45 protein-coding genes and 2 pseudogenes (2 of these 47 only partly in view) are annotated in these 57,536 nt (G+C 71.8%); 23 read left to right on the plus strand and 24 right to left on the minus strand.

The genetic code is table 11. The annotated features are described in order from the left end of the window. A protein-coding gene (locus ACZ4AA_RS17220) for a MarR family winged helix-turn-helix transcriptional regulator (RefSeq protein ID WP_467602124.1) crosses the window boundary here: on the minus strand, positions 1-338 show its 5' portion. 187 nt of this gene lie to the left of the window's left edge; the window shows 338 of its 525 coding nt (coding positions 1-338); its start codon is at positions 336-338; its stop codon lies beyond the left edge, outside the window. A gap of 40 nt (positions 339-378) precedes the next feature. Between ACZ4AA_RS17220 and ACZ4AA_RS17225 the strand changes: the two genes are divergently transcribed. Further along, the gene (locus ACZ4AA_RS17225) at positions 379-1,296 is read left to right on the plus strand and encodes an EamA family transporter (protein ID WP_467602127.1); all 918 of its coding nucleotides are present in this window, start codon (positions 379-381) and stop codon (positions 1,294-1,296) included. 106 nt (positions 1,297-1,402) lie between these two features. On the opposite strand, the gene ACZ4AA_RS17230 is transcribed toward ACZ4AA_RS17225, so the two are convergent. The 3 genes from ACZ4AA_RS17230 to ACZ4AA_RS17240 all read right to left on the minus strand — a co-directional run bounded on the left by ACZ4AA_RS17230 (position 1,403) and on the right by ACZ4AA_RS17240 (position 4,096). Then, positions 1,403-2,185 carry a VOC family protein gene (locus ACZ4AA_RS17230; RefSeq protein ID WP_467602130.1) on the minus strand — a complete coding sequence of 261 codons (783 nt, stop codon included), beginning with the start codon at positions 2,183-2,185 and terminating at the stop codon, positions 1,403-1,405. Between the two features lie 132 nt (positions 2,186-2,317). After that, a complete protein-coding gene (locus ACZ4AA_RS17235; RefSeq protein WP_467602133.1) occupies positions 2,318-3,199 on the minus strand; it encodes a bestrophin-like domain in 882 nt (293 codons plus the stop codon). Between the two features lie 135 nt (positions 3,200-3,334). Continuing rightward, complete coding sequence (locus tag ACZ4AA_RS17240) at positions 3,335-4,096, minus strand: hypothetical protein (RefSeq protein WP_467602136.1); 762 nt, start codon at positions 4,094-4,096, stop codon at positions 3,335-3,337. 143 nt (positions 4,097-4,239) lie between these two features. Here ACZ4AA_RS17240 and ACZ4AA_RS17245 point away from each other — a divergent pair, with 143 nt between their 5' ends. Continuing rightward, on the plus strand, positions 4,240-5,382 hold the full coding sequence (locus ACZ4AA_RS17245; RefSeq protein WP_467602139.1) for a winged helix DNA-binding domain-containing protein: 1,143 nt from the start codon (positions 4,240-4,242) through the stop codon (positions 5,380-5,382). A gap of 219 nt (positions 5,383-5,601) precedes the next feature. Here ACZ4AA_RS17245 and ACZ4AA_RS17250 read toward each other — a convergent pair whose 3' ends face one another. The 4 genes from ACZ4AA_RS17250 to ACZ4AA_RS17265 all read right to left on the minus strand — a co-directional run bounded on the left by ACZ4AA_RS17250 (position 5,602) and on the right by ACZ4AA_RS17265 (position 8,193). Continuing rightward, positions 5,602-5,985: a VOC family protein gene (locus ACZ4AA_RS17250; protein ID WP_467602142.1), complete on the minus strand. Its 384-nt coding sequence runs from the start codon at positions 5,983-5,985 to the stop codon at positions 5,602-5,604. 59 nt (positions 5,986-6,044) lie between these two features. Next, a complete protein-coding gene (locus tag ACZ4AA_RS17255; RefSeq protein ID WP_467602145.1) occupies positions 6,045-7,259 on the minus strand; it encodes a glycoside hydrolase family 3 N-terminal domain-containing protein in 1,215 nt (404 codons plus the stop codon). Between the two features lie 189 nt (positions 7,260-7,448). Next, positions 7,449-7,820 carry a TraR/DksA family transcriptional regulator gene (locus ACZ4AA_RS17260; protein ID WP_467602148.1) on the minus strand — a complete coding sequence of 124 codons (372 nt, stop codon included), beginning with the start codon at positions 7,818-7,820 and terminating at the stop codon, positions 7,449-7,451. Positions 7,821-7,866: 46 nt separating this feature from the next. Next, positions 7,867-8,193: a TraR/DksA family transcriptional regulator gene (locus tag ACZ4AA_RS17265; protein ID WP_467602152.1), complete on the minus strand. Its 327-nt coding sequence runs from the start codon at positions 8,191-8,193 to the stop codon at positions 7,867-7,869. Positions 8,194-8,545: 352 nt separating this feature from the next. Between ACZ4AA_RS17265 and ACZ4AA_RS17270 the strand changes: the two genes are divergently transcribed. The 4 genes from ACZ4AA_RS17270 (at position 8,546) to ACZ4AA_RS17285 (ending at position 13,501) form a co-directional block, all read left to right on the plus strand. Then, the gene (locus tag ACZ4AA_RS17270; protein WP_467602155.1) at positions 8,546-9,499 is read left to right on the plus strand and encodes a HAMP domain-containing sensor histidine kinase; all 954 of its coding nucleotides are present in this window, start codon (positions 8,546-8,548) and stop codon (positions 9,497-9,499) included. Next, the gene (locus ACZ4AA_RS17275) at positions 9,496-10,161 is read left to right on the plus strand and encodes a response regulator (protein WP_467602157.1); all 666 of its coding nucleotides are present in this window, start codon (positions 9,496-9,498) and stop codon (positions 10,159-10,161) included. Before ACZ4AA_RS17270 ends, ACZ4AA_RS17275 begins: the two co-directional genes overlap by 4 nt. A 155-nt stretch (positions 10,162-10,316) precedes the next feature. Then, positions 10,317-12,545 carry a protein translocase subunit SecD gene (secD, locus tag ACZ4AA_RS17280; protein ID WP_467602160.1) on the plus strand — a complete coding sequence of 743 codons (2,229 nt, stop codon included), beginning with the start codon at positions 10,317-10,319 and terminating at the stop codon, positions 12,543-12,545. Between the two features lie 161 nt (positions 12,546-12,706). After that, positions 12,707-13,501, plus strand: coding sequence for a hypothetical protein (locus ACZ4AA_RS17285; RefSeq protein ID WP_467602163.1), 795 nt, complete (start codon positions 12,707-12,709; stop codon positions 13,499-13,501). Between the two features lie 69 nt (positions 13,502-13,570). Here ACZ4AA_RS17285 and ACZ4AA_RS17290 read toward each other — a convergent pair whose 3' ends face one another. Then, positions 13,571-13,930 (minus strand): hypothetical protein, encoded by a 360-nt coding sequence (locus ACZ4AA_RS17290; protein ID WP_467602167.1) that lies wholly within the window; start codon positions 13,928-13,930, stop codon positions 13,571-13,573. Positions 13,931-14,138: 208 nt separating this feature from the next. Between ACZ4AA_RS17290 and ACZ4AA_RS17295 the strand changes: the two genes are divergently transcribed. From ACZ4AA_RS17295 to ACZ4AA_RS17305, 3 genes are all read left to right on the plus strand, one after another. Next, entirely contained in the window at positions 14,139-14,558 is a 420-nt protein-coding gene (locus tag ACZ4AA_RS17295; protein ID WP_467602170.1) for a histidine phosphatase family protein, read from the plus strand. 118 nt (positions 14,559-14,676) lie between these two features. After that, entirely contained in the window at positions 14,677-15,273 is a 597-nt protein-coding gene (locus ACZ4AA_RS17300; RefSeq protein WP_467602173.1) for an SMI1/KNR4 family protein, read from the plus strand. A gap of 294 nt (positions 15,274-15,567) precedes the next feature. Beyond that, positions 15,568-15,774, plus strand: coding sequence for a hypothetical protein (locus ACZ4AA_RS17305; RefSeq protein WP_467602176.1), 207 nt, complete (start codon positions 15,568-15,570; stop codon positions 15,772-15,774). 117 nt (positions 15,775-15,891) lie between these two features. Here ACZ4AA_RS17305 and ACZ4AA_RS17310 read toward each other — a convergent pair whose 3' ends face one another. Together ACZ4AA_RS17310 and ACZ4AA_RS17315 are read right to left on the minus strand one after the other, a co-directional pair. Further along, a complete protein-coding gene (locus tag ACZ4AA_RS17310) occupies positions 15,892-18,999 on the minus strand; it encodes a hypothetical protein (protein WP_467602179.1) in 3,108 nt (1,035 codons plus the stop codon). Next, positions 18,996-24,308: a hypothetical protein gene (locus ACZ4AA_RS17315; protein ID WP_467602182.1), complete on the minus strand. Its 5,313-nt coding sequence runs from the start codon at positions 24,306-24,308 to the stop codon at positions 18,996-18,998. The genes ACZ4AA_RS17310 and ACZ4AA_RS17315 overlap by 4 nt, the downstream gene beginning before the upstream one ends. Before the next feature lie 225 nt (positions 24,309-24,533). Between ACZ4AA_RS17315 and ACZ4AA_RS17320 the strand changes: the two genes are divergently transcribed. Further along, positions 24,534-25,196: a hemopexin repeat-containing protein gene (locus ACZ4AA_RS17320; RefSeq protein WP_467602185.1), complete on the plus strand. Its 663-nt coding sequence runs from the start codon at positions 24,534-24,536 to the stop codon at positions 25,194-25,196. A gap of 21 nt (positions 25,197-25,217) precedes the next feature. On the opposite strand, the gene ACZ4AA_RS17325 is transcribed toward ACZ4AA_RS17320, so the two are convergent. Then, the gene (locus tag ACZ4AA_RS17325; protein WP_467602188.1) at positions 25,218-25,979 is read right to left on the minus strand and encodes a polysaccharide deacetylase family protein; all 762 of its coding nucleotides are present in this window, start codon (positions 25,977-25,979) and stop codon (positions 25,218-25,220) included. Positions 25,980-26,178: 199 nt separating this feature from the next. Between ACZ4AA_RS17325 and ACZ4AA_RS17330 the strand changes: the two genes are divergently transcribed. Both ACZ4AA_RS17330 and ACZ4AA_RS17335 read left to right on the plus strand, forming a co-directional pair. Continuing rightward, positions 26,179-26,613, plus strand: coding sequence for a VOC family protein (locus ACZ4AA_RS17330; protein ID WP_467602191.1), 435 nt, complete (start codon positions 26,179-26,181; stop codon positions 26,611-26,613). A 341-nt stretch (positions 26,614-26,954) separates the two neighbouring features. Next, positions 26,955-29,666 (plus strand): glycoside hydrolase family 5 protein, encoded by a 2,712-nt coding sequence (locus ACZ4AA_RS17335; RefSeq protein ID WP_467602194.1) that lies wholly within the window; start codon positions 26,955-26,957, stop codon positions 29,664-29,666. A 59-nt stretch (positions 29,667-29,725) separates the two neighbouring features. On the opposite strand, the gene sigJ is transcribed toward ACZ4AA_RS17335, so the two are convergent. Beyond that, entirely contained in the window at positions 29,726-30,658 is a 933-nt protein-coding gene (sigJ, locus tag ACZ4AA_RS17340; RefSeq protein ID WP_467602197.1) for an RNA polymerase sigma factor SigJ, read from the minus strand. Positions 30,659-30,825: 167 nt separating this feature from the next. On the opposite strand from sigJ, the gene ACZ4AA_RS17345 reads away from it, so the two are divergent. Further along, a complete protein-coding gene (locus ACZ4AA_RS17345) occupies positions 30,826-31,497 on the plus strand; it encodes an LUD domain-containing protein (RefSeq protein ID WP_467602200.1) in 672 nt (223 codons plus the stop codon). 48 nt (positions 31,498-31,545) lie between these two features. Here the strand turns inward: ACZ4AA_RS17345 and ACZ4AA_RS17350 are convergent, their stop codons facing one another. After that, on the minus strand, positions 31,546-35,736 hold the full coding sequence (locus ACZ4AA_RS17350) for a glycoside hydrolase domain-containing protein (RefSeq protein ID WP_467602203.1): 4,191 nt from the start codon (positions 35,734-35,736) through the stop codon (positions 31,546-31,548). Between the two features lie 320 nt (positions 35,737-36,056). Here ACZ4AA_RS17350 and ltaE point away from each other — a divergent pair, with 320 nt between their 5' ends. Further along, complete coding sequence (gene ltaE / locus ACZ4AA_RS17355) at positions 36,057-37,184, plus strand: low-specificity L-threonine aldolase (protein WP_467602205.1); 1,128 nt, start codon at positions 36,057-36,059, stop codon at positions 37,182-37,184. 43 nt (positions 37,185-37,227) lie between these two features. Here ltaE and ACZ4AA_RS17360 read toward each other — a convergent pair whose 3' ends face one another. Together ACZ4AA_RS17360 and ACZ4AA_RS17365 are read right to left on the minus strand one after the other, a co-directional pair. Then, positions 37,228-38,706 (minus strand): glutamate-cysteine ligase family protein, encoded by a 1,479-nt coding sequence (locus ACZ4AA_RS17360; RefSeq protein ID WP_467602208.1) that lies wholly within the window; start codon positions 38,704-38,706, stop codon positions 37,228-37,230. Positions 38,707-38,899: 193 nt separating this feature from the next. Beyond that, positions 38,900-39,046: a hypothetical protein gene (locus ACZ4AA_RS17365; RefSeq protein ID WP_467602210.1), complete on the minus strand. Its 147-nt coding sequence runs from the start codon at positions 39,044-39,046 to the stop codon at positions 38,900-38,902. 139 nt (positions 39,047-39,185) lie between these two features. Between ACZ4AA_RS17365 and ACZ4AA_RS17370 the strand changes: the two genes are divergently transcribed. The 3 genes from ACZ4AA_RS17370 to ACZ4AA_RS17380 all read left to right on the plus strand — a co-directional run bounded on the left by ACZ4AA_RS17370 (position 39,186) and on the right by ACZ4AA_RS17380 (position 41,973). Then, the gene (locus ACZ4AA_RS17370) at positions 39,186-39,485 is read left to right on the plus strand and encodes a hypothetical protein (protein ID WP_467602212.1); all 300 of its coding nucleotides are present in this window, start codon (positions 39,186-39,188) and stop codon (positions 39,483-39,485) included. 502 nt (positions 39,486-39,987) lie between these two features. Next, positions 39,988-40,746, plus strand: coding sequence for a hypothetical protein (locus ACZ4AA_RS17375; RefSeq protein ID WP_467602214.1), 759 nt, complete (start codon positions 39,988-39,990; stop codon positions 40,744-40,746). Positions 40,747-41,064: 318 nt separating this feature from the next. Next, positions 41,065-41,973 (plus strand): aldo/keto reductase, encoded by a 909-nt coding sequence (locus ACZ4AA_RS17380; protein WP_467602217.1) that lies wholly within the window; start codon positions 41,065-41,067, stop codon positions 41,971-41,973. Between the two features lie 72 nt (positions 41,974-42,045). Here the strand turns inward: ACZ4AA_RS17380 and ACZ4AA_RS17385 are convergent, their stop codons facing one another. Together ACZ4AA_RS17385 and ACZ4AA_RS17390 are read right to left on the minus strand one after the other, a co-directional pair. Then, a complete protein-coding gene (locus tag ACZ4AA_RS17385) occupies positions 42,046-42,741 on the minus strand; it encodes a DUF4232 domain-containing protein (RefSeq protein WP_467602219.1) in 696 nt (231 codons plus the stop codon). A gap of 175 nt (positions 42,742-42,916) precedes the next feature. Continuing rightward, positions 42,917-43,417, minus strand: a complete 501-nt coding sequence (locus ACZ4AA_RS17390) for a GNAT family N-acetyltransferase (RefSeq protein ID WP_467602221.1) — start codon at positions 43,415-43,417, stop codon at positions 42,917-42,919. A 205-nt stretch (positions 43,418-43,622) separates the two neighbouring features. Between ACZ4AA_RS17390 and ACZ4AA_RS17395 the strand changes: the two genes are divergently transcribed. Next, positions 43,623-44,156, plus strand: a complete 534-nt coding sequence (locus tag ACZ4AA_RS17395) for an immunoglobulin domain-containing family protein (protein ID WP_467602223.1) — start codon at positions 43,623-43,625, stop codon at positions 44,154-44,156. A gap of 150 nt (positions 44,157-44,306) precedes the next feature. On the opposite strand, the gene ACZ4AA_RS17400 is transcribed toward ACZ4AA_RS17395, so the two are convergent. Continuing rightward, entirely contained in the window at positions 44,307-45,311 is a 1,005-nt protein-coding gene (locus tag ACZ4AA_RS17400; protein WP_467602225.1) for a MerR family transcriptional regulator, read from the minus strand. 3 nt (positions 45,312-45,314) lie between these two features. Beyond that, entirely contained in the window at positions 45,315-45,986 is a 672-nt protein-coding gene (locus tag ACZ4AA_RS17405; protein WP_467602488.1) for a HEAT repeat domain-containing protein, read from the minus strand. 166 nt (positions 45,987-46,152) lie between these two features. Between ACZ4AA_RS17405 and ACZ4AA_RS17410 the strand changes: the two genes are divergently transcribed. Then, positions 46,153-47,028, plus strand: coding sequence for a PhzF family phenazine biosynthesis protein (locus ACZ4AA_RS17410; protein ID WP_467602227.1), 876 nt, complete (start codon positions 46,153-46,155; stop codon positions 47,026-47,028). Between the two features lie 192 nt (positions 47,029-47,220). On the opposite strand, the gene pntB is transcribed toward ACZ4AA_RS17410, so the two are convergent. From pntB to ACZ4AA_RS17430, 4 genes and pseudogenes are all read right to left on the minus strand, one after another. Then, complete coding sequence (gene pntB / locus ACZ4AA_RS17415; protein WP_467602229.1) at positions 47,221-48,675, minus strand: Re/Si-specific NAD(P)(+) transhydrogenase subunit beta; 1,455 nt, start codon at positions 48,673-48,675, stop codon at positions 47,221-47,223. Positions 48,676-48,681: 6 nt separating this feature from the next. Then, a complete protein-coding gene (locus ACZ4AA_RS17420) occupies positions 48,682-50,235 on the minus strand; it encodes a Re/Si-specific NAD(P)(+) transhydrogenase subunit alpha (protein ID WP_467602231.1) in 1,554 nt (517 codons plus the stop codon). A 331-nt stretch (positions 50,236-50,566) separates the two neighbouring features. Further along, positions 50,567-51,622: pseudogene (locus ACZ4AA_RS17425) on the minus strand (sensor histidine kinase); the annotation flags it as partial. A gap of 653 nt (positions 51,623-52,275) precedes the next feature. After that, a complete protein-coding gene (locus ACZ4AA_RS17430; RefSeq protein ID WP_467602233.1) occupies positions 52,276-52,938 on the minus strand; it encodes a response regulator transcription factor in 663 nt (220 codons plus the stop codon). A gap of 146 nt (positions 52,939-53,084) precedes the next feature. On the opposite strand from ACZ4AA_RS17430, the gene ACZ4AA_RS17435 reads away from it, so the two are divergent. The 4 genes and pseudogenes from ACZ4AA_RS17435 to ACZ4AA_RS17450 form a co-directional block, all read left to right on the plus strand. Further along, the gene (locus ACZ4AA_RS17435; protein WP_467602235.1) at positions 53,085-53,672 is read left to right on the plus strand and encodes a PepSY domain-containing protein; all 588 of its coding nucleotides are present in this window, start codon (positions 53,085-53,087) and stop codon (positions 53,670-53,672) included. A gap of 812 nt (positions 53,673-54,484) precedes the next feature. After that, on the plus strand, positions 54,485-55,840 hold the full coding sequence (locus tag ACZ4AA_RS17440) for a fibronectin type III domain-containing protein (RefSeq protein WP_467602237.1): 1,356 nt from the start codon (positions 54,485-54,487) through the stop codon (positions 55,838-55,840). Between the two features lie 625 nt (positions 55,841-56,465). After that, positions 56,466-56,741: pseudogene (locus ACZ4AA_RS17445) on the plus strand (multicopper oxidase domain-containing protein); the annotation flags it as partial. A 382-nt stretch (positions 56,742-57,123) separates the two neighbouring features. After that, positions 57,124-57,536, plus strand: partial view of a sensor histidine kinase gene (locus ACZ4AA_RS17450; RefSeq protein ID WP_467602239.1) — the start only. 553 nt of this gene lie beyond the right edge of the window; only the first 413 of its 966 coding nucleotides appear in the window; the start codon lies at positions 57,124-57,126; its stop codon lies off the right edge, out of view.

Consider the following 57,536-nt stretch of genomic DNA (forward strand, 5'->3'; position numbering starts at 1 on the left):
TGGTCGTCGCCTGAACGGCGGCGGGTGACGAGTCCTGCCCGCTCCAGGCGGTCGATCCGCTTCGTCATCGCGCCGGTGGTGACCATCGTGTGGGCGGCGAGCTCACCGGGCGCCCGTTCGTAGGGTTCACCGGCGCGGCGCAGTGCGCACAGGACGTCGAACTCGCCCTCGCCCAGTCCGTAGCGGTCGTAGACGAGGCACAGCTCCTCGCTGAGCCGGTCGGCCAGGCGGTGCAGCCGCCCGATCACTCCCTGCGGGGTGACGTCGACGTCGGGTCGCTCGCGGCGCCACTCCGCCTGGATGCCGGCCACGCGGTCGAGAGGTTCTCCGTGCTCCATGCCCACCAGGATACCTTCCCGGGAAGGTATAGTAGCTTCCATGGAAGCCAATGTGCGGTGGGTGGCCGTGACCGCGTTCGCGCCGGTGGCCTGGGGGACCAACTACTTCGTGACGCACGAGTACCTGCCGGCCGACCGGCCGCTGTACGGGGCGGCCCTGCGGGCGCTGCCCGCGGGACTCGTCCTGCTCGCCCTGTGCCGACGGCTGCCGCGCGGCGCCTGGTGGTGGCGCTCCGCGGTGCTCGGACTGCTCAACATGAGCGTGTTCTTCGTCCTCGTCTACACCGCTTCCCAGCTGCTTCCGACGAGCGTGGCCTCGACCGTCATGGCGGTCGCGCCCCTGACGATGATGCTCATCGCCTGGCCCCTGGTGTCCGAGCGGCCCAGGGCCGCCCACCTGTCCGGCGCGGTGGTCGGACTCGCGGGGGTCTGTCTCATGCTGCTCGCCGGGGTGGACGGGGTGAGCGTCCCGGGTGTCCTCGCCTCGGCGGCCGCCATGCTGGTGTCGTCCTTCGGGTACATCCTGGCCAAGCGGTGGAACGCCGGTGCCGACGTGCTCGCCTCGACCGCCTGGCAGCTCACCGCCGGTGGCGTGTTCCTGCTGCCGGTGGCCGCGGCCGTGGAAGGGCCTCCGCCCGCGCTGTCCGGGCCGACACTCCTCGCGTTCGGCTACGTCACCCTGATCGCCACCGCGCTCGCCTTCGCCGCCTGGTTCACCGGGCTACGGCATCTGCCCACGGGGACCGTCGGACTGATCGGCCTGCTCAATCCCGTCACCGGGGTACTGCTCGGCACCGTGGTCGCCGGAGAGGTGCTGACCGTGCAGCAACTGGGCGGACTGGTGCTGGTCCTGGCCGGAGTCGTGCTCGGCCGGCCCAGGCGTACGGGCGGGGGCGGACGTGCGGCCGCGTCGGCACCCGGGCATGGACGACCGACGGCCCCGACGCCATGTCGATGAGTCGATGAAACGCCGAAGCGATGAAGGGATGGGGGCTGAGGCGACGAGGGGCGGGCGCTGGGGTGATGAGGGGATGCGGAGGTGGGGGATCGCCGGCTCCGGGCCGCTACCCGTTCCTCCGTACGAAGAACTCGTTGCCGTCCGGGTCGAACAGCAGGACCGGCTCGCCCGGATTCTCATCGTCGCCCGTACGGGTCGCGCCGAGCGAGACCAGGCGGTCGACCTCGGCGTCGAACTCGGCGCCCGCGGGGAGCGACAGCTCGAAGAACAGCCTGTTCGTGCCGGTCTTCGGTGCCACCGGGGGACCGCCCCAGGTGATTTTCGTGCCGCCGCTCGGCGACTGGATCGCGGTCTCCTGGTCCCGGTCCCAGACCAGCGGCCACCGCAGCGCCTCGCTCCAGAAGAGGCCGACCTCCCGCGTGCCGTCGCAGGCGAGCGCTCCGATGAACCCGGTGTCGGCGAGGAACTTGTTGCCCGCCTCGATCACGCAGAACTCGTTGCCGTCCGGATCGACGAGCACCACATGTCCCTCTTCGGGGAGTTGACCCACGTCGAGGTGCTCGCCACCGAGCTCCAGGGCCCTGGCCACCGTCTCCTGCTGGGCCTCCGGGGAAGAGCTGGTGAGGTCGAAGTGCGCCCGGTTCCGGCCGGATCTCGGCTCCTGGCTCGGCAGGAACCGGATACGGAACCGGTCGGCATCCGGCGGCAGGATCGCGATGCCACCGTCCGGATCGCCCCCCGATTCGCCGTCCGGATCACCACCCGGTACACCGTCCGGATCACCACCCGAGGCGTCGGCCCGTCCCCAGCCCAGGACACCGGACCAGAACCGCGCCAGGTCCGACGGCCGGGTCGCGTGGAAGCAGATCGCGAACAACTGACTGCTCATACCCGTGCATCTCCGATCCGCCGACGCCGACGCGATGACCGCGTGCAGCCTAGAGACGCCTGTGCGGTGTCCGCATCCGAGTTTCCGCCGCGGGGGAGCCGGGATGGTCGGAGCCGGCCGGTGACGGTGTGATCACGGAGAGCCTGCGGTAGTGGGGTCCGTGCCCAGTGCCTGGTGTCCTGGGGGTGTGTCGGTCGTTCCCCGTGTCCAGTACTGGGCCAGGGCGCCCTCCTTGTACGGGGCTGGACTGACGCTGAGTTCACCCGCGAACGGGCGGTCCAGGACGAAGACCAGGAGCAGGCTGAAGCCGACGAGTCCGGCGACCGAGGCGACGAACAGGATCTGGACCCTCAGTTTGCGCATGCCGTAGAGGAACGTGAGCGGGATCAGGACCAGTGCGCCGCCGAAGGCCAATACCTGGAGGAGCGGCGGGAGTTCCTGGCGTGCCATGGTGATACGGGCACGGCGCTGGGAGGCGACGTCGTTGAGGTGGCTCACGGCCTCCTCGTAGAAGACCTGTTCGCTCTGACTCTTCGGGTCGTACGCCTGGAGCGCCTGGAAGGCCGCGCCGAGGTGGACTTCCGTGGCTCCGTAACTGGGGTTTCCCGCGCGCATCCGGGGCCACTGGTCCTCCACGACCGCGTGGACGTATCCGCTCATGGTGGAGTCGAGACGGGTGCGCACCTGTGCCGGGAACGCGCCGGCGTCACGGGTGATGAGCGCCGCGTCCGTCGCCTCGGACGCGACGATGGTCTGGGTGTCCTCCAGTTGGGTCCAGAGGGTGACGATGACGAAGGCGAGGATGATCCCGTAGATCGCGCCGAACATGCCGAGTGTCACCCCGACCATCTCGTTGTGTTCGCCGCGGGCCACCGAGGGATATCTGCGGCGCAGCAGCATGCTGCCGCCGACGGCCAGGAGGACGGTTCCCCCGACGATCGCGACGGCCAGGGTGAAGGTGCTGAAGTGATTGAGCAGCCAGAGCGAGAGATGCGTGGAGTCTAGAGGGGACACACTCGCCCAAACGCACGCCGCCGATGGGTCGCTACGGGTGTGGCCTGCAAGTTCACACCACCGGGTGAGAGACCGGCATCGACAACGGGGCCGGGGGATTCGCGGTCCGCCGGGGCGAGGGGCGGACCGCGGGCGTCACGCGGCGGGCAGGTGGTCGTACATCCGGAACGTGTAGGTCGCGTCGTAGGTCATCAGATTGCCGGTCGGCGCGGGCAGCCCCAGCCGCCGGTTGAGCGCCGAGGTCAGGGGCCCGCAGTGCTCGGCCGCCGGAGCGGTGAAACTGTCGTCGTACGCCGAGAACTTGATCACCGGTGGATCCTGCGAGACCCATTCCGAGGGCCCCGAGCGCTTGAGCTGGAAGTCGACCGGCGCACCCGCTCCGATGGTGCAGCCGTGCGACAGGAGCGGGTTCGACAGCCGCAGGCGGAGGCTGAACTGCCCGGTGTAGAAGTCGGATCGGCCGCCGTAGACCGGCTGGATCGCCAGTCGCAGCAGCCGCGCCCGGTCGCCCGCGGCGGTGCCGGTCAGCCCTCCGGGAACGGCGGTCGGCGTGCTGTGCATCGCACCCCACACCTGTTGGTCGGTGCCGTCCGGCATCGGTCCCTCGGCGTGCGTCATGGTGATGGGAGCGAGCGCCACTTCGATCGTGCCGATCGTCAACAGCGGTGCTGCGGTGTGGACTTCACAGCGCCAACGGGACGGGTCCGCCCCGGCGGGGAGAGCGGGGCAGTCGCTGAAGTCGGTCGCGGACCCGGGGGCGGCGGAACGCGGTTCGGCGTACGCGAGGTTCGGCGTGTACGCACCCACCAGTCCCGCCAGGGCGGCGGCACCGGCGAGGGTGAGCGCGGCGCGGCGGGCGAGGGACGGGCGACGGTCTTCGGAAGTCGGGTTCACCATGACCACAGCGTGCTGGCCACGCCCCGGGCACCGCTATCGGTGACGTCCCGGCCTCGACCCTGAGACGACCCTGACGGCATGTCAGGGAAAGCCGCGGCCGTGTCCGGGGACTCGCGGCGTCGCGGCGGCGGGATAATTCCGGCGTGACCCTCACCGAGCGGCAGCTCACCCTGGCGACCCTGGACCGTCAGCTCCTGCTGGAACGCGGGCGTCTCGACGTGGCGGAGGCCGTCCGCCGGGTCTGTGCCGTCCAGGCCCAGGCGCCCGTGTCGCCGTACGTGGCCCTGTGGAACCGCGTGGAGGGCTTCGTGCCCGAGGAGCTCGACGCCGCGTTCGCGGACCGGCGGATCGTCAAGGCGACCCTCATGCGGATCACCCTGCACGCCGTCCACGCCGACGACTACGCGCCCTACCACGCCGCCATGGTCCGAAGCCTGCGGGCATCGCGGCTGTACGACCGCCGCTACACCTCGACCGACCTGACCGACGAGGACGCCGACGGGCTGCTGTCGGAACTCGCCGCGTTCCTGGCCCGCCCGCACACCGGAGCCGACGTGGAGGCGGAGGTCACGGCCGGCTTCGGCGACCGCGCGCACCGCGTGTGGTGGGCGCTGAGGACGTACGCGCCGATCCAGCACACGCCGACCGGCGGTCCGTGGTCCTTCCGCCTGCCCAACACCTACCTCGCCTCGCCCGTCGACCCCACGACCGAGACACAGGACGCGGCGGCGGGCGTACGGCGGCTCCTGCTCGCCCACCTCCGCGCGTTCGGACCGGCGTCGGCACAGGACTTCGCCCGGTTCACCCTGCTGGGGCGTCCCGTGATCACCCAGGCGCTGAGCGAGCTCGGCGACCAGGTCGTACGCGTTCCTGGACCGGGCCGCGCCGTCCTGTACGACCTCCCGGACGCCACCGTGCCCGCCGAGGACACCCCCGTACCGCCGAGGCTGCTTCCGATGTGGGACAGCACGCTGCTGGCCCACGCCCTCCCCGGGCGCGTCATGCCTCCGGAGCACCGGCCCCTCGTCGTCCGGCGCAACGGCGACATCCTGCCCACCCTGCTCGTCGACGGCCAGGTGGCCGGGGTGTGGCGCCCGCTGGACGAAGGGCTGGAACTCACCGCGTTCCGCAAGCTCGGCAAGACGGCCTGGCAGGCGGTGACCGAGGAGGCGGAGATGCTGGCCGCCCTGCTCGCGGAACGGGACCCGGCCCCGTACAGCCGCTACCACCACTGGTGGGACAAGGGAATCCCGGGCGTCGAGACGAGGAGGGTCAAGGGCCGTTGAACCGGCCCTCGTCGGGCGGCCCCTGCGGTGAGATCAGGCCGCTCTCGTAGGCGAGCACGACGGCCTGGACGCGGTCCCGCAGATCGGACACATCACGATCCTGAGCCGATTCACTGGGTGGACTGGAGCGGAACTCCGTACCCGTGGTGGCATCGTCGGCTGTACGAGGGCGGATGAGGACGACGAGAGCCGCCCCTCGGGTCGCCCGGCGTACACGCTTCATCCCTCGTCGAAGCACAGACAGAAGGGGTGCCCGGCAGGATCGAAGAGCACCCGGACGTTGTCCTGCGGCTGGAAGTCGGCCACGACGGCACCCAGGGCGACGGCCTCGGCGACCGCCTCGTCCAGATCGCCGACCTGGAAGTCGAAGTGCATCATGGGCCGTTGCTCCCCGTCGGCCGGCGGCCAGACCGGAGCCCGGTAGCCGTCGGCCTGCTGGAACACGAGGAACGGTCCGTTGGGGGAGGCGGCGACGACGGCCGTGCCGGGCTCCTCGTGGCCGATGTGCCAGCCGAGGAGTTCGGCGTAGAACGCGGCCAGAGCGCCCGGGTCCGGCGCCTCGATCGTCGTTCCCCACCACATGCCGCGCGTTCGTGATCGCATGGCCGCATCCTGCACCACGATCCCGGTCCCGTCGCGTACGGCCGCGGCGGCGATCCGGGTCAGCTACACGTCAGCTGGCCCGCCTTCTGCTTGGCGTTCAGGACGCGGTGGACGCTCGCGCTCACCTGGGCGCGGAAGGCCGCGCTCTGCGTCATCCGGGCCTGAACGGCCTTGCTCATGGCCGGGATCAGGTTCGGTTCGACCGTCAGGACCACGTCACCGCCGGCCGAGATGAACCTGACGGCACGGTCGCCCGGCGCCACGGCCTTCACCGCCACCGCGTTGCCGAGGTCGTCCGAGATGACGACACCCTTGAAGCCCATGTTCTTGCGCAGCATGGTCTGGATCACCGTGGAGGAGAACGCGGCGGGGTTGTGCGCGTCGATCCTGCTGTACGTCGCCGAGGAGATCATGACGAACGGCGCCCCGGCGTCGATACCGGACTTGAACGTGGTGACGCTCGGGCTGGAGCTCGTGGTCACGGAGTCCACGACATTGGCCGTGGTGTCGGTGTTGCCCCGGACGAAGCCGAGTCCCGGGAAGTGCTTGAGCGTGGACAGCACCCCGGACTGGGCGGAGCCTTCGAGGAACGCGTTGCTGTGCGGGGCCACCGTCGCCGCCGTATGACCGAACTCGCGGTTGAACTTGCCGATCGGGGCGTTGGCCGTGCCCAGGCTCGCCGGTACGACGTCCGCGACGGGCGCGAGATTCAGGTTGACCCCGGCCGACTTGAGCTCCTTGGCCCACACGGCGGATTCACCGCGCAACTTCGTCGTCGTCCACGTCCCCTGCGTCAGCGCGCTAGGGATGGTCGAGAAACCGGGCCCGGTCAGCACCTGGACCTGACCGCCCTCCTGGTCGGTCGAGACCAGCAGACCCACCCGGTGACCGGCCACGCTGTCGGCCTTCGCCTGAAGACCGGCGACAAGGTTCTTGGTGGCCACGGTCCCGGCCGTGCTGCGCCCGGCGAGGAACACCGAGCCGACGTGGTACTGGCGCATCAGAGCGATCCGCCGGCTGTCGGGAGCGGACGGCGTGACCGATCCCATGAGGAGCTGACCGACCCGCTGGGCCGTCGTCATCGCCGAGTACGTCCGGTCCGCGCAGGTGGACGCCGCGAGCTTCGAGCCCGAGGTGGCCGGGTCGACCGTCGCCGCCTGCGAGATCTGCACGCCCCCGATTCCAGCCGCCGCGAGTGACACAACAAGCGAGGAGGCGATCCAGACACGTCGGTCGATGCCGGAGCGACGGTTGGGCGACTGGTGGGATGCCATGAACATACTCCGTGGATGCCGGCTGCGGGCCGCTTGTGTGGTCAGCGGATAGTCAGTTGCCGAATCCAGCGTACCTCCGCACAGATCGGCTGACTCCGGGCGTGCGGATACGGCCACGACGCCGTATCGTGCCCGGCCCGGAAGGGGGCGGGAGCTCCTGACGCGCTGAGAACACGGGGGGCGCGAGGGTCACCTTCCCGCCTCCCTGACCTGTTGACAGCGGGCGCAGTAGCGGGCCTGCGGCACGATCAGCAGCCGTTCGCGGGCGATGGGCCGGCGGCACAGATGACAGCCGCCGTAGCGGCACTCGTCCATCCGGTCGAGCGCGGCCTCGACATCGGCCAGCACCATCCGGGCGGACGCGGCGAGCTTGACGCGGACCTCGGTCTGGGAAGCGGCCTGCCGGTCGAGGAAGGCGTCGGCGCGGAGCGCGGCCGCCGAGAGCTGCTGAAGCTGTTCCTGGCGGAACAGGCGTTGCTCGCGCAGGTTGTCGCGCAGTACGGCGTAGTCCTCGATCGACAGACGAGTGGTGCGGTCGTCGATGATCTGGCGGTTCACCAAGTCACCCCCTGGGCAAGGCGGGAGAGGCGGAGCGGGAGGGTGCGTGTCAGACGGTGCCGCGCTGACAGGGGACGCAGAACGGCGTGTGGGGCAGGATTTCCAGGCGCTCGACCGGAATGGGCTTGGAGCAGTTCCGGCAGAGTCCGTAACTGCCGTCCCGGACACGGGCGAACGCGGCCTCGACCTCTTTGAGAACGCGCCGGACGGTCTCCTTCTGCGCGGCCATCACATGCTCCTCGGCGTCGGGCTTGGCCTCGCCGATGGCCCGCAACTGGGTGAGCCGGGAGGCACGTTCCTGTTCGAGGCGCTGGAGTGCCTCGTGCGCCGTCAGCCGTTCATGACGGGGTGCGGTCCGGGGCGTATCGAGCGACATAACCGTTCCTTCTTCGAGTAGGGGGTGGATCGCGCCGGGCAGACAGGCGGCAGGCGGCTGTCGGAGGCGATGGCGGGGGAGCCGCGGGGGCCGGTTGATGCCTCCACCCTGGCCGCGGTCTCCCGGAAAGCCCATAGGGCGCGATACCCATACGCGGAACGGCGCGGGGCTCATCGCGGCGGAGACGGGCCAGGTCCCGGAAATGGGCATTGGAGCCCATCGACGCGACGGCCGTGAGCGGGCAGCCTGGGCGACAGGCCGGTCAAGACCAGTGGCCGCAGCTCACGCAAGAGGTGCACGGTGACCGACAGTAGTAAGGAAGCCGTGTCACCTAGCGAAAGGCGTCATCCCGGTGTCCCTGTTCTGGCGGATCTACGCGCTCAACGCGATCGTGCTGGGAAGCGCCACCGCGCTGCTGCTGTGGGCTCCCGTGACCGTCTCCGTGCCGGTGGTCCTGACCGAGGCGGTCATCCTCGTGGCCGGCCTGGCCGTCATGCTGGTGGCCAACGCGGCCCTGCTGCGGATCGGCCTGACCCCGCTCGGCCGGCTCACCCGGATGATGACCACCGTCGATCTGCTGCGCCCCGGCCAGCGGTTGCCGGTACGGGGACGCGGTGAGGTCGCCGAACTGATCCGCACCTTCAACGCCATGCTCGAACGCCTGGAGCACGAACGGGCCACCAGCAGCGCCCGTGCCCTGTTCGCGCAGGAGACGGAACGCCGCCGTATCGCCCAGGAACTGCACGACGAGGTCGGCCAGAGCATGACCGCGATCCTGCTGGCGCTCGAACGGGCCGCGGGCGAGGCGGACGAGCCCCTGCGCGGTGATCTCCGGCAGTTGCGGGAGATCACCCGGGGGAGCCTGGACGAGGTGAGCCGGCTGGCGCGCCGGCTCCGGCCCGGCGCGCTCGAAGACCTCGGTCTGATCAGCGCCCTGACCTCGCTGACCAGCGAGTTCGCCACCCATGTCGGACTGCGCGTGGTGCGCCGCTTCGACACCGGCCTGCCCGCGTTCGACCGGCAGACGGAACTCGTGCTGTACCGCGTCGCCCAGGAGGCCCTGACCAACGCCGCCCGTCACGCCGAGGCGGACCAGGTCGAAGTGAGCCTGCGCCGCATCGACGAGGCGGTGGTGCTGGCCGTCGCCGACGACGGCCGCGGAACCGGCGTCGCCCGCGAGGGCGCGGGGATCCGCGGCATGCGCGAGCGGGCCCTGCTGATCGGGGCCACCCTGGACGTCACTTCCACTCCCCGGGCCGGTACCCAGGTCCGGCTGACCGTGCCCCTCCTCAGGAAGCAGCCATGACCACGCCCCATACCTCCGTGATCCGTATCCTCCTCGCCGACGACCACGCTCTGGTACGTCGAGGGGTGAGGCTCATCCTCGAACGGGAGCCGGATCTGGAGGTCGTCGCCGAGGCGGGGGACGGCGCCGAGGCCATCGAGCTGGCCCGTACCCATGAGGTCGACCTGGCGGTGATGGACATCGCCATGCCCCGGATGACCGGTTTGCAGGCCACCCGGGAACTCCTCGCGGTGAAGCCCGGCGTGCGGGTGCTGATGCTGACGATGCACGACAACGAGCAGTACTTCTTCCAGGCACTGAAGACCGGCGCCGCCGGGTACGTGCTGAAGTCCGTGGCGGACCGCGACCTGGTGGCGGCGTGCCGGGCCGCCATGCGGGACGAGCCCTTCCTGTACCCGGGCGCGGTCACGGCCCTCGTCCGCACCTATCTCGACCGGGTGCGCCAGGGCGAGGAGCCGCCCGAGCGGGTGCTGACCGCGCGCGAGGAGGAGGTCCTCAAACTCGTCGCCGAGGGCCACTCCTCCAAGGAGATCGCGGAGATGCTCTTCATCAGCATCAAGACCGTTCACCGGCACCGCGAGAACCTGCTGCACAAGCTCGGTCTGCGTGACCGGCTGGAACTCACCCGCTACGCGATCCGCGCCGGCCTCATCGAGGCCTGAGCCCGGACCGGGGCCGGGGGACGGGGTCAGGGGGCGGGGGTCCACCTCGCGCGCGACGCTCCGCGCACCCGTGGCCCGAGCCCGCGCACCATCACCCTCTCCCTTCCCGGCCGCGGCCACTGTCCTGGCCGCGGTGTGCCCGCCGGAGGCTCGTTGTGAACCGATCCCAGCACGTCAGAGGGCTGATCGCCCTCGCGGTCGTCGTCCTGTCCCTGTACGTCGCGCTCACCGTGCCCGTCCACCTCGGACTCGATCTGCGGGGCGGTACCCAGATCGTCCTGGAGACCCGCCCCACCGCGGCTGCCGACGCCGACGACGAGGCGACGGACCGTACGGTGGAGGTGCTGCGCGGCCGTATCGACGCGCTCGGTGTCGCCGAGCCCGTCATCGCGCGCTCCGGCAGCGACCGGATCGTCGTCGAGCTGCCCGGTCTTCAGGACCCCCGCGAGGCGTCCGACGTGCTCGGCCGCACCGCCCAGCTCAGCTTCCACCAGGTGCTCGGCGCGGCGAACGACGCTCACGACGTGCCCGAACCGCCGCCCGAACGGCCCCAGGAGCAGGTGATCGCCGACGAGTCCGGTCAACGGCTGCGCCTCAGGGCGGCCTCGCTGACCGGCAAGGACGTCGAGAAGGCGGTCGCCGGCTTCGACCAGCAGGGCGGTGCCGGATGGCACGTCACCGTCGACTTCGAGGGGGCGGGCGAGGCGGGCTGGGCCCGCCTGACCGGCGACGCGGCGTGCCGGCCGCCCGGAGATCCCGGCCGCCGTGTCGCCATCGTCCTGGACGGCAAGATCATCTCTTCGCCGCAGGTCGCCCCGTCCGTCGCCTGCCGGTCCGGCATCAGCGGGGGTTCCACCCAGATCACCGGAACCTACGACGCCGGCGAAGCCAAGGAACTGGCCCTGCTCATCAACGGCGGCGCCCTGCCGGTGCCGGTCGAGACCGTCGAACAGCGCACCGTCGGCCCCACCCTGGGCGCGCACGCCATCACGGCCAGCGCCTGGGCCGCTGCCATCGGCACCGCTCTGACCTCGCTGTTCATCATCGCGGTCTACCGGATCATGGGAGTCCTGGCGGCCGTCGCGCTGGCCTGTTACGGCCTCATCTCCTACGCCGCCCTCGCCGTCCTCGGCGCCACCCTCACCCTGCCGGGCCTCGCCGGGTTCGTGCTGGCCATCGGCATGGCGGTCGACGCCAACGTGCTCGTCTTCGAACGCGCCCGCGAGGAGTACGCCTCTCGCCACCGTGCCACCCCGAGGTCGTCCCTGACCGCGGGATTCCGCAGGGCCTTCAGCGCCATCGCCGACTCGAACATCACCACGCTCATCGCCGCCGGACTCCTGTTCTTCCTCGCCTCCGGGCCGGTGCGCGGGTTCGGTGTCACGCTGGGCATCGGCGTCCTCGCCTCCATGGTCAGCGCACTGGTCATCACCCGGGCCCTCGCCGACCTCGCCGTCACCCGCCCCGGTCTGCGACGCCGCCCGCACCTCTCCGGCATCGCCCACACCGGCGCCGTCCGTGCCCGCCTCGCCCGCACCGAGCCGGACCTGATGCGCCACTCGCGCCGGTGGCTGGCGGTCTCCGGCGCCGCAGTCGTCCTTGCCGCCTCCGGTATCGCCGTGCGCGGCCTCGACCTCGGCGTGGAATTCACCGGAGGCCGTCTCATCGAATACACCACCGCCCCTTCCCTCGACCCCGACCGGGCCCGTACGGCGCTCGCGGACGCCGGATTCCCCCGGGCCGTCGTCCAGACCTCGGGCGAGAGCGGGCTCACCGTCCGCACCGAGCACCTGACCGACGCCCAGGCGGTCGCCCTCGACGACACCGTCGGCGATCTGGCGGGCCGAGCCGACAAGATCCGCGACGAGTCCATCGGACCCAGCCTCGGCAAGGAACTGCGCCAAGGCGCCCTCATCGCCCTCCTGGTCGCCCTGGGAGCGCAGCTCGTCTATCTCGCCGCGCGCTTCCGCTGGCTCCTGGGAACCTCCGCAGTCGCCGCCCTCGCCCATGACGCCGTGATCCTCGTCGGCGTCTTCGCGTGGCTCGGCAAGCCCATCGACGGCGTCTTCCTGGCCGCACTGCTGACGGTCATCGGCTATTCGGTCAACGACTCCGTCGTCGTCTTCGACCGGATCAGGGAACGCGGCCGCCGCGACCGCGAGGAGCCCTTCGCGCGCACCGCCAACCAGGCACTCCTGGAGACCCTGCCCCGCACCGTGAACACGGGCATGGGCGCCGCGTTCATCCTCACCGCGCTGGCCGTCCTCGGCGGCGACACCCTGACCGACTTCGCCCTGGCCCTCCTCATCGGCCTCGTGGTGGGCACCTACTCCTCGATGTTCACCGCCACACCACTGGCCATCGCACTGCACCAGCGCACGTGAGCGGGGTCGGAAGCCATAGGATCCCGGGAAACCTCCCGTATATCGTCAACTTGACGATATGGTGAGGGTGTCGTCGGGCGGGCTCGTACGGACGCCGCACCCGCGTGCGTCCGTACGCCCGCCGGCGCTTCCCTGAGACCGGCCGACTTCGGAGGACCCCTGTGACACTCGGCGAAAGCACCCCCGGCACGGCGGCCGTCCGCTGCGAACGGCTCGTACCGGGCGACCCCGCATGGCTCTGGGACTTCCACCGGGCGCACTCCATGCTCCTCGCCCCCCTCGCCGCCGCGGCCGAGCGGGAGCCGGCCCAACTGCCGGACGGCGTCGACCCGGTGGCGGCCCTGGCGGCGTGGGAAGCACTGTGCGCCGCCCTTCCCGAGGAGCTGCGCGCATACGTCCCCGAGCCCGCCGGGGACGCCGCCGAACCCTCGGACCGTACGGAGCGCACGGACTCCTCGGGATCGGTGAGCGACCAGGTGTATCGGCAGGCCGTGGACGAACGCGACCGGGTCGCTCGCGGCAGCGGCCTGCGAGGGCTCGACGGGCGCGAGCGCATACCCGTACACCTGGTGGAACTCTCGGAGCGTGACCTGGCCACGCTCGCGGCCCTGCTCGACCGCCTGGCACAGGTCGTCGCCGGGCGGCTGCACGGCGCCGCCCTGCTGGACCGGATCGCCGGACAACACCCCTACCCGCTCGGCCCGTCCACCGCGTCGAGCCTGTGCGGCCACCTGCGGATCCTGCTGGACACACTCCGTCCCGAACCGGCGCCCGAGGATCTGGCACTGCTGCGGCCGCTGCTCGCAGCGCCCGCGCGAACGGACGCGGGCGAACCGGCCTCGCGCGTGCTCACCGCCGAACAGGAGGCCGCCTACCGGCGCTTCGCGCACCGGGTCGCCGACGCCGTCTTCCCGGGGGACCTCCGCGAAAGCGCGGCCTTCGCCTGGCGCTACTGAGAGAACACCCCTGGCCGGCGGCGGTAACCGGCCCTGTCGGCAAGGGAGTTCCCGTACAGCGGGTCGCGTTCAGCAGCCCTCGCTGGGGTGGGTGGCGGCCGGTGCCGTCGCCTGGAGGTTCCAGTCGGGCGGTTCGGCATCGGGACCGCCGAGCAACTGCGCCGAGGCCCGGCCGCCGTCGGCCAACCTCATGTGCCAGATCCACTCGCCCCCCGCCACCGAGCCGTGGTCGAGCGTCCACCCCAGACGCCGCATCGCGGTCTCTATGGACGCGGCCACCTGACGCGCGGACCCGCCTCCGGTGAAGTCGACGGCGACGGTCGCCGGATTCCAGCCGTAGGTCGACGTCATCCCGTCGCACGAGTCCCATTTGGGCACCGCGGTCTGCTTCAGCGTGACCTTCGCGTGCGCCGGCACCACGGACAGCACCGGGCGAATCGCATCGAGCCGCCGATGCCCGGGATCGGGATCCCCGACCGGCCGCGGAGTTCCGTCGCACCCGGTCAATGCCACCGCGGTTGCGAACACGACGACAGACAAACCACCACGCACCGAACGACGCCTGACCCCCCACATGCGGGCAATGATCACATGCCTCCGTCCCGTCGGGCCGGACAAACAGAAAGCGTGCACGGCCATGGGCGCGCTGGCAGTGATCCGGCACGGCCGGACCGAGTGGAGCCTGTCGGGTCGACACGCGGGCCGCACCGGCCTTCCACTGACCGAGGAGGGCGAGGCGGCGGCCAAGGACCTCGCTCCGAGGCCGGCCCCACGTCGCCTGGCCGTCGTGTCCAGCAGCCCGCTGCGCCGCACCGTGCGCACGGCCGAGCCGGCCGACCTCCCCGGCGAGCAACTCCCGCAGGTGGCCGCCCGCACCGGCGAGGTGCTGGACCTGATCCGGCCGCTGCTGAGCGAAGGGGACGTCGCCGTCGTCGCCCAGGGCCATCTCGCGCGGGTCCTCACCGCACGCTGGGTCGGCCTCGACGCGTCCGCCGCTCGACTCCTCGGCCACCCGCATCCAGGCACCCTCAGCATCCTGGCCAACGAAGACGGGTAGCCCTGCATCTCCACCTGGAACGGCGCGTAGCGGCAGCCCGCCGCCTGGTCGGCAACCAGACTGATGAACCATGAAGTTGGCGCGCCGCCGTCACCGCTGAGCAGACTTGGAGCAGTACATGTCCTCGTTGGACGAGTTGCAGGCACTGCTGGGGGCTCCGGCTCATCGGCGACCGAAGCCGGACGATTGGGACGAAGTCGAGCAGTACACAGGTTCCGCGCTGCCCGGCGACTTCAAAGCGTTCCTGAACGCCTACGGCGGCGGGGTCATGTCCGACGAACTCGTCGTCCTCCACCCCACCGGATCCAGCCCGCTCCTGGAGCGGATGCGCGCGACGCACCGGACGTTCACCGAGCGCCGGGACAGGGCACTGGGTCGCGGTGACTCCGAGCACATCCCGTACCCCTTCCACCCCGCACCTGGTGGGCTGATCTCCTGGGGGTACGACCGCAGCGGCGACGAGCACTTCTTCCTGCCCTGCGACCCGGACCCGGACCGGTGGAAGATCGTCACGATGGTCCACGAAGAGGGCTGCGAGACCTTCGACAGCACGTTCTCGGGCTTCGCCCTCACGTTCGTACGGCAGCTGCTTGACGTAGATCGGTACCACGGCATCGAACCGGAGGCCCTGGAGTTCCTGGAACCGGAAGATTTGGAGGAACTGGTCGCCAACGGTGAGATCGGCCCTGTTCAGCCGACCTTCAAGACGTTCTGATGCGACACCGCGAGGGTCCGTGAGCCGCGGTGGGGTTCTGGCCGGGGCAGTGTGGCCGGATGCACATCCGTCGGTGGTGGTGAAACGGGGGGTGCCGAACAGGGGCTTTCGCGGGTCCTGTTGAGGTGGGAGAGGGGCGGGGAGCAGGCCCCGTGCGCGGTCGGGCACGGGTCGGCGGGGGTGCGGTGGGAGCGTCGGTGTCCCGAGCTGGACCGGAGGGGGCCCCGGGGCCCGTACACTCGGCAACCGCCTCCGTGTCCGGCGCGAGGCCCCGACAGGAAGGACGCGTTGTCCGTGTTCCAGGAAGCCCCGATCTACCGCCAGCTCGTCGCGGAGCGCGGTGACGTCCCCGCGCAGGTCCGAGGTGAGGCCGAGCGGATTCGCAGCGACCTGCAACGAGTGATGCCGCCCCTGCGGACCTCGGCGCCCGCCCAGGCCGAGAGCTCCTGGAACGGCGCTCCCGCCGGCCTGGCGCTCCCGCCCGGGACGCAGCAGGGCTGATCCGCCCTGCCCCGACCCGACTCGACCGCCCGGAAGCAGAGGCTTCCGGGCGGCTGCCGTGAGACGACCCAGGGCGTGTATGGCGTCGCCGGGCGGACGGGAAGTGTCAGACACGGCCTAGGGCGCGTGACCGTTCACGGCGGCCTCGGTGACCGGGCTGCGTCGGCCGAGCGGGTCCACGACGACCAGGGCGTAGCGGGCGTACGCCGGGACCGGTGCGGCGTCCTGCCATGACAGGGCGTCGGAAGCGACGGTCAGGACCGCGAGTTCCAGCGGCACGCTGTCGGGGGTGCCCCGGTAGATCTCCAGACGGTACGGGCTGCCCGAAGCGGGGTGCGTGGTCGGAAGGCCGCTGAGCGCGAGCGTCACCGAGCCGTCCGCCGCCGTGGTGAGCAGCGGAGCGGCCGGAGCCGTGGGCGGATCGGCCGGAACGAGCAGGGACACGGCCGGCAGGGAGGGTTCGCTCCAGGTCCCCTCCGCGTCGTCCCCGATCGCTCCCCATACGGGTTCCACGCCTCCGTCGACGGGTACGGCGGCGGTCCCGGGCGGCAGCGGTGGCTCGGGCGGACAGCGCACCTCCGCGTACCAATCGGTGTGCACGAAGGGGCTGAGCGCGCTCGCCGGTGCCGTCACCTCCGCCGTCCACGGCGCCCCGTCGCCCGGTGCGGTCAGCGCCCCGGTCGTCCACACCGGCGCGAACCGACGGTCGGCACCGGTTCGGGTGCGGCGGATCCGGAACTCCGGCGCCCCGCCCACCGCCCCGGCGAGCAGCTCGGGCCGCAGACCCCGGGCCCGTACGGTGAGGGCGACCCCGCCGTCCGGAGCGGTGACGGCGTCCAGGAGGGGCGGCTGCGGCCGGTCGGCCCGGGGGACGGCGACCGGGACGAGACCGCACGTCGCGAACGGCGGCTCCGCACCACCGGCCGTCAGGGGGACGATCCGCACGAACTGGACACTGCGCAGCCCTCCGGGCAGCCGGGTGGAGAAGTGGACCGTGCCGTCGGCCTGCGGGGTACCGCCGGTCTCCCCGAGGAACGTGAACACCCCTTTGTCGGTGAGACGGTCGGCGACGGCGTGCAGCCGTCGGGCCTGCGCCGCCCTGACGGAGTCGGTCGGGAGGGTGACGGGCGGGACGAGGGACCCGGCCAGGCGGCGCGCGTCACCGAGGTAGACCCGGTAACGGGCGGCGCCCGCGGACGGCGGCCAGCGCAGCGCGAGTTCGGCCAGGCCGGTGGAGTCGGCCCCCGCCGTCCAGACGAGCGTCGGAGAGGTGGGCACGCTCCGGGGCGAGCGGGCGTCATGGGCGAGCACGAGCACGGTGGACTTCGCCGAGGGGGTGCCCTCGGAGTCGACGAACCAGGAGATGACCGGCACCCTGCGCTGCTGTCCCACGGCGAAGGCCGCGGGCCGGACCTCCACGAGCACCTCCTGGTTCTCGGCGACGGATTCGGGCGGGAGCGCGATCCCGTCGGCCTCGACCCACAGCTCGCGGACGGGCAGGCCGCCCGGCGCCGTACGCACGGAATCAGGGACCGTGCAGCGCAGACGGAGCGTCCCCGGCACCCGCGGTGCGCTCGTCCCGTCGTCGGCGTCCGCGTCGAAGGCCGCCTCGACCACGGGCGGCGGTGGGGCCGGCCGCTCCGGCAGGGGCGCGGTGAGGTCGGAGCCGTCGGACCACTGGCCGAACTCGTCGGAGCCCCAGACCCGCCAGCTGGCGCCGTCCGGGTCGGCGGGGACCGCGCCGTCCGCCAGGATCCGCCGGTTGTTGCCGGCCCAGTTCGGCACGAGCGCCAGGGCGCGGCTGACGAAGCCCTCGCCCGGGGGCGGCTCGAAGCGGTTCAGCGGCACGGCGGGTCCCGGAGCCGTCCGGACGCATCCGACCATGCCGCGGGCCGGCTCGTCGCCGAGGGACAGCGCCTGCCGCCAGCTCTCGGGTCCCGCCTGTCCGGGGTCCGCCCGCGGATTCCAGGCCCCAGGGGAGTCGAGGGCGAGCCGGAACGGGGCGGGAGGGTCCTGCTGTGCGTCACCCGGGGCGACCGCGAGCGTCAGGAGTGTGCGGCAGCTCCAGGGGCCGGACTCACCGCCCTCGACGGCGGAAAGGCCGGCGATGAGGGCGGGCGCGTCGGGGAAGAGGCCGTCGAGTGTCGGCTCCAGGCCGGGCAGTGAGGGCGGGGGGCCGAGCACGTCGCCCAGGGTGACGGGGCCGGTGAAGGGGCTGCCCGGTTCCCGCACCACCCGCTGTTCCTGGACCGCCCAACGGGACGCGACGAGCCAGAGGTTGCAGTCCTCGACCGGTCCGGTGGCGGCGAAGGGAACCAGGGTCGCCAACCCCAGATAGCGGGCTGTCTGCGGGTCCACGGACATGGTCAGCAGCGACGGGGTCACCGGAGCCGTGGCACGGCCGGTCCGGCCGTCCTCCAGGGTGAGCAGGTCGCCGTAGGAGGCGAGGGCCGGCGCGGTGGCGGGATCGCTCCAGCCACTGGTCAGCCACGGATCGATCAACTCGGGCCCGATCCGGTCCATGACGCGGTCGGTGTCCGCGACCGGATCGGGGCCCGAGGGGTCCGGCCCGTAGGTGTCCGGCGGTCCGAGCCGGGGCGGGACGGCCGAGGCGACACGGTCCCGCGCGGCGTCCCGCGGGGAGGTGCGCGGATCGGGGGCGTACCAGTACGGAGGCAGCTCGATCGGCAGCCCGAAGATCTCGGGACGGATGTCGCCGAGGCCGTTCGGATGCACGGACGACTGCCGTACGCCCCATGCCTCGCCGATGGTTCCGGCGCCGGTCGCCCGCAGCCGGACGACCCGGGTGTGGCCGAAGCGGTAGTGCGGCGCGGTCAGGGTGGCGAGGACGCGGTCGCCCCCGCCCGCCGTGCGGTTCGCGTCCAGCAGCTCCATGCGCAGCCCCCGGTCGTCGGGCACCGCGACCTCGGCCCAGAGGTACGGGTCGTCGGCGGGGATGCCGAAGACGGCCCCCTCGGCGCGCCCGCCGGCGTCCTCCAGCTCGAACGGGACGGTCAGGCGCTGTCCGCGGACGTCCCGCCACACGACCGGCATCCGCTGCGTCTCGGCGCCGGACAGCCGCCAGGCGGCGAAGGGGTGCAGCGGGATACCGAGCCAGGGACTGACCCGCACGCGGAGGTGGAAGCCCTCGGCCAGCCAGGTCGTGTCGCTCACGGCGAGGGCGCTCGCCCGGAACAGGGAGGGCGGGGCGATGGGGATGCTCATGGCAGGTCCTCCGCGAAGCCGGGCGTCGTCGTGACGGGGCAGACGACGTCCGCCGTCCTCGCCGTGGTGGCGGCCTCCAGCGGTACGTCCTGCACCGTCACGGACAGGGCGAGCGGGCCGGCCGGCCCGAACGGAACCGCGGTGAGGAAGAGGAGCCGGTCGCCCGACCCGCTGCGGATCACCGTCTCGAAGGCGTGGGTGCCGCAGCGCAGGCCGTCCACGCGCAGCCGGCCGCCGTAGCCGCTGATGCCGAGGGAGTCGGTCCTGTGCACCGGTTCCGGCGCTTCCACCAGCACCCCGTGGAGGGCCCAGACACCGCCCAGGTCCACCCACAGCGCGCTCGTGCGTCCCGAGCGGACGGCCGCGAGCCGGCCGATCCCCAGCCGCACGAGGGCCTGTTCGAGACCGCCGTCCGCCGTGGTGTCGCCCGGGGCCATCGGCACCTTCACCGCTCGCAGATCACCGGCGAGCCCGCCGCCGGCACCGTCCGGCGTGAACCCGAGGTCGTCGAGCAGTGCCGCGGGACCGCTGTAGCGGGAGGTGCCGAAGATCCCGCCGCGGATCTCCGCGCCGCCCGTGTTCCCGGTGCCGCCGGAGTCGAGGAACGGGAAGGCGAGGGAGAGTTCGTACGTGCTCCGGGGCTGGAGCGTGGGTCTGCCGCCCACGGTCGCGCCGGGCTTCGGAAAGGCGCAGCCCCCATACTCGCCGATCGCCTTCTGGAGCAGCTGGTCCGCCTGAGGCTGTGCCTCCGAGACGACGGCCTTCCACCGGTGCCGGGCGGCCGTGAAGGACTGTTCCTCGAACGGGTCCGGGTGTCCCTTGGTGGGGTCCGTGCGGCGGACTCGTACGACGGTGTCGTGGTCGTAGACGGCCGCGAGGTCGGGAACGTGGTCGACCTCCAGCTGGACGCCGACAGGGTCGCCGTGGAACCAGTCACCGGCCTTGTCGCGCGGCATCCAGGACAGGACGTAGCGCTGGAGGTAGACGGGGTCGAAGCGGTCGGTCCGCTGGTGGACGCTCGGGGCGGCGACGAAGGCGTCGTAGTGGGTCCTGGCCAGCGCGCGTGAGGCGGGTGTGGGCGGTGTGGGGCCCTGCACGTACTGCTGGTCGCCGCTGGGGGCGGGCCCCGACATGTCGGCGGTGCGGAACCAGTAGCGGTCCGTGTGGTGGACCAGGTTGCCGTCCTTGCCCTCGCGACGGCCCTGGCCGTCGATGCCGACCTCGACGCGGTAGACGGTGCCGGGCCGCAGCATCGGGCGTGGTGTGACGGCGGCCGCCTTCGCCGCCGCGGTGCTTGCGGCCTGCTGTCCGGCGGAGGTGGCGCCCTCGGCGGTCTCCCAGGCCTTCTGGGTGACGGCACGGACACCCAGCACCTGAGGGGCGAGCGCGGGGTGGTAGCTCAGGACGACCCCCGTGTACATCGCGCCGTCCCGTAGTTCGTAGCGCCGGACGAACGCGTCACCGAGGCCCGGCCCGTCGTCCCCGGGCGCGTACGGGAACGGCGTCGACGAGCCGTCGGAGGCGAGCAGTCCGACCCGCATCCGGTCCGCGAACCCGTCGGGCCAGAAGGGCAGTTGGAGCAGCAGGCACGGGTTTCGGAGCTCCTCGGAGAAGGCGAGGAAGACATCGATCCACACCTCTCCGACCCCGGGAGCGCTTTCCTCCGGGTCACTGTCGTACGGCAGCCCGTCCACGTGCGGGAGGGCGAAGGCGCCGGTGAACGGGCGCTCCGTCGTGTCGAGTTGCTCCTCGAAGGAGACGGGTGTGCCAAGACGCAGGGGAAAGGTGTACGGGAACAGGCCCGCCGTCGCGTCGTCCAGCGGGATTTGGCCCCAGACGGCGTCGACACGGGCGTCGAACACCGAGGCGTACGCGCCGCCCGTGGGCTCGGTGGGCAGCCGCCACGGGGTTCCCGGACCGGGCCGGACGCCGAGTTCGCCCAGGGCCCATCCGGGGTCGGGCTCGTACCGGGTGTGGCAGCGGCGGGCGATCTTCTGGGCGGGGTTGTTCGGATCGAGTGTGCCGCCGTCGGCCAGTTTGCGGGTCCACAGGGCCGACTCCCAGGTGAGCAGCGCCAGTTCGCGCGCGCCCCGTTGGCCGGGCGCCCCGGCTCTGATGTCCTGCCAGGCGGCGTCGAGCGGCCCGCCGGCCGGGGTCTCGGCGCCGGTCACGGGGTCGACCGCGGTCAGATCGAGGCTGGTGAGGGTGTAGGTGTGGCTGATGCGGTCGTTGCCGACGACTCCGTCCCCGATCTCCGCGGCGGCCCAGGCGAGGCCCGCGCTGAAGGGGCCCGGCCGAAGGCCGTCGGCCGGTCCGGCGGTGAACTGGAGGAGGGGAATGGCGTCCGGCCAGACGGTGGGGAGGGAGTCGTTCGGCGGCCGGGTCTCGGACCGTACGGCGTCGGCCGTCGTGGTGTAGCGGTGGTCGGCGAGCGCGACCGATTCCAGCGGCCAGTCGACCGGGTCGGGGATCGTGTCGCCCTTCACGCCGAGTTCGACGCCGGCGCAGCCCTGGAGGCTGAAGAAGAACAGGTCGACCTCGCCGCAGACCTTGAACTGGACCCAGGTGTCACCGAGTTCGGGAGCGACCTGGAACGTCACCTCCGCACTGGTGCCGATGGAGACCGGCCCCAGATGCAGGCTGCCGGAGAGGTGGCCGACGCCGGCCAGCAGGACCGGCCGGGTGCCCAGGGCCAGCAGGACGGACGCGTTGACGTCCACATGGATGAGCGGGATGCCGTACCGGGCGGTGAACCCGGCGCCGAAGCCGAGCGAGAAACCGGCCGGTGACAGTGCGGGGTCGCCGCCCAGGTGCGGGATGCCGTCGCCCTCGACCATCAAATAGGCCCAGGCGCCGATGGGGAAGAAGTCCGGCAGCACCCGCACTTGAAGCGGTCCGGGTCCGCGGCCCAGCACGTTGTCCGAGCCGAGCCTGACGTACCAGTCGCGTCCCCGGGCGGGGAAGCGGGCACCGAAGGGCGCGTCGGCGGTGAACAGGACGGGCACCTCGTAGTGCGCGCGCAGGGCGGCCGTGACGCCGTCGTCGTCGACGGTGAGCGCGCCGACGAGACTGCCGCCCGCGGACGGTTCTCCGAGGTCCTCGGTCATCCGCACGCGGGGTGACAGGAACCGGCCCTGGAGGGACGCCCGTACGGCGACGTCCGGCAGTCCGATCACCAGGACGCACTTGGCGCTGAAGGTGAAGCCGAGGTCGGGGGCGGTACCGACGACCGCGCCGAGACCGAACACGCTGCCGTCGGCGCAGCTGTAGGCGTCGGTCCGGAACGGGTCGAGGCCGAGCTGGAAGAGGACCGGATCGACGTCGGGTCCGGGGCGGGGCAGCGCCGCGTGGACACCGAAGACACCGCCGAGCCCGTACAGGCCGAGCCCGCTGTTGCCGAGGGGGATGGGCCCCGGCAGGTCGGTCCGCAGCGAGAGGACCAGTTGGTTGACGCCCGAGCCGCAGGGCTTGTACGTGAGGGCGGCGGCCGTGGCGATGTTCAGCGGGACGATCCGGGCGGAGAGGGCGAGGTCCAGATCCCCCGCACCCAGGGAGGCCCTGCCCTCGCCCTCGAACAGTCCGGGCATCTCCAAGGCGGCGTCGAGGCCGCGCAGTTGGGGGTGCAGGGCGCCGCTCGGCGCGAGCGTGACGCGGACGGTCGCGCCGCTGACCTTGACCGGGCCGAGGTCGAGCGCGAAGCGGAGGTCGATCTCGAACCACTGGGAGCCGTGGCCGGAGCGGCTGCCGAGCACGTCGAAGAGGTCTTTGAGCGTTCCGGGCGAGTCGACCTGCCAGCCTCCGGGGTCCTCCACGTCCACGTCCGCCTCGCCGTAGGAGAGGTGGAAGCGTTCGAGTCCCTGCTGGGCGAAGTCGACCAGCAGCCGGACGTTGCGATAGCGCAGGCGCATCGGGACGTCGGGCTTCATGCCGATGCTCATGAATCCGAGGTCGACGTTCTTCACGAGCACGTCGACGCTGTAGTCGACCCGCAGGCCCAGCTTGGTCCCGGCGGGGGAGAAGCCGGAGTCCACCTCGACGGCGTGCACGGTGACCGTACCGTTCGCGGTGAAGGCACTCAGTCCCACGGCCGCCACGAGCAGCGCGTGGAGCGTCGCACCGAAGCCGTCGTACACGGGCTCCCCGGGAGTCGGCCGCTCGGCGTCGGCCATGAAGGCGGCGGCGACCGCGGCCGCGGTGACGACGACCATGCCGGCCGTGCCGGGGCCCTTGACGACGAGCAGCCCCTGGTCGCCGTCGGCCTCGACCACGAGACCGAAGTCGAAGTCGCTCGTGCCGGATCTGCGGGTGAAGCGGCCCGTCACGCGCAGCGGGCGCCCGCCGAGCCATTCGATCGATCCGGCACCGGGCGGCCCCGGTGTGATGTCCGGGCTCCAGGAGACACGGATCTCGATCATGGCCGGCAGGGCCGAGGCGAGCGAGGTGGCACCTGGGTCGTCCCAGACGACGGTGGCGTCGAAGGCCGGACGTGGTCCGTCGGCCGGTACGCGGGCCTCGGTCCGTCCGTGGAGACCGACCGGTGTGCCGAGGTCGAGATCGACAGGGAGGGGACCCGCACCGATCAGCGGAGTCGTCGCGGGAAGGAAGAGTTCGGCCCCCCGGACGGCGATGCCCTGCCAGGCGGGTGTCTCGGAAGGCGGCTGCCCTCCGGTCCCGGCGGGGACCGGAGGGGCGGGAGGGGGTGCGAGCGTCGGTGACGAGTCGACCGTGAGTCCGCCGGGCAGGTGCAGCCCGAAGCCCTGACCGCCCAGCAGGAAGGCGGCCGGTGCCGTCCCGACGGTCAACAACCCCTGCCCGGCCGCGTCCAGGGCGACGATGCCCTGTCGGGCGAGGCCACCGGCGCTGCCCTCGATCCGTACGGCCAGCGGATCCGTGCCGTTGAGCGTGAGGGCCACGCCGCCGCCCGCCGGGTCGGCGACCAGACGGCGAGCGCCGGTGACGGGGTCAGACCGGACCGTGGCCGGGCCGCAGGCGGCGGGCAGCTTCAGCAGTCCGCTCGCCGGGATCAGGTCCAGCTCGAAGCCGGTACGGGCGGCCACCGGCCCGGTCAGTCGCAGCGTGAACGGGATCGCGGGTCCGAGCGGACTGATGGAGAGCCGGGCGAAACCGCCCGCGGAGTCGTCGGCCGTCGCTTTCAGCGTCCCCGAGAACGGGCCCGTGACAGGACCGGCCGGTGCGGACGGATCGGGCGCCAGATGATCGAGGAGCCCGCGGATATCGGCCGGAAAGACGATTCGTGCCAAAGCGTCGGGGAGGAGCGGTTCCAGGAAATCGAGCATCGTCACGGTCACGACAGACCTCTTCGTCGACCCGGCACCTAAGAAAATGCTGCGCTTCCGCCGAGTGATCCGCAACCGTACGGCGGATCCGGCCAGTTCCCGACGCGAGACGGTCTTCTCCCCGACATGAAAGAGGGAACCTGGATTCACGACTGCGTTTGCGTGTCCTGTCGCGGGAGAGAACCATGGATCGCAGGTAAACGGCAGCGAATTGACGCCTGCAAGAGGGTGCGTGCCATGGGAGCCAAGGTCTACTTCATCAAGGGCGACAGCTATGCGCGCTACGCGCTCGACCCGGACCCCGGAACCGTGGAATACGTCAAATCGATCGGCGCGAACTGGGGCAGCATGGCCGTGCGCGGATTCGACCGGGGAATCGACGCCGCCGTGAACGACGGTGCGGGGTACGTGTATTTCTACCAGGGCGGCAACTACGTCCGCTATGACATCGCGGCGAACAACATCTCCGACCTGGTGGGTGAACCGCCCTATCCGTGGCCCCTCACTGACGGATGGTCAAATTTCTTGACCGGCACAGGCTTCGAGAACTACATCGACGGCGCCCTCGACGTGGGGGACGGCACGTGCTGGTTCTTCCACGACGACATGTGCCTGCGCGGGGACGCCTCCAGCGGGATCATCACCGGCCCGGACCCGATCGCGTCCCTGGCGCCGAGCCTCGCCGACGCGGGACTCGGCTTCGACATCGACGACGCCGTACGCCTCCCCAACGGCAAGGCGTACCTCTTCAAGGAGGACATGTACGTCCGTGCCGACCCGCTGACCCTCACGGTCGACACCGGCTATCCGCTGACGACCGCGGACGAGTGGCTCGGCTGGCCGTCGACGTTCACCGCGCGGGACTTCGACGCGGTGTGGATCAACCCGAACCACCCCTGAGAACCGGCCGCGGACCGGCCCTCAGCGCACGGGGAAGCCGAAGGTGTGGCCCTGCGACGTGAGCCAGGGCAGGAGCCGGCGCAGAGCCTCGACGGTCTCGGAGCGGTCGCCGCCCGCGTCGTGGAACAGGAGCGTCGGTCCGTTGGGCAGTTCCCCCTGGACCGTGCCGACGACGGCGTCCGTGCCCGGCCGCTCGAAGTCCTTGGAGTCCACGTTCCAGCCGAGGGGCCGCATGCCACGGGAGGCGGCCAGCTTGCGGCTGTAGGGGGTGAAGGCCCCGCCGGGCGCGCGGTAGTACATCGGCCGTACGCCCCCGGACGCCTTGGTGATCATGCGTTCGGCGTCGAGTATCTCCCGCGACTGGTACGCCTCGGACTTGTGGTCCATGGTGGTGTCGTGCGACACCGAGTGGTCGCACAGCCGGTGTCCGGCCGCGACGACCTTCTTCACGAGGTCGGGGTGGGCCTGTGCCTGAGTGCCCACCATGCAGAAGGTCGCCTTCACCCCGTACTCGCGCAGCACCTCCAGCACTTGAGGGGTCCACACGGGGTCGGGGCCGTCGTCGATGGTGATGTTGACGCCGTGCGGTCCCTTGTCCGAGGAGTGCGCGATGGTCACCGCCACCGGCTTGACGGCGGACTGCGCGGAGGGGCGGTGCGAGGAGCCGTGTACGGCACCGGCCTGAGCGGTCCATATCGAGGCACCCGCGGCGAGCAGGGTCACCCCGAGCGCCGCCCCGGCCACCTTGCCGTACCACCCACGCCTACTGCCGTGCCGTGCCATGTCCGCCCCACTTTCGCGCTGTTCCGCGGTCGTCCCCCAACCACCTGGCAGGACGAGCATCGGCCGCCGGGGGATCCGCCTGTTACAGATCACGGACAGTTCCGGGAGGGAACCAGGACATTGCGGCGGACGACAGGGGGCAACGCGTCGCCTCCTCAAAGAAGTTGAGTGGCACGGCGCCCCTGAGTACGGTGATCCGATGTCATCCGTCAGGAAGTTCCAGGTCACCTTCGACTGTGCCGAACCCGAGCGTGTCGCCCGCTTCTGGTGCGAGGTGCTGGGATACGTCGTGCCACCGCCGCCGAAGGGGTTCGCCTCCTGGGACGCGTACAAGAACTCGCGGTCACCCGAGGACCGTGACGCGTGGTTCGTGTGTGTCGATCCCGAAAACGCCGGACCGCGACTGTACTTCCAGCGTGTTCCCGAAGGTCGGGTCGTCAAGAACCGGGTGCATCTCGACGTACGGGTCGGCACCGGACTCGTGGGCGAGGAGCGTCTGGCCGCGCTGGAGGCCGAATGCGCTCGACTGGTCGCGCTCGGCGCGGTCCATGTGCGCACCCTCGTCGCCGACGAGGAGAACGAGTCCTGCATCGGGATGCAGGACATCGAGGGCAACGAGTTCTGCCTCGACTGAGTTCACCGTTCCCGCGCCGTTCCCACCGGATCCCGCCCGTTCGCGCCGGTCCCCACCGTCCCCGTCGTCCCCGTCGTGTCCACCTTGTGATCCGGCGTTCACGGGGACGGCGGGCGGCTCCTTCGGGGCCCTCCCGCCGGGGGGCCGAGGAGCTCCGGGACCGGTGACTCCCCAGCCCGGAGGGCGAGTTCGGACCGCCTCGCCGGCTCCGGCGTACGAACACCGGGGGAGCGCCCCGGGGCCACCGCGCCGCCAGGACCCGGCCAGGTGCCGCCGATGCGAAGAAATTCCTGCTCACAGGCCTTCCGCGTGCCCTTCGGGCTGCTCTATGTTCTGCACCCATGCTCCTTGCCGATGATCAGCGCGGCGGCCGTCGGCTCGGCCACACCGCCTCCCTCACCACCGCGGTCGTCCTCGCGGTTCTCTGCGCCGTTCTCGGCTATGCCGACGGGACCGGACTCTTCGCTCCGGAGAACTGGCCGGACGCGGGGTTCGTACCCGGCGGCGCGACCAGCCCCGCCTGGGCCACCGTGGTGTTCCTGCCGCTGCTCATCGGCGGTAGCGCGCTCGCCGTGTACCGGCTGGTGCGTGCCGCGGCCCCCGCCGCACGTGCGCGGTGGGTCTTCGGCGCCGTCTGGTCCACCCTGATCCTGGTGGCGTTCCTGGCCAAGTTGGTCTACAGCGTGCTGCTTCTGGCGATCGCCGGACCGGGCGGGCTGCACCTGTTCCCGACGGCCGGGGCGCTGCTCGCCGAGTGCGGCATGACGGGCGCGAAGTACGCCGTGTTCGGGCCGCTGGTCGCGGGCCTGGCCGCGGTGGCGTACCGGATCGGCCTGGGGCGCTCCCGCGACAAGAGCGACAAGAGCGACAAGAGCGACAAGAGCGATAAGAGCGGCGAGGCCGGCGAGAACGCTGACAGCGGCGGGAGCGTCGAGAGCGGCGTCAGCGGTGAAGCGGACGCGCCCTCGGAAAGCGAGGCGCGCGGAGAAGGCGACAGGCGCGGCGGGCGAGTCGCCGGGGGCGCGGGCACCGGCCTCGCGGGCCTGGCCGGGATCGCGGGCTTCGCCTGGCTGCCGGGCGGTGCCGCCGTGGCGCTCCAGGCGGGTAGGGGCCAATTCGCCTGGGCCGCGGGCCCGATACCCGGCGGCCTGGGGACGGCCACCCTCGTCAGCGGGGTCGTGGCGGTCCTCGCCGGCATCGGGCTCTGGCGCCGGGTGGTGTCGCCGGGCCTGACCCGCGCCGGCACCGGCGTGACGCTGTGGTCGCTCGCCACGACGCTCACCGCGGCGGGCGTCCTCGGATTCGTGCCGCTGTGGCTTCTCGACGGGTGCCTGAACGGCTTCGGCGGGGCGCTGTTCCCGATCGCGTCCGTGCTCGCGCATGGCGCCGAGGGCGTCACGGCGGGCGTGTGCGCGGGCATCGTGTGCGTGCCCTGGGTCGCGGAGCTGGCGTGGCGGCGCCGTACGGAAGCCTCGGCCGAGCGGGGAGGCCTCGGGCTCGCCGTCCGCTGGGCGCCGCCGGTCGCGATCGCCGCCGTACTGGCCCTCGCCGCCGGCACCCTGGCACCTGGATCGGTGACAGGGGTCGCCGCCGTCGACGCGCCACGACAGGCCGCCGGCCTCGGTGACCGGACCGGACTGCTGCCGCTGACCGTGCTGCGCCGCGAGGGACAGGACCCGGTGATCGGCGACAGCACGGGCCGTCAGGTGCTGCTCCGCGGTGTGAACGTCAACCAGCTCATCGACTACGGACAGCCCGACCCCGGCAAGCCCACGGTGTGGCCCCTCCAGGACTCCGACTACGCCCTGATGGCGCGGTACGGGTTCGACGTCCAGCGTCTCGCCCTGTCCTGGTCGGCCCTGGAACCGAAGCGGGGCGTCTTCGACGACGCGTACCTCGCCCGGGTGCGCACCGCCGTCCGACAGGCCGCCGCCCACGGGATCCACACCGTCCTGGACCTGCACCAGGACACCTTCTCGAAGTACGTCAGCGCCGCACCGGGAACGCACTGCCGCGCCAACGCCTCACCGGAGTTCGGCAACGACGGCGCCCCGGAGTGGGCGACCCGCACCGACGGTGCCAAGGCATGCGGCTTCCTCGGCCGCGACCTCGCCCCCAACGTCCAGCAGGCGTTCACCAACCTCTACGACGACACCGACGGCATCGGCACCGAGTTCGCCCGCGCCTGGGGCCACCTCGCGGACGCCTTCGCCGACGAACCCGCGGTCGCCGGCTACGACCTCCTCAACGAGCCCGGCCCCGGCAATGCCCCGGGCGTGACCTCCTCGATCCTGCTCGGACGCCTCTACCAGCAGGCGATCACCTCGATCCGGACCGCGGAGTCGAAGGTGCCCGGCAGCTTCCACCACCTGGTGTTCTTCGAGCCCTCCATCCTCTGGTCGGGCCTCGGCTTCGACACCACCCCGCCGGCCGGATTCGCCGACGACCCGCTGCTCGTCTTCTCGCCCCACCTGTACAGCGAGTCGATCACCATGGACCAGGGCCTCGGTGTCACCCTCACCTCGATCGAGCAGGGTTACACCACCGCCGAGCGCACCGCCCGGGCGTACGGGGCACCGCTGTGGTCGGGCGAGTGGGGCTGGTTCGGGGAACCCGACGACTTCCGCTCCCGGTTCGACCGCTTCCTCGAACGGCAGAACACCGACGTACTGGGCTCGGCGATCTGGGTGTGGAAGAAGGCCTGCGGTGATCCGCAGAACGACCCGGCGGCCACCACCTCCGGCGGCGGTGTCGTGCTGTACACGTGCCCCGACGGCAAGCCGCTGCCGAGCCCGTCCTTCGAGATCACGGCGCTGTCCCAGGCGTACCCGCGCAGCGCTCCCGGGCGTCTGACCTCCCTGCGGTCCTCGCTCACCGAGCGGGATCTGCGGCTGGCGGGCACCGGGACGGGCACGCTGGACGTGTGGGTTCCCGGAGCGGGCCGCCCCGAGGTCACGAACACCGGCCTCACCGGCATCCGGCTGGCGCGACAGCCCGGCGGCTGGCGGCTCACCGCACAGGCCTCCGGCCGCTACACCCTCCGCGTGGCATAGCGGCGGGCCGTCGGCCCGACCCGCCTCGGGGGCGGGCCGGGCCGACGGTCGGGCGGCTGTCAGCCGCCGGTCCAGGGACGGAGCTTCTCGGGGTTGCGTACCACCCAGATGCGACGGATCCGGTCGCCCGCGACCTCGAACCCGAACACCGTGACGGTGACACCGTCCTGCTGGGCCACCAGGCCGGGCCGGCCGTTGACCGTACGCTCCAGCAGCGTCATGCCGTCCGGCCTGCGGCGGGCGAGTTCGACCCAGGCGTGGGCGATCCGCTCGCCGCCCTCGATGGGCTCCAGGAAGGTCCGGGCGAGGCCGCCGCCGTCGGCCACCGCCGTCGCGTCCGGGTCGAGCAGGCCGATGAGGGCGTCGATGTCCTTGGCCTCCCACGCCTCCTTGAACGCGCCGACGACATCGGTGCGCCCGACCGCCGCCGTCGCGGCGGGCCGTGCCGCCCTGATCCGGCGGCGGGCCGAGGAGGCCAGCTGGCGACAGGCCGCGGGCGTACGGCCGACGATCCCGGCGACCTCGGCGAAGGAGTGGCAGAAGACGTCGTGCAGGACGAACGCGACGCGCTCGGCCGGGGTCATCGCTTCGAGCACGACCAGGAACGCCAGACTGACCGACTCGTCCAGCGTCACCCGGTCCGCCGGGTCGACGCTCGCACCCCCCGTCCGCCCGCTGACCCACTCCGTGCGCCCGGGCAGCGGCTCGGGGATCCACTCACCCACATAGGTCTCGCGCCTGACCCGTGCCGAACCGAGCACATTGAGGCAGACGCGACCGGCGACCGTCGTCAGCCAGGCGCCGGGGGACACGATGGCGTCCCGCTCCTCACGGGACAGGGCGTACCAGCGGGTGTACGTCTCCTGGACGGCGTCCTCGGCCTCGGTCAGGGACCCCAGCAGCCGGTAGGCGAGATTCACCAGATGACGCCGCTCGCTCATCACCGCGTCCAGGCCCGGACGGCCGTCCTCTGGTTCGGATCGGGTGGTCATGGTGCCGACAGCTCCCTCGGTCGCATCCGCTCTCACCGGTTCGACAGGACAGCGCACCGGAATGTGAGGCCGAAGCCGCGCCTCACGTTCCGCGGGGCTGTGTTGTCGAACCGGTGAGACCGGCACAGCCGACACATCATCCAGCGGACAGGAAGGTCTGAGACACCATGACTGCCTCGACACCGGCGACACCGACCACCACCCCGCGGTCCCCGGCCACCACCACCGCGACGCCGTTCACCGCCCCGGCGACCGACGAGCTGCTGGAGCGGGTGGCCGCCGCGCTCAAGGAGAAGAACTTCGACGTCGAGATCCTCGACGACGCCGCCGCGGCGCGCGCCCGGGTCAAGGACCTGATTCCCGAAGGCAGCGCCGTGTTCACCGTTGCCAGTGAGACCCTGCGGCTGTCCGGCATCGAAGCGGACATCAACGACAGCGGGCGCTACGACTCCGTCAAGGCACGCGGTACGGCCATGGACCGCGCCACGCAGATGGCCGAGATCTGGCGGATGCTCGCCTGCCCCGACGTCGTGGTGGGCAGCGTCTGCGCGGTCACCGAGACCGGCTCCCTCGTGGCCGCCTCGGCCAGCGGAAGCCAGCTGCCCGCCTTCGCGGGCGCCGCTCCCCGCGCGATCTGGGTCGTCGGGGCGCAGAAGGTGGTCCCCGACCTGGACAGCGCGCTGCGCCGCGTCGACGAGCACTGCGTCCCGCTGGAGGACGAGCGGGCCAGGAAGGTCTACGGCGTGCCAAGCGCGCTCAACCGCCTGCTCGTCCTCAACGCGGAACCTCACCCCGGGCGCGGCACCGTCCTGCTGCTGCGCGAGGCCATCGGCTTCTGACCGGGCGGAACCGGCCGCGCCGTGATCACGCGACCGGGTCCTCCCGTCTCAGCCGGGGAGCGGGACCAGCTGCTCGGCGGCGAGGGTCAGGCTCCGGGTCCGCGCGTCGACCTCGGACCGGGTCATGCCGTCGGCGTCGACGAGGGCGCGCGCCGCCGCGAGTTCGCGCTCGTACACCCCGAAGTCGATCGTGTCGTAGCGCCCCGCGTCGGCGGACAGTCCGGCGTACCGCTCGATCGCCTTCCGCAGCCCGGACTTGTCCGTGAGGGCGGGCGCGTCGACGTGGTCGAAGGTGATCCGGCCCAGGTTCGCGACGTAGGGGTGCGAGGAGTCGGGGGTCGTCACCAGCCGCAGGTGCACGGCATGGGTGCCGGTGATCGCCTGGGGCAGCGTCAGGCTCGCCGTCCCTCCGGACGACCAGGCGGCTCCCGTGACGGGCAGCGGGACCGTCGCGTACGGCGTCCCGGGGGCGGCCGCGTCGAAGGAGTCGAGGTAGATCTGGACGGCCGAACCGGCCCCGCAGCGGGCGGAGTTGTTCACGTAGGTCAGCGTGACCGTGTTCTCCGCCGCGTCGCCGAAGTCGATGTCCCCGTAGTCGAGCCAGGCTCTGTCGTAGGTGCCGCCGAGGTCGGTTGCCGAACTCGCGCCGCTCCAGCCGGCCGGCTCGCTCTTGAGGCCGCCGCCGCTGTTCGAGCGGAACGCGGTCGCGTCGAACGCCACCGGGGAGGCCACGTCCGGGGAGAACCGGTACCAGTCGAAGTTCGACACCCACGACTGGCCGGACGGGGCGTGGAACACGAAGGTCGCGCTCGACGCGCCCAGCAGGGCTGCCGGGTCGGTGAGGGGTGCCCGCACCGTGCTGTAGTACTGCCAGCCGCCCGTCCCGGGAAGCTGGACGGTGGCGACCAGGGGACCATCGGCGGTACCGGCGTGGATGTCGACACTGCTCGGTCGCGCGCCCTGCGCGTTCGCGTACCGGACCGAGACGCTGTGCGGCGCGACCCCGTCGAAGTCCAGCCGGTTGAACCGCTCCCACGATCCCTCGGTGACCCCGCCGAGGTCGCCGTCCGAGTAGTACGCCTCGCTCACGAGGGAGGGGCCCTCCTTCTGGTCCGGGTCCTCGGCCTGGAGCACGGCGTAGCCGCCCTCGTCGATGGTGAGCGCGTCGGCAGCGGACCGGAGCACGTCGTCCGCCGGCATGAGCGTGCCCGTCGCGGAGGCGGTGTCCGCGAGGACGGTCCGCGCGTGGTCGAGCGCCGACCGGAACGCGTTCCACGAGCCGTCGGAGTAGTGCGTGCCGCGGACCAGCAGCGCCTGGCCGACGAGTGCGTCCAGCGCCTCGCGGTGCACCGCGGCGGCCGACACGAGGAGGGGGTCGGTCGGTGAGACACCGGTGCCGCGCACCGTCGAGGCCCGCACGCCGTGATCGAAGGCCTTGTCCCGGAACGTGAGGCCGAGACGGGCGTCGGTCCGCGCGCTGCCGGTGAGAGTGAGTTCCGCCGTGCGCGGCCCGCTGACGCGCAGGTCCGCCGTCACCCCGCCCGGCAGCCCGGTCACGGTGGCCGCCCCGGTGCCGGTCAGGCTGGTTCCGTTGCGGGCGGCGAACAACGCGGGCCCGGACAAGGTGAGTCGGACACCGTGGTCGACAGAGCCGTCGGCCTCCGTGTCGACGCTGCCGGGCCGCAGGGAGACGACGGTGACACCCTTGCCCGTCGCCGTGCCGTCGCCCGTGTCGCCCGTGTCCGTGTTCAGCGAGTACGCGGGCCGGGTACGGGCGCCCCACCGGGAGGGCGCGGCGCCCATGGTGAAGTCCAGCGTTCCACCGGCGACGATCTGCGCGTAGTCGAGCCAAGTGTCCGAGAAACGCCTGCCGTTGAGCTTCGCGCTCCGCACGTAGTAGTGGTCCGCCGACACCCCGTGGGCCTTCACCGTGAACCGGGCGCCGTTCGCGTAGCGGATCGTCGTGGAGTCGAAGAACGGGCTGCCGATCTGGAACTGGCTGGAACCGGCGGTCACCGGGAACAGGCCGAGAGCGGCGCCGACGAACATGGTCGACATGGTGCCGGCGTCGTTGTCCATGGTCGGCAGGAAGCCCTTCGGGGAGAGCTTGTAGACCTGGGTCCTGACCGGCGGGCGGAACTCCCCGCCGGTACTGGGGACTTCGTTCGACGAACCCGTCGCGATGTAGCGGTTCCAGGTCGAGCCGGTGTAGATGGCGCGCACCCATTTCTGCGTCAGGCTCGGCTCGCCGACGTAGTTGAAGAGGTACGGGGCCTGGAGATCGATCTCGTTCGCGTTGGAATGCAGCATGGCCGAACCGTCGTCGGCGCCGGAGTCCTCGCCGAACAGGTGCTCCACGGCGGCCCTGCCCGCCTTCGCACCGCCCATGGCCTCGATGAGACCGCCCATGTCGTAGGCGTCGTACCAGTGGTACTGCCAGAGCGTGCCTTGATAGAGGCCGGCCTCCTCGAACTTCTCGTGGTCGGCGCTCTGCCAGTCGCCGCCGGACGCACGGGGGGTGAGCAGCCCGACCTCGGTGCCGTCCGCCGCGGTCCAGGCACCGGACTTCACGAGGTGGTCGATCGCCATGGTCGACCGGGTGCGCAGCTCCCTGGCGTCCGCGTCCTTGCCGAGCGCGTCGGCGATGACGGACAGCGCCCACTGGTCGTAGCCGCGCTGCACGGTGGTCCCGGGATCCCCCGCGATGTATCCCTGACGCAACTCCGCGTCCGTGTAGGACCCGGCGTACGACACCAGCGCCGGATACGCCTCGTCGAGCCGGTCGAAGTGCTTGTACCCCTTCGACAGGGCGTCGGCCACGAGCACGGCCGAGCGCTCCCAGCGGACGGTCGGGACCGAGTGGGTCAGGCTGCCCGGGCTCTTGCCGGCGGTGTGCGCGTCGGCGAACAGTTCGATGAGCGACTGCACCATGTCCCGGTACGCCGGCGGGTCGACGTACGCCTCGACGGAGAACTTCCGGAAGTCGTCCCAGGTGGACCAGCCGTCGTAGTACGTGAAGCCGTTCGTCCGGTGCACCGCTCCGTCCACACCCCGGTAGGTGCCACTGGTGCTGGTCGCGTTCACCGGCAGCGCGTACATGCGGTACAGGTGCGTGTAGAACTCCCGGGTGAGCGTCGACCCGGGGTCGGACGTCGCGGAGGCGTGTACGTCCACGGCGCCGAGCGCCCGGTTCCAGTCGGCCCGGGTCCGGGCGCGTGCCTGGTCGAAGGTGAGCCCGCCCACCTCGTTCCGCTGGTCGGTGGCCGCCTGTTCCGCGCTGATCGGTGACAGCGTGATCCGCAGTTCGATGTCGTTCCCCGCGGACCGGTCGAACCCGAGGACGGCACCGGTGTCGGCCCCGTCCCGCGTGGTGGCGTCGCCCAGCCCGCCGTCACCGCCCCAGCTCTTCAGCGAGGTCACCGGGACATTGGTGGTGGCGTCGTAATACAGCTCGTACGAGGCGCCGTTGAAGGATCCCGCGATCAGGCCGCTGATCGAGGTGGTCCCGTCCGGGAGCGTCGTCGCCTTCAGGGTCGAGCGGGTGCGACGGGTGAAGTTGTTCGCCAGGTCGAGGACGAGTTCGGGGTCCGACCCGGAGGGGAAGCTGTAGCGTTCCAGCGCGGTGCGCGTCGTCGCGGTCACCTCGGCCTCGACGGTCCCGGGGTCCTGTGTCACCGAGGTGCCGGTTCCGGAGACGGACCCGAGCCCCGCCCGGTAGTACCCGGGTGTCGCGGTCTCGTCGTCGTGCGTGTAGGCGTGGGCGTACGTGCCGGGGGCCGGGCGCTTGTCGTAGCGCACGGAGGTCGGGACGACCAGCAGGTCGCCACCGCCTCCCGAGCCGCCGACACCGTCGAGGTCCGTGGCGGTGAACCCGGCGATGCGGCTCTCGTCGTAGTCGTACCCGGAGTGGTTGCGGCCCGGCGTGGTCATCGGGTTGACCTTGGCCAGACCGTGGGGCGCCTGCGCGCCCGGGAGGTCGTTGCCGTCGTCGCCCGCGGTCGACACGAACGGGTCGACGCGTCGCGTGTAGTCGGTGCCGCTCGAAGTCCCACCCGACGACTCGCCGTTCGCGGCGGACGGCGCGGAGGCGGCGGACCTCGCGGACGAAGGGGCCAGGGGCAAGGCCGCGGCCGTGCCGCCACCCGCCGCGGCGGTGAGGGCGAGCGCGCCGGTGAGCAGCGCGACGACCGTCGCGCGCAGCGGCCGGTGACGTCCGCCCGCGGACCTCGGACGGAGCACGCGGGGCAAGGGGGAACGGGTTCTGATGGGCACGAAACCTCTCCAGCGTCGCTCATGCGCACGTACGGGCCCGGCCACGCGGAGACAACGTTGTCAGCCCGGAAGGCCAAGCGTGTGGACCGGAGTCGAGAACGAGGTGGACACAAAGGATGCCGACCGTACGCCGGATTGCACCCTGTCGTGTCCACGACCATCGATAAGGAGACACGGAGAAGGCGTACAACGGGCGAACGGTACGCGTACGGCGGCCGTGCGCCGACCGGAACCTCGAGCGAACCCCGGGCACCCCGGCCCCCCTCCCGGCATGGCAGAGTGTGCGTGTGCCCACCACTGATTCCGCCCGTGCCGCCGATGCCGCCGACGTCTCCCGCGCCGCGAACGCGGCCGGTGCCGCCCAGGACGAGGCCGGCCGCCTCATCGATCTGCGCAGCGACACCGTCACCCGGCCCGGCGAGGCCATGCGCCGCGCGATGGCCGAGGCCGAGGTCGGGGACGACGTCTTCGGAGACGATCCGACCGTCAACGCGCTCCAGGAGCGGATCGCCGGGCTGCTCGGCTTCGAGTCCGCGCTGTTCGTCTCCTCGGGGACGCAGAGCAACCTGTGCGCCCTGCTGACCCATTGCGGCCGCGGGGACGAGTACATCGCCGGACAGATGGCCCACATGTACCGGTGGGAGGGCGGCGGCGCCGCCGTGCTCGGAGGCATTCAGCCCCAGCCGCTGTCCCACCGGGCCGACGGGACGCTGGACCCGCTGGACATCGCGGCCGCCGTGAAACCGGACGACGCCCACTTCGCCCGTACGCGGCTGCTCTGCCTGGAGAACACCATCGGTGGCCGGGCCGTGCCGGTGGAGTACCTGAAGACGGCCACGCACGTGGCCCGCGACCACGGACTCGCCACGCATCTGGACGGTGCACGGCTGTTCAACGCGGCGGTGGCCGCCGGAGGCGACGCGTACGAGCAGGCGCGGCAGATCGCCGGCCACTTCGACAGCGTCTCCGTCTGCTTCAGCAAGGGCCTGGGCGCGCCCGTCGGTTCGGCGCTCCTGGGGTCGCGGGAGTTCGTGGCCGAGGCGCGGCGCTGGCGCAAGGTGCTGGGCGGCGGGATGCGCCAGGCCGGAGTGCTCGCGGCCGCGGCGCTCTACGCGCTCGACCACCAGGTGACACGGCTCGCCGACGACCACGCGCACGCCGAACTGTTCGCCGAGGGCCTCAGGAACGTGGAGGGCCTGACCATGGAGCCCAGCGGCACCAACATGGTCTTCGCGAAGTCCGCCCCCGGCATCGAGACCGACGACCTGCGCGACCGGCTGGCCCGTCGTGGCCTGCTCTGCGCGGGATACCCGGGTCAACTGCGTTTCGTGTTCCACCTGGACGTGACACGGGCCGACGCGCAGGCCGCGGTGCGGATCGTGCGCGAGACCCTGACCGAGATGTCGACCGGTTGACCTCGACGGGCAGTTGGCCCGTGCGTTCGTCCTGCGGCGTCCGTCAGTCCACCGGCCAGGTGTGGACCGGTGCGTTCAGGTGCATGTAGTCGATGTACTGCCGTGTCATGCGCCGTAGTGCCTCGTGACGGCCGCAGTGGTCCGAGGCCTCGAAGCGGTGCAGCATCTCCTTCTGCCAGACCGCGCCGTTGCGCGCGGTCACGCAGCGCTGCTCGATGATGCCGAGCAGCGGCTCCCGCCAGGCCTCGTCCATGCCTGTGAGCTCCAGGCCCTTGTGGGCCAGCGGCAGCAGCCGCCGCAGGACGAGTTCGGGCGCCGGGACCTCACCCACTCCGGGCCAGTACAGGCGGGCGTCGATCCCGTGCCGTGCCGCCGCGTGCAGATTGTCCTCGGCCGCCGAGAAGGACATCCGCGACCACACCGGCCGGTCCTCCTCCACCAGCGCGCGGGTCAGGCCGTAGTAGAAGGCGCCGTTGGCGAGGGTGTCGGCGACCGTGGGGCCCGCGGGCAGCACGCGGTTCTCCACCCTCAGATGCGGCCGGCCCTGGGCGACGGCGTAGACCGGACGGTTCCACCGGTAGATCGTGCCGTTGTGCAGGGTGAGTTCGGCCAGTTCCGGTGTGTCCCCGCGGTCCAGTGTCTGCGTGGGGTCCTGGTCCTCGCACAGGGGGAGCAGCGCCGGGAAGTAGCGGACGTTCTCCTCGAAGAGATCGAAGACGCTGTTGATCCACCGCTCGCCGAACCACACCCGGGGCCGTACTCCCTGCGCCTTGATCTCCTGCGGGCGGGTGTCCGTCGCCTGCTCGAAGAGCGGGATACGGGTCTCGTGCGCGAGCTCCTTGCCGAACAGGAACGGCGAGTTGGCCGCCAGCGCGACCTGGACCCCGGCGATCGCCTGCGCCGCGTTCCAGTAGTCGGCGAACTCCTCGGGCGACACCTGGAGATGGAACTGCGTGCTCGTGCACGCGGCCTCCGGCGTGATGGTCTCCGCGTACGTCCGCAGCCGGTCGACCCCGTCCACCTCGATGAGCAGATCCTCGCCGCGCGCCGCGAAGACCTGTTCGTTGATCAGCTGGTAGCGGGCGTTCTCCGACAGGGCCTCAGGGCCGACGTCCGACTCCCGCAGCGTGGGCAGGATGCCGATCATGATCAGATGGACACCGATCGACCGGGCGCGCTCGTCCGCGTGGTTCAGGGCGGCGCGGATCTCGTCCTCCCAGGCGTCGGGACCGCCCGCGATCAGCCGCCGGGGCGGAACGTTGATCTCCAGGTTGAAGCGGCCCAGCTCGGTGTCCCAGGCGGGATCCGCGATGGCGTCGAGCACGTCCGCGTTCCGCATCGTCGGTTCGCCGTCGGTGTCGGTCAGGTTCAGCTCGATCTCCAGGCCGACCCGGGGCCGCTCCACGTCGAAGCGTGCCTCGCGCAGCATCTGCGCGAAGGCGTCCAGACACTCCTGCATCTTGATCCGGTACTGGCGTCGGTCCTCGCGGGTGAAGACCTGCGCCGGAACGTCGCGTCCCATAGGCCCTCCCGGTGGCCCCACGGATACCTCTCCCCTCCAGCGTCGCACCATGGGCCGAGTCTGACCATGCGGGAGGGGAGGCGCGGAGGGCCGCCGGTGAGCCCGACGCGCTGCCGCTGCCGCCGCCCATGGCCGGGACCGCTCCGCTCGGGTGAAGCGCCGTTCGGCTACGAGGTCGGGGTGGGCGGTGCAGTCAGTTCTCCATCTGCGGTTCAGGGCCGGCTTCGCCTTCACGGGACCGGGCCGCCGGCGCGTCGAACACTTCCTGGGTCGGGGGGGTGAAGACGTACTGGCTTCCGCGGACGCCGATGGCCTGGTTGTGCTCGACGTAGGGGCGCATCCACGAGGCCTTCCGCAGCGGCCTCGCCGCCGCGCTGGAGTCCCGCGGCGAGGGCGAGTCCGCGCTGCGCCGCGAGTATCTGGCGGCCGTCGCCCGAAAAGATGCCCTCGCCGGCTTCTCCGGACCGGAATTCGCCAGGATGATCACCAGCAGTCTCACCCTCGCCGCCCTCCTGCGTGAACTCCATCAGCAGCGTGAAGACGCCCTTGCCGAGGCCCTTGCCGCCGAGACGGGGGCGCGCGCCGACGCCCTCGCCCCCCGCGCCGCCGCCGCTCTACTCGCCGCAGCTCACCGCACCCTCTTCCACCGAGCCCTGGACCTCACCGTCGCGGGTCGCACGACCCGCCACATCGCAGGCACCCTGACGAAGGAAGCCGACGAGGTCTTCGCACTCCTGGAACCGTCCCTCTCCGGCTACGCGGTGCGCGGGGCCACATAGGCGTCCCCTCGCTCCACGACCGGCCATCCCGCGCTCCCGGCGCAGTGTTCGGCGACCAGGGCAGGCAATGCCCGCGGACGTTCCATAGGTGTCGCTCATGGGACACTCGCCCGTCTGCCGCGATGGGCTGCGCGCCGTAGAGGCCCGGGGCGGCAAGGGTGGACGCCGTCCCGCCGTGGCGGCCGCGAAGACCGAAACCCTCCGCGCCGCGTACCTGGAGGGCCGGTCCATCGCCGCACTCGCGCGCGACCGCGGCGCGATCCGCACAGCCGTCGCCGATCCCCGAGCGCCATCCCGGCGTCGACCTCTTGATCTTCACGTCGCCTTCACATTACGCTCATGATCCACATGGGGGATCAAGCGATTCCTCGCGGTCGATGCCATGCCCGCGCCGGCGCGGGGTCCTCACCTCAGGCCGAAGGCCGAAGCCCTGGACGGCGGTGTCCCCGATCTTTAGGGACGCCGCTTGTCGGTACACCCTCGTCACGAAAAGGAAGCGGCCATGTCCTGCGGGCACTTGATGTACAGCAGTTCCTGTTCCAACTGCCAGGAGCTGAAGGCACTCGAGCGGAGCCAGCGAGAGGCCGACCGTGCCCACGAGGACCGTCTGCGGCAACTGGAGCGTGACGCGGAACGCATGAGCGCGGACGAGATCGAGGAACTGGCGAGCAGCCGGCGGTCCGGCGGCTCCAGCACGAAGTCGCAATGCGGTCACATGTTCTTCGACAGCAGCTGCTCCGGCTGCCGTCACTACGACTACGCGCAGAAGGCGGCCAGGGCCGCGGACCGGCGAGCCGACGAGTTCTCGAAGCAGGCGCAGTCCCACGCGGACAACGCCCGCGCCGCGGCCGACGAACCGGACTACGGCCAGTCGTCCTCCGGCGGTATAGGCCTTTCCGGCGGACTCGTCCTCGGTGTCCTGGTACTGGGTCTGGCGCTGTTCGTCCTCGCGGTCGCCGTGTCGGTCGCCGTCTACGCGTCCCTCGTCGTGGGCTCCGTCGCCAGTGTGGCGCGCCTGGTGATGCTGAAGACCGGGCGCTGTGACCGGTGGATGCCGAGGGCGCACTCGCTCGGCATGGCCGTGATCAAGTTCTCCATGATCACTCTCGTGCCCGGTGCCGCCTGTTTCGCCCTGACGGCAGCAGGGCTCGGCAACACCGCGTCGGCTCTCCTGCTCGTGGCGGTGCCCCTGATCTTCTGGTGGGTACGACGCGACTACCTGCGCACCGGGCGCACGGCCGTGTCGGTGCCGCAGGGCTGATCCGAGCCGGGGCGCGGCACCGGACCGACGCCGTCGGCCCGGTGCCCCGGACCGTCTGACTGGGCGTCTCCGCGACTTCGAAGGCCCTTTGTCCGACGACCCGTTGGCGGAGCTCCCGCCCTGCTAGAATGTGCCCATCACGCAAGCCTTCTCGGCCCGGATCCTGATCCGCCGAGGAGGCTTTTTTTCATGCCCGGGGCCTGTCTGCCGCCCCGACGCCGGTGGACCCGCGTCGCGTCTCTCGTGCTGCCGAGCGGCCTGAACGCGCCGTGTCCACCCGTCGTTCTTCGTCGCCCACCGCAAGAGGAGATCCACGTCATGAGTCAACGGACGAACACCGCGACCGCCGGCGGTACTTGGCGCCTCGGGGACCGGACCGTCCATCGCGTCGGGTTCGGGGCGATGCGTCTGACGGGCACCGCGCCGTTCGACCGCGGTGTGCCGCGTGACCGCGAACGGTCGATCGGCGTGCTCCGGCGGGCGATCGATCTCGGCGTGAACCACATCGACACCGCCGCCTACTACTTCTCGGCGACGAGCTCCGCCAACGAGCTGATCAACCGGGCGCTGGCGCCCTACCCGGAGGACCTGGTCATCTCCACCAAGGTCTGGCCGGGCCGCGATCCCTCGGGCGCATGGTGGTGGGCCGAGCCGGCGCAACTGCGCGGTCAGGTCGAGGAGAACCTGCGCCAACTCGGCCGCGATCACCTGGACGTGGTGAATCTGCGCGTGCCTCCGAGCAGGCGGACCCGCTCGATCGGCGAGCACTTCGGCGCGTTGGCCGCACTGCGCGACGCCGGGCTCATCCGTCACCTCGGCGTCTCCAACGTCACGTCCGAGCAACTGGCCGAGGCCCGGGCCATCGCCCCGGTCGTCTGCGTGCAGAACCCCTACGGGATCGGGGCGTCGAGCGAGGACCGGGCACTACTGCGGCTCTGCGGTGAACTCGGCCTCGCCTTCGTCCCGTTCTTCGCGATCGCCGGCCCCGGGCGCGAGGCGGGACCGGTCGCCGGTGACGCCGAGGTGGTGCACGGCGTCGCCCGCGCGCACGGTGTGTCCGTCGCGCAGGTCCGGCTGGCCTGGACCTTGCGGCAGGGTCCGCACGTACTGGCGATCCCGGGGACCGGTGACCCCGACCACCTCGCGCAGAACGTGGCGGCCGGCGCGCTGCGGCTCTCGGAGGACGAGATGGCCCGCCTCACCGCGCTCGGGCCGGCTGGAGCCTAGCAAGGCCGCCACCGCCGCCCGGGGCCTGGTCGCACAGGGCCGCGTCGAAATCCGGGACCCCCGGCGCGACGGTCAGCCGCCCTGGCCGGCGCTGCCGACCGGGCCGACCTTCACCGGGTCGCCGGAGCCGTCCGTGACCGGCAGCGTGGCGCCGCCCGGCCAGGCCAGGGAGACCGTCTTGGTCTCGTTCGGCGGGGTCACCAGCAGACCTGTGACGCGGACGCCCGAGCCGCCCGAGTTGTTGAACGGGTAGGTGATGCCGAAGGCCGTCGACTGCCCGCTCTTGAGGACCGCCTGGGTCGCCTGCTGACCCGTGCGCTTCGCGGACAGCGATCCCGAGGCCGTCTTCAGGTCGACGCCCGCGTACCCGGAGATCACGCAGTCCCGGCCGCTGCGGTTCTTCAGCTGGACCGCGACGGTGCCCTCGGAGTCGCCGCCGACGGTGGCGTCCTTCGCCGTGATCTCCAGCGCGTCCGTATGGCACCTGCCGACCTTGGTGCTCCCTTCGGTGCCGGTCCCGGAACCCGTTCCCTTCCCGGCCGAGCCCTTTCCGGAGCCACCCGTCCCGCCGCCCTGGTCCGAACTGCCCGAGGCGGAACCGCCGCCCTGATCCGAACCGCTCGAACCCGACCCACCGTTCGTGGACGCCGCACCGGCCGGGGCGGACGGTGCGCTCTGTCCCGTACCGTCGTCCCCGTTCTGGCAGGCCGTGAGCGAGAGACCCGCGACAACGGCCAGGGTGGCGAGGGTGAGCTTGTGAACGCGCATGGTTTTCTTCCCCAGTGTCGGTCGGTGGTGCCGGCGGCTCGCCGCGAGCGAGCGTGACTGACCACCAAGAGTCACCGGCCCCGGTACCGCGTTCCGCGCAACCGGCCTGTAGTACAAGCCTGTTACACGCAAACTTGGCCAGGAGGTGTGGTCGCCCTTCCGGGCCGCACGGCACTCACACCGAGCGCCGCATGCAGACCAGCCGATCGCGCGCGTCCCAGGACGCGGTGGTGGTGAAGCCGTGGCGCTCGTAGAGGGCGATGGCGTCGGTCCGCCAGCTCCACACCGACAGTCGCACACCGCTCGCGCCGTCGCCGGCGGCCCGCGTGAGCGCGGCACCGAGCAGACGGGACGCGATGCCCCGTCCTCGGAACGCCGGGTCCGTCCAGAGCCGCTTGACCTCGGACTGTCCATCGGTGGGCGCGGTCACCACCAGGCATCCCACGGCGGTGTCCCCGATCAAGGCCATGAGCACGACATCGTCGGCGAACGCGGTGTCCGGGTCCGAGATCTCCGCACGGTAGCGGTCGGGCAGTCCCGACACGTCGGTGACGGCCTCGCCCTTCTCGGCCTGCGTCCGCAGGTGATAGGCCGTCAGCAGGGCGGGGAGCCCGTCCTCGGCGGCAGGGGACCGGTCCGGCCGGCGGACGACGACGATCCCGGGTTGATCCTTCATGGCGCAAGCTTCACACGGCGGATGGGAGCAGGTACCGCACGAGCCTCGGGGGACCGGGGCCGATGCGCGTCGTGGCGCGGGGACGCGTCGAGGTAGGGCGATCGGCGCAGCGACACCACCCGGGCGGGCGACGATGCCGCACGAGCGGTTGCGCGGTTCCTACGATCATGTTCGAACCCAACGGACAAATGCGAAGGAACGATCTGTGAACCGCACAGTTGCCAGGGCCGCCGCACTGCTCGTCTCCGCCCTCGTCGCCCTGCCCTGCACCGCCGCAACCGCTGTCGCCACCGGCAAGGGAGACGGACCCCTCGTCGTCATCACCACGGTGAACCAGCGCGCGGACGGCGACATCTTCAACGTCGGTCACGACAACATCGTCGGCTCCGGGAACGGGAACGGAGCCCCGTCGACGGGGGTCGGCGCCCCCGGCGCGAGTGCGGCGGTGGTGCGTATCGTCACGGGCCCCCGCCTGCCGTTCTCCGGCGTGCAGCTCGCTTCGCACGAGGGCAGCGGCGACTACCCCCGCACCATCTTCCCGAACTACAACGTCACCGTGCCGATCGACGGCCCCTCCACGGCCGTGTACGCGTCCGACGGCGGTGCCGGACAGGTCCGTGTCACCGCGACGGTCGCCCCGGACGGCAAGGTCGCGCCGAACTGCTCCGCCGAGGGCAACCTGAGCTGCCGCGTCGACTACGACGGCCAGGGACAGTTCCTCGTGATCGACGGCCGCTGACGGAGTGACGACGACGGCGGGGCATTCACGGCTGCGTCCCCCAGCCCTCGGGCGCGCCGAGTCCGCCCCGCCTTCGGCCGCGCCGAGTCCCCCCCGCCGAGTCCGCCCCCGACCTCGTACCGTCCTGAGCGAGGAGACATCGCCCGTCGCTCATCGCCCGTCGCGCAGGTGCAGCAGGTAGGTCGCGGTCACGGCGACGGCGCGGTCCTCGTCCTTCGACAGTTCGACCAGCGCGTCCGCGGCCCTCGTCCCCGGGATACCCGCCAGAGCCTGGGTCAGCCGTCCGCGCGCGGCCGCTTCCTTGCCGTGGGCGGCGAGCCGGTCGAGGAGCCCGGCCGCCAGCCGGTCCGCCGCGGCGGCGTCGCCCGCCAGCAGGCTCAACGCGTCCGCCGCGTCCGTGTCGTTGCGTCCCTCCACGATCAGGTCGATGAGCGTCGGGGCGGCATCGGCCACACCGCGCGTCCCCAGCGCCAGAGCCGCATGTCCGCGGACCACGGCGTCGGCGTTCCCGAGGGCCGCCCGCAGGCCGGTGGCGGCCTCGGCGCCGGGCATCTCGGCGAGCGAACGGACGGCGCGTTCCCGTACCGCGGCCTCGGGCGATTCCAGGCCCTCCGCGAGCAGCTCCGCTCCCCGGTCGCCGGAGCGCGCGAGCGCCCAGCGAAGGGCCCCGGCGACGTTCGGCTCCGTCTCGCCGAGAACGGCCTCGACCAAGGCCTCCACGGGCACCGGCACGTCACCGGCCGAGGACAGCGCAGCACGCTGCCGCGCGTCGGCGCTCTTCGAGGTCAACGCGTTGAGCAGCGCGGCGACTTGGAGCACGTCCTCCCAGTCGGCGGGTTCCGCGTCCCGGATCCTGTCCAGCCGGGTGAGCAACTCGGTCTCCGCCGCGATGCGTTCGCGCGTCTGGCTGATGAGACCTCCGACGAGTGAGGCGGGAGTGAACCCGGGATCGTCGAGCGCGCGCCCGATCTCACGCAGCGACAGCCCCAGGGAGCGCAGACTCTCGATGTGGAAGATCCGCCGGATGTCGTCCCCCGAGTACTCCCGGTAGCCGGAGCCGGTCCGCCCCGAAGGGCGTACCAGGCCGAGCGACTCGTAATGCCGCAGCATGCGGGCACTGACCCCGGATCGTCGCGCCACCTCACCGATCAACACGTCTCATGGTCCCTCGTGTCCGGGCCCGTCGAGGACCGCGACGCGCTTCGCCTCCTCGATCGCCGACGCGAATCCGGCGTCCGGATCGCTCAACAGCCGCCGCGTGGCGAGCGCGTGCGCCCGCACACATGGATCAGACACCGGCGTCGCGGCGAGCAGCACCGGCACGATGACTTCACCCAGCGCCACCAGAGCCTGGCTGAGGCTCAGCTGCGTCTCCTTCCCGCCGCGCCCGAGCTGCGTCGCCAACTCCCTCGCCAGTACCGTCTCTTCGCCGGGTGGTACGAGGACGACCGAGGCGCGCCAGGCGCTTCGGGCGACCTCGTCCTCGGGGTCGTGGAGCAGCGCGGGGGTGATCGCCTGCCATGCCCGCCGGTCCCCGATCTTGGACAAGGTGTGCAGCGCCTGGCTCCGCGCCCGCGCACGGTCGGAGCGGACCTCGCCGAGCAGCGCGGGAAGGGTCACGGACACCGGATGGCGGGTGAGCGCCCAGGTCAGCATGTCGCGGACGAAGAACTCGGGCTCGACCGCGCAGCGCCGGACGAGCTCGGCGACGAAGCGTGGATCGGGCGTGGTGCCGACCGCCAGAGCCGCCCGCAGCCGTACGGACGAACTGGTGTCCTCCAGCGCCCGCAGCATGCGTACCTCGTCCGCGTCCTGTCCCGTGACCGTCATCGAGACCACCTCCTCGGCACGCAGTGAAGTCCTTGCCACGGTGTCAAGGTCAAACGGCGGTGCCAGGAGGACGGGGATGTTCCGCCGCCGCTGCGAAGACACGGGACCGTTGGAACGCGGGTGGCCGCCGCGGAATAGCCGGCGGGTGCCCCCTGTTCTGGCGATCATGACAACGAATGCGCCGCGGCCCGAGGTACTGCGCTACACCGCCTTCTCCGCCGAACCCGAGGGCGGAAACCCCGCCGGTGTCGTCCTGGACGCCACGAACCTGGACGACGGCGACATGCTGGCCATCGCCGCCGACCTCGGATACTCGGAGTCCGCGTTCCTGACCGCGCTCCCGGACGGGCTCGACGGCCACGAGGGGCGGGCCTACGGCGTCCGCTACTTCAGCCCGAAGGCCGAGGTGCCGTTCTGCGGGCACGCCACCGTCGCCTCCGCCATCGCGCTCGCCGAGCGGATCGGGCCCGGGGACCTGGTGTTCAGCACGAAGGCCGGCATCGTGCCGGTCAGCGTGGTCGAGGAGAACGGAAGGGTCCGGGCCACGCTCACCAGTGTGGAGCCGCACCTCGCAGACATCGCCGGCGTCGACCTCGACGAGGCGCTCGCCGCGCTCGGCTGGCCGGACACCGATCTCGACCCGGCCTTCCCGCCCCGCATCGCGTTCGCCGGTGCCCGCCACCTCGTCCTCGCGGCGGCCACGCGCGCCCGCCTCGCCGATCTGGCCTACGACTTCGCCCGCCTCGAAGCCCTGATGCACCGGCTGGACCTGACCACGGTCCAGCTGGTCTGGCGCGAGTCGGCCGACGTCTTCCATGTCCGGAACCCGTTCCCCGTCGGCGGTGTCGTGGAGGACCCGGCGACCGGTGCCGCGGCCGCCGCGTTCGGTGCGTACCTCCGTGAGATGGGTCTCGTTCCCGGGGAAGCCGTCCTCACCCTGCACCAGGGCGAGGACCTGGGCCGCCCCGGCGAGCTCACGGTGACGCTGCGCGCGGGCGACCCCCGCGTCCGGGTCAGCGGCGCCGGGACGCGTATCGGCTAGGCGATCGTTCAGAAAGCGCGCGGCCCACCGGCCGCCCTCCCGCACTCAAGCGTGCGAGGGGCAGCCGGTGGGCCGTTGACGTGCACTGGGCCGACGCCGACGCGGCCGTGCGTGACGCGAAGGCGGTAGGCAGGGGATGCGCGAAGGCGGTACGCACGGGGCCGTGGAGGCGATACGCCCGGGGCGCGGACCTCAGCGGGCGAGGGCCGCCTCGCTCGACGCCTGGGTGCGCGGGTCGGAGGGAAGGGCGCGCAGGATGTCCTCGACGCTCTGCTTGGCGTCGCCGAACAGCATGCCGCTGTTCTCGCGGAAGAACAGCGGGTTCTGCACGCCCGCGTAGCCGGAGGCCATCGAGCGCTTGAAGACGACGACGTGCTCCGCCTCCCACACCCGCAGCACCGGCATGCCCGCGATCGGGCTGCCCGGATCCTCCTCCGCGGCCGGGTTGACCGTGTCGTTGGCACCGATGACCAGGACGACGGATGTGTCGGCGAGGTCGTCGTTGATCTCGTCCATCTCCAGGACGATGTCGTACGGCACCTTTGCCTCGGCCAGGAGCACGTTCATGTGCCCGGGCAGCCGGCCGGCCACGGGGTGGACGCCGAAGCGGACCTCCACGCCCCGCTCCCGCAGCTGACGCGTGAGTTCGGCGACCGGGTGCTGAGCCTGCGCCACGGCCATGCCGTAGCCGGGGGTGATCACGACCGACCGGGCCTGCGTCAGCAGCTCGGCCACCTCCTGGGCGCGGACCTCGCGGTGCTCGCCCTGCTCCTCGTCGCCGCCCGAGGGCGCCTCGATTCCGAAGCCGCCCGCGATGACCGAGAGGAAGGAACGATTCATCGCCTTGCACATGATGAAGGACAGGTAGGCGCCCGACGATCCGACCAGCGCGCCCGTGACGATCAGCAGGTTGTTGTCGAGCAGGAACCCCGCCGCGGCGGCGGCCCAGCCGGAGTAGCTGTTGAGCATCGAGACGACGACGGGCATGTCGCCGCCGCCGATCGAGGCGACGAGATGCCAGCCCAGGACGAGCGCGAGCACCGTCACCGCGATCATCAGACCGAGGTTCGGAGTGATCGTGAACCAGACCGTCAGCGCCACGAAGGCGGCCAGCGCCGCGACATTGAGCGCGTTCTTGCCCGGCAGGACCAGCGGACGGGACTTGACGCGCGCCGACAGCTTGAGGAACGCGACGATGGAGCCGGTGAAGGTGACCGCGCCGATGAAGATGCCGATGAACACCTCGGCGTGGTGGATCCGGAGCAGGTCGGCCGTCACGTGGGACTGCGCGGCACCGTGCGCCTCGACCTCCAGATAGCTGTTCCAGCCGACCAGCACCGCGGCGAGACCGACGAAGCTGTGCAGAACGGCGATGAGTTCGGGCATCTGGGTCATCTCGACCCGCCGCGCCCGCCAGATGCCGATCCCGGCACCCAGCACCATCGCGACGACGATCAGAGTGACCGCGCCCGCGGTGATGCTCTGCGCCGCGAGGACGACGGTGGCGACCAGGGCGAGGGCCATCCCGGCGATGCCGTACACGACACCGGCGCGGGACGTGCGGTGCTGGGACAGCCCCGCCAGGCTGAGGATGAACAGGAGGGCCGCGACCAGGTCCGCCGCGTGTGAGGCTGTGGTTGACGTCATGGCGGCTCAGCCCTTCGAGAACATGGACAGCATGCGGCGGGTGACGGCGAAGCCGCCGAAGATGTTCACGCTCGTCAGCAGGATCGCCACGAACGAGAGCGTGGTGACGACCGCGCTCTCGTGCCCGATCTGGAGCAGCGCTCCGATCACCACGATCCCGGAGATCGCGTTGGTGACGGACATCAGCGGTGTGTGCAACGCGTGGTGCACCTTGCCGATCACGTAGTAGCCGATCACCACGGCCAGCGTGAACACCGTGAAGTTCGCCGCGAGTTGCGCCGGCGCGAAGGCGACCAGCGCGAACATCGCCAGCATGCCGGCGCCGATCAGGGCGAAGCGGGCCGACGGGGTGAGCCGCGACTCCTTCGGTTGCGCGGCGGCCACGGGGGCGGGCCTGGGGGCGGCCGGGGCCGAGACGGCCACCGGCGGCGGAGGCCAGGTGACCTCGCCCTCGCGCACCACGGTCACCGCCCGCTGGACCACGTCGTCGAAGTCGACGACCAGCCGCCCGTCCTTGCCGGGCGTCAGCAGCTTGATCAGGTTCACCAGGTTGGTGCCGAACAACTGCGAGGCCTGGGTGGGCAGCCGGGACGCGAGGTCGGTGTAGCCGATGATGGTCACGTCGTTGTCGGTGACCACGATGCGGCCCGCGACGGTTCCCGCGACATTGCCGCCCTGCGCGGCGGCCATGTCGACGATGACGCTGCCGGGCTTCATCGCCGCCACGTCCTCCTCCGTCAGCAGACGCGGGGCGGGGCGCCCCGGGATCAGCGCGGTGGTGATGACGATGTCGACGTCCTTCGCCTGCTGGTGGTACAGCTCGGCGGCGGCGCGGTCGTAGTCGGCGGAGGTCGCCTTGGCGTACCCGTCGGTGCTCTCCTCCTGGGCGACGTTCACCCCGAGGTATTCGCCGCCCAACGACCGTACCTGGTCGGCCACTTCCGGCCGTGGGTCGGTAGCCAGCACGATCGCGCCGAGACTGGAGGAGGCGCCGATGGCGGCGAGCCCGGCCACACCGGCCCCGGCCACCAGCACCTTCGCCGGCGGGACCTTGCCCGCGGCCGTCACCTGGCCGGTGAAGAAGCGCCCGAACACGTGCGCCGCCTCGATCACGGCCCGGTAGCCGGCGATGTTGGCCATGGAGCTGAGCACGTCCATGGACTGCGCGCGCGAGATCCGCGGTACCGCGTCCAGCGCCAGTACGGTGATGGGCCGGCCGGCGAGCTCCGCGAGGAGGTCGGGCCGCTGGGCCGGGCCGATCAGCCCGATCAGCGTCGCGCCGTCGGGCACGCGCGCGATCTCGGCCGACGACGGGGAGTTCACCTTGAGGACGACGTCCGTCCGCCAGGCGTCTCCGATCCGTGCGCCCGCCGCGCAGTAGGCCTCGTCCGTGAAGCCCGACGCCGTACCGGCGTCCGACTCGACGACGACCTCGTAGCCCAGTCCCACCAACTGACGCACGGTGGCGGGCGTCGCCGCGACACGGGTCTCCCCGGGGGTGGACTCGGCGACTACTCCGATGTGCTGGGGCGGGTGGTGGGCCGATTCTTGTGCGGGCATGGCGATGTCTCCCTCGGGGGGCGCAAATGTGCGGGCACGAATGTTCGATCAGGGGGAGTCCACGCCCCTTGGACGCAGGAACTTACATGCAGGAGCTGCCTGTTTGGCACAGGGCGCCGCCGTGACTTGTTTCACGCAAGGCATGTTGCGGACAACACGACGACCGAGGCGCCCGGATACCGCTCTGAACAGGCTCCCCGCCGTTTCGGCGCCTCAGGAGTGGGTAGAGGGAGGGACCTCGGCCGATCTCGCCGATTCCCTCTGCGGACACCGGAATTCCCGACAATCAGGGCGACCGGGGCCAGGCTCTACCGGGCGGCGCCTCCGGCCGTCAGGACTCGTGGGCAGGCTCCGGAGTCGCGTGCGTGTGAGGAAGCGGGGCGGTCGCGGCCGGCAGCCGCAGTGCGAACAGGGCCCCGCCGGACGGAGCCTCGCCGACGGTGAGCGTGCCGCCGTGGCGCCGCACCACGTCGCGGGCGATGGCCAGGCCCAGCCCGGCGCCGCCGTCGTCGCGGGCGCGCGCGTCGTCCAGCCGTACGAACCGCTCGAAGATCCGCTCACGCTCCGTGCCCGGCACACCGTCGCCGTCGTCCGCGACCGTGAGGACGACCTGGTCGCCCTCGTCCGCCACGCGCACGACGACCTCGGTGCGCGCGTGCCGCTGCGCGTTGTCCAGGAGATTGGCGATCACCCGGGACAACTGACCCCGCGATCCCGTCACTTGACGGGCCCCGCCGGAAGGGAAGGACACCGGCGTGCGACCCGGGGGGCGGCGGCCCGTCTCCTCGCCGACCAGCTTGCCGAGGTCGACCCGCCCCTGTCCCGGCCGTTCTCCGGCGTCGAGCCGCGCGAGCAGCAGCAGATCGGCGGCGAGGTGCTGCAACCGCTCCGTGTCCTTGACCGCGCCGGGCACATCCAGCAACTGCGGGTGTGCCGAGCCCACTTCGAGCTGGGTGCGCAGCGAGGCGATGGGGCTGCGCAGCTCGTGGGAGGCGTCGGCGACGAAGCGGCGCTGGCGGTCGACGGCGGCCTCCAGCGCGGTGAGCGTCTCGTTGGTGGTGCGGGCGAGCCGGGCCACCTCGTCGTGCGAGGCGGGTTCCGGCACACGCCGGGAGAGGTCCTCGGAGGCGGTGATCGCCGCCATCTCGCGCCGGATGCCCTCGACGGGGGCCAGGGCGCGCCGTGTCACCAGCCAGGTCACACCGCCGACCACCAGCAGCACGAGCGGCAGTCCCGCCAGCATCGCCACCGCGGCGCTGCGGACGGCGCTCTCGCGCGCCGTCAGGGGCGCCCCGGCGTGGACGAGCACCGTCCGCCCGCCGAGATCGGTGGCCTTGACGGTGGCGAAGCGGTACGGGGCACGCCGCCCGTCGATCACGGCGTGACCGGAACCCTCCTGGACGGTGTCGCCGATGGTCCCGATGGCCGGGTCACCGGCCTGGGGCGTCGGGCCGCCGCTCGCACCGTGGTCGTCCGCGCCGTGGCCGTCCGTACCGTGGTTGTCCGTACCGCCGTCGTCCGAGCCGTGGCTGCCCGAGCCGTTGTCGTCGGAGGCACCGTCGTCGCCACCGCGGTCCCGGCCACGGCCACGGCCACGGCCGCCGCCGTGGTCGTCGGCCGACGTGGTGCCGAGCTGTGTGGCGGGGGCCGGAGCCGGTGTCGGGGAGGCGGACACGGCCGGGGAGGAGGCGGCGGGGGAGGCGGTGCTCCGCGGCACACGGACGGCCGTCACTCCGGTGCCGCTGATGCTCTCCAGCCCTCCGCCGACGGCCAGCAGACGGCCCTCCTCGTCCGTCACCTGCACCGGCACTCCCTCCCGCGCGCCCTCCGGCAGCGTGAGCCGGGCGTCACCTCCGCGCCAGGTGGCCACCCCGAGGGCGATCCTGCGGGCCGTGTCGTTGGCCTCGTTCTGCGCCTGCTCGGTGAGGTTCACACGCAGGGACACCAACACCGCGATCCCCGCGCCGACCAGCGCGACCGTCACCACGGCGGTGGCCCACAGGACCATCGTGGCCTTCACCGAACCGAACAGCCGCCGTGTCATGAGGCCACCATCCGGTAGCCCGCGCCGCGCACGGTCTGGATCGTCTCCGTGCCGAGTTTCCGGCGCAGGGTGCTGACGTACACCTCGACGATGTTCGGGTCGCCGTCGTAGGCGAAGTCCCAGACGTGTTCGAGGATCTCGGGCTTGCCGACCACCTGTCCGGCCCGGGTCGCGAGCTGTTCCAGCACGGCGAACTCCTTGGCGGTGAGCGTCACTTCCGTCTCGTCCCGGCACACCCGGCGGGTGGCCGTGTCGACGACGAGACTCCCGACGCGCAGGACGGGTGACGCGCCGGAGGAGCCGCTGCGGCGCAGCAGCGCCTTGACTCGTGCCACCAGCACGACGTACGAGAACGGTTTCGTCAGGTAGTCGTCGGCGCCGGTGTCCAGACCTTCCGCCTCGTCGTACTCGCCGTCCTTGGCCGTGAGCATCAGGATCGGCACCTCGTGGCCCGCCGCGCGCAGGGCCGCGCAGACCCGATAGCCGTTGAGGCCCGGCAGCATGATGTCGAGCACGACCAGGTCGTACACGTCCTCGGAGGCCAGCCGCAGGCCCTCGTTCCCGTCGTGCACGACGTCCACGGCGAAACCCTCGGCCCGCAGGCCCTTCGCCAACGAGAGCGCGAGCCGCGTCTCGTCCTCCACGATCAACAGGCGCATGTGCCCAGCCTCCCAAACGGAACCTGAAGGGATCTTCAGGTGGCTTCAGGTCCCCTTCAGCTTTGCCCAGGCACATTGGCGTCACCCAGCAAGCAGGACACAGAAACTACACAGGCCGGGCAGTTGTCCGGTCGGGGAGGCTCGACATGAAGCGCACCGCATCCATCACCACAGCCCTCGTGGCCGCCGTACTCGTCGGCGGCGGCGGATACTCGGCGCTCGCGACGGGCGGCACCGACCGGCACGGCGGCGGTCCCGAGGACCGGCCGTCCGCCACGGCTTCGCCGGCACCCTCGATGTCACCCTCGTCCCACTCCCTGACGGCCGCCGAAGCGGCGGCCGCCGCGCGCAAGCGGTACCCGGGAACGGTCGTCGGGGTCGAACGCGACGCGGACCACTCCGGTCACTGGGAGGTGCACCTCGTCGGCGCCGACCAGGTGCGCCGCGAGGTGCGCGTCGACGTCCGCACCGGCGCCGTCACCCTGGACCGGAGCGGCGACGACCGTCATGGCGACGACCGCGTCGTGCGTTCGGGAACGGACGACCACGGCGCGCCCACCGCCGGAGACGACCACGGTCGTGGAACCCGCGGACAGGACGACGCTCCGGGTGACGACCACGGCGTCCACGTCGGGGGTGACGACCACCCGAGCGCGGGGGAGGACCACGGCGGTGACGACGGTGGGCGTGGCCGCGACCGGCACCGGGGCGGCCACGGCGGCGACGACCGCTGAGGGCTCTCCGACCTCCCCGGTAGAGGCCCGGCACGACGACGACCCCTCCAGATTGGGGAGGGGCGGGTGCCCAAGACAAGGCTGCCGGGACGGCGGCGCGTTGGGCAGGCTGGCGTCCGCTCATCGCTGCCGACCGCCCGGCGCAGCCCGGTCCGGGTACGGCCAAGGAGGGGACGTCGTCATGAGTAAGTTCGCGCGGGGCGGAGGCAGGCGCAAGGCCGCCGCCGGCCTCGTCATCTCGGGCATGGTGATCAGCGCTTCGGTCGCACCGGTCACCGCCCACGCGGCCGTTCCGGCCTTCCCGGACAACATCACCATCTTCCCGGACCGGGACTTCGTCTCGGTCGACGGGTTCTCCGAGTACGCGGGCAAGCAGGTCACCATCGAGGTGCAGCGCCCGCATGCCGGCCTCGTCGGCTCGGCGAGCGGCACCATGGCGTCGGCGGAGTCGATCGCGGCGGGCAACCCGGCCATCGAGGTGAACCACCCCGGCGGCCTGTGCTGGGGCGCGGGCGGCGGCCTCCAGGTGACGCCCGACATCCGCGCCGGTGACGTCGTGTCGGTGAGGTTCGGGGGCGTGGTGGCCGCCGACGCCACGGCCCTCGATGTCGGCGTCACCGGAGGCGCCCTGACCACGCCGACGACCCTGGTGATCCACGGGCGGCTCGGACCCGAGGTCGACCCGGCGTTCCTGGAGCACCGGATCATCGAACCGGCCCTGCGGAACACCGAGGTGGCACGGCGCGACGTACGGGCCCGTTCCGGGCGCCCTGGCGAACGCGCCGAAGGGCGGCTACTCCTCCGGCCTGCGCGTGGCCGCGGACGGCGGCTTCACCGCGACGTACGAGTTCCTGAACGAGAAGACCGCGGCCGTCGCGGCCGATGGCCTGTACACCGTGTCGACCTGGCAGGACCAGGACCCCGACGGCAACACCCAGGGCGAGACCATCTCGGAGTTCGGCGAGGTGGGAGGACCCGGGATGGGCGGCTGCCCGGCCGGAGCGGTCCAGCAGGGACCGGCGGCGCCGACCGGAGTCGTCGTGCACGACCAGGGCGACACGACCGAGGTGAGCTGGACCCCGTCCGCGCCGACCCCGGGCGCGGCGCCGATCCTCGGCTACACCGTGCGGGCCGTCGACCGGCTCAGCAAGAAGGGCGTGCAGGGCGAGACCGGCGTCCGCGTCAACGACCCGGACGCGACCTCGGTGACCCTGCCGGGTTCCGTCGAGGGCAAGCGGATCGAGGTCCGGTCGTTCGGAGAGGCAGGTGAGTCCTGGCCGCCCGCGCTGCCGGGCGCCACCGCGTCGGCGGACTCCACACCGCCGACCGTCACGGCCAAGCCCGCCGGCGGCCTGTACACGGCCGACACCACGGTCACGCTCAGCGCCGACGAGGCGAGCGCCGAGATCTACTACACGCTCGACGGCTCCGACCCGCTGGAGGCGGGCACCACCGGACCCGTGGCGACGCTCTACACCGGGCCGTTCGACCTGAAGGCCTCCGACGGGCCCAGGACCCTGCGGTTCGTGGCCTTCGACGCGGCGGGCAACGCCTCGCAGGCGCGGATGGAGAAGTACACCTTCGGTGCGGCCAAGGCGCCGGGCGCTCCGCAGTCGGTGACCGCGCAGGGCTCCAACGCGAGTGCCACGGTGCGGTGGACGGCACCCGCGGACGCGGGCACCTCCCCGGTCACGGGCTACGAGATCACCGCGACGCCCGCCTCCGGTGCGCCCCTCACCACCACGGCCGGAGCCAGCGCGTCCAGCGTGCTGCTGACAGGGCTGAAGAACGACACGAAGTACACCGTGAGCGTCGTCGCCGTGAACGCGGTCGGCAACGGAGCGGCGTCCACCTCGGTCGAGGTCACGCCCAAGGCGCCCGCGGTCGACAAGATCGCGATCACCCTCGCGAAGTGGAAGTCCGGAGACCTCCGACTCGAAGGCACGGGATCGATTCCCGGCGCGTCGCTGACCCTGCGGATCGGCGGGCCGAACGGTGAGGTCTTCGCCTCCGCCGTGATCGTGCAACCGCCTGCCGCGGGCGCCGTCAACGGCACCTGGAGCCTGCGGCTGCGCACCGGCCCCGCCACGACCAGGAACCCCAGTCCCGTCCACATCTCCTCTGACAAGGGCGGGGTCCTCGAATCGGTGACCGTGCCGAACGGTTAGCCGGCCGACCGGCGCCCCGGCGGGGAGTGTTCGTCGTGCCGCGAACACCGACCGGCCGGGCGCCCGCCGGGGCAGGGCGGCCGAAGGCATCCCCTCCTTCGCAGGCCGTACCTGTCCTGCCGGGCGGCCGGTGGACCCCCTCCACCGGCCGCCCGCACCCCGCCCGTCCGGTCGTGTCCCTCAGCGGTGCGTTCAGGAACACCGCGAGCCGCCCCGCGGCCGGGAGACACGACCGCCGCGAGCCCCACCGCACCTCCGGCACACACCGCAGTACCGAGAACCCGAGAAGACCAGGGCACCCGCGACTCCATGGGGGAGGGCGGGGTGCCCGAGCCGCCGTCACGGCGGCCCACCATGGGGGTGAACCCAGCACATGCACGACAACGCGCTGTCCAGGCGTGACCTGGTGAAATACGGCGTCCTCGCGTCCGCGGCCCTGGCGCTGCCGTTCGAACGCGTCGTACGCGCCAAGACGGCTTCGGACCGGATCGCCGTCAGCAAGTTCCCCAAGCCGTTCACCGTGCCGTTCGCCGTACCGCCCGAGGCGGTACCGGTCGCACGGTCGAGCACCACCGACTACTACAGCGTCACCATGCGCAGTGCGCTGACCGAGATCCTGCCCGGCATGAAGACCGAGACCTGGTCGTACGACGGGACGTTCGGCGGCCCGACGATCCGGGCCACCCGGGGCCGGCCCGCCGTCGTCCGGCACATCAACCAGCTGCCCGCGGTGCATCCGCGCCTGGGGTACGAGTCGTGGACCTCGGTCCATCTGCACGGGTCGGCCTCGCTGCCGGAGTACGACGGCTACGCCAGCGACGTGACCCGCACGGGCGAGTACAAGGACTACCACTACCCGAACTCCCAGGACGCGCGCACGCTCTGGTACCACGACCACGGTGTGCACCACACGGCCGAGAACGCCTACATGGGCCTGGCCGCGATGTACACGATGCACGACTCCCTGGAGCAGTCGCTGCCGATCCCGCACGGCCGCTACGACGTCCCGCTGATCGTCCGCGACGCCATGTTCGACCGCGACGGACAGCTGCTGTACGACGACGGCGGCCACTCCGGGGTCTTCGGCGACGTGATCCTGGTCAACGGGCGGCCCTGGCCGGTGATGAAGGTCGAGCGGCGCAAGTACCGCTTCCGGATCCTCAACGGCTCGATCTCGCGCGGCTACCGGTTCTCGCTCAGCACCGGCGACCCGTTCGTCTTCATCGGCACGGACGCGGGCCTCATGCCGCAGCCCCTACTCCAACGAGCCCCAGGCCATCGGCATGTCCTTCCCCCTCAACGACGACGTGCGCAGGACCATCGACGGGCACGCCGGCTGGGCCGACCTCACCGACCTCTCCGACGAGGAGAACATCACCGAGCCCCACGGCGGCACCCGCCTGGTGGAGGTCTACGTCCCCCTGGACCTGGACTCCGGCGAACGGCTGGCCCTGGAGGTGTACTCCACCGACGAGCGGGTCGCCACCGCACGCGAGGAGCTGATGCGGACCCTCGTCCCCTTCTCGATCCTGGCCCTGCTGCTTCTGCTGGTCGCCCAGCTCCCGGTCTCGGTGCAACTGCTGCGCCGGGTGAGCCAGGCCGACGCGGAGCGCAGCCGGCTGCTCCGCAAGGCGCTCACCGCGTCGGAGCGCGAGCGGCGCGCGATCGCCCGCGATCTGCACGACGGTGTGGTCCA

Source organism: Streptomyces sp. NPDC024698 (genome assembly GCF_055559015.1).

Excerpts from the sequence above, each read along its gene's own strand:
- ACZ4AA_RS17405 (WP_467602488.1), bottom strand. The coding sequence starts at position 45,986 with ATGACGGTCACGGGACAGGACGCGGACGAGGTACGCATGCTGCGGGCG.
- ACZ4AA_RS17295 (WP_467602170.1), top strand. The coding sequence starts at position 14,139 with ATGGGCGCGCTGGCAGTGATCCGGCACGGCCGGACCGAGTGGAGCCTG.
- ACZ4AA_RS17435 (WP_467602235.1), top strand. The coding sequence starts at position 53,085 with ATGAAGCGCACCGCATCCATCACCACAGCCCTCGTGGCCGCCGTACTC.
- pntB (WP_467602229.1), bottom strand. The coding sequence starts at position 48,675 with ATGACGTCAACCACAGCCTCACACGCGGCGGACCTGGTCGCGGCCCTC.
- ACZ4AA_RS17370 (WP_467602212.1), top strand. The coding sequence starts at position 39,186 with ATGATCACCAGCAGTCTCACCCTCGCCGCCCTCCTGCGTGAACTCCAT.
- ACZ4AA_RS17365 (WP_467602210.1), bottom strand. The coding sequence starts at position 39,046 with ATGCGCCCCTACGTCGAGCACAACCAGGCCATCGGCGTCCGCGGAAGC.
- ACZ4AA_RS17255 (WP_467602145.1), bottom strand. The coding sequence starts at position 7,259 with ATGGCATCCCACCAGTCGCCCAACCGTCGCTCCGGCATCGACCGACGT.
- ACZ4AA_RS17310 (WP_467602179.1), bottom strand. The coding sequence starts at position 18,999 with ATGAGCATCCCCATCGCCCCGCCCTCCCTGTTCCGGGCGAGCGCCCTC.
- ACZ4AA_RS17390 (WP_467602221.1), bottom strand. The coding sequence starts at position 43,417 with ATGAAGGATCAACCCGGGATCGTCGTCGTCCGCCGGCCGGACCGGTCC.
- ACZ4AA_RS17230 (WP_467602130.1), bottom strand. The coding sequence starts at position 2,185 with ATGAGCAGTCAGTTGTTCGCGATCTGCTTCCACGCGACCCGGCCGTCG.
- ACZ4AA_RS17320 (WP_467602185.1), top strand. The coding sequence starts at position 24,534 with ATGGGAGCCAAGGTCTACTTCATCAAGGGCGACAGCTATGCGCGCTAC.
- ACZ4AA_RS17325 (WP_467602188.1), bottom strand. The coding sequence starts at position 25,979 with ATGGCACGGCACGGCAGTAGGCGTGGGTGGTACGGCAAGGTGGCCGGG.
- ACZ4AA_RS17300 (WP_467602173.1), top strand. The coding sequence starts at position 14,677 with ATGTCCTCGTTGGACGAGTTGCAGGCACTGCTGGGGGCTCCGGCTCAT.
- ACZ4AA_RS17265 (WP_467602152.1), bottom strand. The coding sequence starts at position 8,193 with ATGTCGCTCGATACGCCCCGGACCGCACCCCGTCATGAACGGCTGACG.
- ACZ4AA_RS17375 (WP_467602214.1), top strand. The coding sequence starts at position 39,988 with ATGTCCTGCGGGCACTTGATGTACAGCAGTTCCTGTTCCAACTGCCAG.
- ACZ4AA_RS17250 (WP_467602142.1), bottom strand. The coding sequence starts at position 5,985 with ATGCGATCACGAACGCGCGGCATGTGGTGGGGAACGACGATCGAGGCG.
- ACZ4AA_RS17240 (WP_467602136.1), bottom strand. The coding sequence starts at position 4,096 with ATGGTGAACCCGACTTCCGAAGACCGTCGCCCGTCCCTCGCCCGCCGC.
- ACZ4AA_RS17360 (WP_467602208.1), bottom strand. The coding sequence starts at position 38,706 with ATGGGACGCGACGTTCCGGCGCAGGTCTTCACCCGCGAGGACCGACGC.
- ACZ4AA_RS17225 (WP_467602127.1), top strand. The coding sequence starts at position 379 with ATGGAAGCCAATGTGCGGTGGGTGGCCGTGACCGCGTTCGCGCCGGTG.
- ACZ4AA_RS17385 (WP_467602219.1), bottom strand. The coding sequence starts at position 42,741 with ATGCGCGTTCACAAGCTCACCCTCGCCACCCTGGCCGTTGTCGCGGGT.
- ACZ4AA_RS17345 (WP_467602200.1), top strand. The coding sequence starts at position 30,826 with ATGACTGCCTCGACACCGGCGACACCGACCACCACCCCGCGGTCCCCG.
- ACZ4AA_RS17420 (WP_467602231.1), bottom strand. The coding sequence starts at position 50,235 with ATGCCCGCACAAGAATCGGCCCACCACCCGCCCCAGCACATCGGAGTA.
- ACZ4AA_RS17430 (WP_467602233.1), bottom strand. The coding sequence starts at position 52,938 with ATGCGCCTGTTGATCGTGGAGGACGAGACGCGGCTCGCGCTCTCGTTG.
- sigJ (WP_467602197.1), bottom strand. The coding sequence starts at position 30,658 with ATGACCACCCGATCCGAACCAGAGGACGGCCGTCCGGGCCTGGACGCG.
- ACZ4AA_RS17275 (WP_467602157.1), top strand. The coding sequence starts at position 9,496 with ATGACCACGCCCCATACCTCCGTGATCCGTATCCTCCTCGCCGACGAC.
- ACZ4AA_RS17410 (WP_467602227.1), top strand. The coding sequence starts at position 46,153 with ATGACAACGAATGCGCCGCGGCCCGAGGTACTGCGCTACACCGCCTTC.
- ACZ4AA_RS17330 (WP_467602191.1), top strand. The coding sequence starts at position 26,179 with ATGTCATCCGTCAGGAAGTTCCAGGTCACCTTCGACTGTGCCGAACCC.
- ACZ4AA_RS17380 (WP_467602217.1), top strand. The coding sequence starts at position 41,065 with ATGAGTCAACGGACGAACACCGCGACCGCCGGCGGTACTTGGCGCCTC.
- ACZ4AA_RS17335 (WP_467602194.1), top strand. The coding sequence starts at position 26,955 with ATGCTCCTTGCCGATGATCAGCGCGGCGGCCGTCGGCTCGGCCACACC.